Here is a 56,795-nt window from a genome sequence, read left to right as displayed (position 1 = left end):
ATTACCGAACCGCTGGAGTTCTCCTTCATGTTCGTGGCACCCGTGCTTTATCTGATCCACGCCGTCCTGACCGGTATTTCTGTCTTCATCGCTGCCAGCATGCACTGGATTGCCGGATTTGGTTTCAGCGCCGGGCTGGTGGATATGGTGCTGTCGACCCGTAATCCGCTGGCGACACACTGGTACATGCTTATCCCGCAGGGTCTGGTCTTCTTCGTTATCTATTATGTGGTGTTCCGCTTTACCATCAAAAAATTCAACCTGATGACGCCGGGCCGCGAGCTGGCGGTTGATGGTGATGAAACAGATGGTTATGACGTTAACGTTGATAAAACGGATAGCGGTGAAAGTGCCACAGAGTCACTGGCGCGCCGCTACATTGGGGCGATTGGTGGTTCAGCTAACTTAACCAGCATCGATGCCTGTATCACCCGTCTGCGTCTTAACGTGAATGACTCGGCGCAGGTGAATGAGGCGGTTGCTAAGCGTCTTGGCGCGTCCGGCGTGATCCGTCTTAACAAACAGAGCGTACAGATCATCGTAGGTACCCAGGCAGAAAGCATCGCCTCGGCCATGAAAAAAGTGCTGACCAAAGGTCCGGTCGCTGCAGCGGCTACCAGCAGTGCGCCGGCCGAGCCGGATGTTAAACCGCAGGCGGTGCTGAACAGTGAGAAGCAGGTCATCGCCACGCTGCTGGCGCCGGTCAGCGGTGAAGTCGTGGCGCTGGATGATGTGCCGGATGAAGCCTTTGCCAGCAAAGCGGTGGGCGACGGTCTGGCGATCAAACCCAGCGACAAATGGGTAGTGGCACCGATTGCCGGTACGCTGGTGAAAATCTTTAACACCAATCACGCCTTCTGTCTGGAAACCGAAAATGGCGTGGAGATTGTGGTGCACATGGGGCTGGATACCGTGGCGCTGGAAGGTAAAGGCTTCACCCGTCTGGTTGAAGAGGGGGCCAGCGTGGTCGCCGGTCAGCGAGTACTGGAGATGGACCTTGAATTCCTTAACGCCAATGCCCGCTCAATGGTGAGTCCGGTCGTGGTCAGCAACAGCGACGATTTCGCCGGTCTGACTTTACTGGCACAGGGTCAGGTGATAGCAGGGGAAACCCCGCTGTATGAAGTGAAAGGCTAATCCCCGCAACAGAACCCCACAGGCAGGAAGCGATTCCTGCCTTTTTTGTTTTAAAGGCTTAACAAACGGTTGTTTCCCTCAGACGCTTTGTGGATCATACTCCGTTACTTCGTGGTACAAATCACCCGTTATTCGTATTGAGGATTTTTGAGATGAGTGAGGCTGAAGCCCGCCCAACTAACTTTATTCGTCAGATCATTGACGAAGATTTGGCGAGCGGTAAGCACAGCAGCGTGCATACCCGTTTTCCGCCGGAGCCCAATGGCTATCTGCATATTGGTCATGCGAAATCGATCTGTCTGAATTTTGGCATCGCCCAGGATTATCATGGGCAATGCAACCTGCGTTTCGACGATACCAATCCGGTTAAAGAGGATATGGAATTCGTTGAATCCATCAAGCGTGACGTTCAGTGGCTGGGTTTTGAGTGGAGCGGTGAGGTCTGTTACTCATCAAACTATTTCGATCAGCTCTACAACTATGCCATCGAGCTGATTTCCAAAGGGCTGGCCTACGTTGATGAACTGAGTCCGGATGCGATTCGTGAATATCGCGGCACCCTGAAAGAGCCGGGTAAAAACAGCCCTTATCGCGATCGCAGTGTGGAAGAGAATCTGGCGCTGTTTGAGAAGATGCGAAACGGTGAGTTTGCCGAAGGCACCGCCTGTCTGCGCGCTAAAATCGACATGGCTTCTAATTTCATCGTGATGCGCGATCCGGTGCTTTACCGCATCAAGTTCGCGGAACATCACCAGACCGGCAATAAGTGGTGCATCTACCCGATGTATGACTTTACCCACTGCATCTCCGATGCGCTGGAAGGCATTACGCACTCGCTCTGTACGCTGGAGTTCCAGGACAACCGCCGTCTCTATGACTGGGTGCTGGACAACATCACTATTCCGGTTCATCCGCGTCAGTATGAATTCTCGCGCCTGAATCTGGAGTATGCGGTGATGTCGAAACGTAAACTCACTCAGCTGGTGACCGAGAAGCACGTAGAAGGGTGGGACGATCCGCGCATGCTGACCGTTTCAGGTCTGCGTCGTCGTGGTTACACCGCCGCTTCTATCCGTGAGTTCTGCCGTCGTATTGGCGTGACTAAGCAGGATAACATCGTGGAGATGGCCTCGCTGGAGTCCTGTATCCGCGATGATCTCAACGAGAATGCGCCCCGCGCCATGGCGGTTTTAGATCCGCTTAAAGTGGTGATCGAAAACCTGCCAGCAGGCCATAGCGAAATCGTCACCATGCCAAATCATCCGGGTAAACCGGAGATGGGCACGCGTGAAGTGCCGTTCAGCCGCGAGATCTGGATCGATCGCGCGGATTTCCGTGAAGAGGCGAACAAACAATATAAGCGTCTGGTGCTGGGCAAAGAAGTCCGCCTGCGTAACGCCTACGTGATTCGTGCTGAGCGGGTCGCCAAAGATGAAGCGGGCAACATTACCTGCATCTACTGCACCAGCGATGTTGATACGCTGAGCAAAGATCCAGCCGATGGCCGCAAAGTTAAAGGCGTAATTCACTGGGTTTCGGCGGATCACGCGCAGCCAGCTGAGTTCCGCCTGTATGACCGTCTGTTCAGTGTGCCAAACCCGGCTGCTGCAGAGGATTTCCTGGCGGTCATTAATCCTGAGTCACTGACCATCAAAAACGGCTTTGTTGAACCCAGCCTGCGCGATGTGGAACCGACAACACCGTTTCAGTTTGAACGAGAAGGTTATTTCTGCGCCGACAGCGTTTACTCTAAACCGACGCAACTGGTGTTTAACCGCACCGTCGGTCTTCGTGATACCTGGACCAAAACGGGCGAATAAATTTTTTGAGGCCGACCTCATAAAATGACAAAAGGGCGATTTATCGCCCTTTTTTATTGCCCCGATTTTTACCATCGCCGACGTTTATTCTGCACTAACCACAACCGGTTCAGTACCGCTTTGTGGGAGTAATCTGAGTTTAAAAAAATTAATCAATTTCAGGATGTGAATTGTCAGCTTTCAGGTAGGCTATCCGCTCTCAGAGGTTGCAAAGCGGGTTACAGAAGGAAAAAAAATGACAGTTCTCGCCCAGGAAGCCAAACACAGTGTCGTCGTTTTACATCAGCTCATTGAACGTATTTTTAATCAGCCAGCCGGATCTGACGACAGTTTCCAGCTGCTGATGTCCTATTTTCATCCTGAATTTCGCATGGTGACCCCAAAGGGCAAAGAGTACAATCTGAACGAGGTCGAGGATCTTTTCCAGCAGTTACAAGGGCAGCGGGAAGGGATGCGCATTGCCACCTGTGAACATGTCATTCTCTCTCATCATGAAAAAGAGATCGTCGTACAGTATCGCGAAATGCAGATGATGAACGGCAATAACCAGAGCCGCATTTCGCTGGCCATTCTGGATTGCAGCAGCTCCATTCCACGCTGGCGCTATCTGCAGGAGACGCTGGTCGCCTGAGTTGAGGGCAGAAAACAGACGAAAAAAAACCGGTGAATTCACCGGTTTTTTTATTTCAGGCCGCGCCAGCGTTACTGGTCGTGCAGCGTTTCGTCTTCACGGCAATCGCCCAGCGTACAGTGTCCGTAGAGATAGAGGCTGTGGTTGGTCAGCTTGATGCCATGACGAGTCGCGATTTCACGCTGACGCGTTTCGATCGATTCGTCGCTGAACTCGATAACCTTGCCGCAATCCAGGCAGATCAGGTGATCATGGTGATGCTGCTGCGTCAGTTCGAAGACAGACTTGCCGCCTTCAAAGTTGTGACGAGTCACAATACCGGCATCATCAAACTGGTTCAGAACACGGTAAACGGTCGCCAGGCCAATCTCTTCGCCAATGTCGATCAGGCGTTTATACAAATCTTCCGCACTGACGTGATGGCACTCAGGTTCCTGAAGCACTTCCAGAATTTTCAGTCTGGGCAGCGTTACTTTCAGGCCAGCCTTCTTTAATGCGGTGTTGTTGTCAGTCATGCGGATTTTGTCCTGTTACTAATATTCACTTTTGTGGCTTATCGCCTTGAATGTCGATCTGTGCTCATTCTCATTTGCGTCTCATTATAGAACTGAAGCGATGAAATGAAAACCAGAGGGCGTGTCTGAATCATCATGGGCTATTGGGGATTCGTCACCGGGCCGGGGAAGATTCTGACAGAGGTCTGTTAGCACATCACTTAGTCTTGCCGCCTGAGAAAATAAGCGGAAGATCGATGCGGGTATTCTACAGATTAAACGGAGAAAGTTAAAAAAATGTGGCTATTATTTCTATAGGCATTTTCATTGCCTCAATGTGAGCTGGCGCTCACATTGAGTCGGGCAGGATCAGGCTTCGATGATCTCTTTCAGCTGCAGTTCATCAAAAATCTGCTTAACCCACTGCTCCACACGCTGGCTGGTCAGCTCAGGCTGGCGATCTTCGTCAATGGCCAGGCCCAGGAAGTGGGTGTCATCGGCCAGGCCTTTCGAGGCTTCGAAGTGGTAGCCTTCAGTTGGCCAGTGTCCGACAATCACGGCACCGTGCGGTTCGATAATGTCGCGAATCGTGCCCATGGCATCACAGAAATACTCTGCGTAATCTTCCTGGTCGCCACAGCCAAACAGCGCAACCAGCTTGCCGTTAAAATCGATCTCTTCCAGCGTCGGGAAAAAGTCATCCCAGTCGCACTGCGCTTCGCCGTAGTACCAGGTCGGAATACCCAGCAGCAGGATATCGAACGCTTCCAGATCTTCTTTTGTGCTTTTTGCGATGTCATGGACTTCTGCAACATCTGTACCCAGCTGTTTCTGGATCATTTTTGCAATGTTTTCGGTATTGCCGGTATCGCTGCCGAAGAAGATGCCTACGAGTGCCATGAGTAAAATAACCTCTTAAATCCTGATGATGAGATGTGTGCCGCAGCACATTTCAGCGAATAATAGCAGACGAGAGAAAACCGGTGAACGGTTAAAGCCCCGACATTTGCCTCTGCGTGCGATTTGCCCGCATTAATCCAGTTTGAGTTGTGCCAGTAGCATCTGTTCAATCAGTTCGCTACGGCTGAGATTGCGCTGTTCTGCCAGCGTATTGAGTGCATCGACGGCGTCACTGTTCATTTTCAGTTCGACACGACGAAGTCCGCGTCCTTTGTCACGTTTCAGTTGATTGCGCTTATTAATGCGCAGCTGTTCATCACGCGAAAGCGGACTGGTTTTGGGTCGACCAGGGCGGCGCTCATCAGCAAAGAGATCGAGCGTCGTGCGGTCAGTCTGTTCTTTTGCCATGGCTTAGTAAAACTGAATGGGGGCGGGCGCCAGACACTCACCGCGCAGATTATAAATTATTGGCCATTGCCGCAGCAAAACTGACCCGCGGCAAAATTTTAGCGCGCCATCATACTTCACGCTTACGCCGGACGCCAATCCTAAACCTTTACCGCCATCTATTTGCTTTTAAAGCGCAAAAAAGCGACGGACACTGCGCAAAACGGCATCGGGTTTCTCTGCATGAACCCAGTGTCCTGCGCCACCGATCACATGCGCCTGAGCGGCCGGGAACTGCTGCAGCAACGCATCGCGATAGCTGTTATCCAGGTAGCTGGAGTCGCCGCCGCGAATAAACAGCGCCGGGTGATTCCAGGCGGGAACCGGCTGCCAGCCAGAGATCGTGGTGTAGTTATCCCACAGCACCGGGACATTGAAGCGCCACTCCCCCTCCTGGAAGGATTTCAGCAGGAACTGGATCACCCCTTCTTCCTCGATCAGCGTTCGCATGACCTTCGCCGCCTCGCTGCGGGATGAGACGCCCGCATCGGTGACGGCACGAATGCCGGCAAATATCTGATCATGACGGCGCGTCTGGTAATCCACCGGGGCGATATCGATCATCACCAGGCGCTCAATGCGTTCCGGCAAAAGCGCGCTCATGGTCATGGCGATTTTACCGCCCATCGAGTGTCCGATCACCGCGACGCGATCAATGCCATGTGCATCCAGCGTATCGACCATATCCTGCGCCATTACAGCGTAGTTCATCTCGTCAGAACGTGGTGAAAGTCCGTGGTTGCGGACATCCACCTGCAGCAACGGACCGGCATCTTTCAGCCCGCGCGCCAGCACGCCAAGGTTATCGAGACTGCCAAACAGACCGTGAATAAGCAGGATGGGCAGAGAATCAGCAGGGGATTGTTCAGTTTGCAGACGGGCGTTCAAAATCATAGCAAAGTTCTTAAGTTTGAGACCTGAGCTTAGGTTATCATGGTTTCACCTTTTCAGGCGCGCCGGTTCCGGCGGCATTAGGACATATTCTGACTTTTGCCCGTAAACCGTTTGATTGCTAACAACCCGCCTGACTTTAACTTTATAATCCTGATGTTAGAACCCACACACCCTTTGAATTGCCTGACTATACTCAGAGCTTTTCAGGAAACAGGTGGTTCTGTCATGAGAAAGAACCGTACGGAATAAGATGAAAACGATCGAAGTTGACGAAGAGCTCTACCGTTATATTGCCAGCCACACGCAACACATTGGTGAAAGCGCATCCGACATTCTGCGTCGTATGCTGAAGTTCACGGCTGGTCAGACTGCACCCGCTTCGCCTGCACAGCCAGCCTCCAAAGATGCAGCGAAAGAGTCCCAGCCTGCGTCTGTGGGTTCGCGCCCGCAGGATCGTGTCCGCGCGGTGCGTGAGCTGCTGCTTTCCGATGAATATGCGGAGCAGAAGCGGGCGGTGAATCGCTTTATGCTTATCTTGTCAACGCTCTATCGTCTTGATACCGCAGCCTTTGCTGAAGCCACTGCATCTCTGCAGGGCCGCACTCGCGTCTATTTTGCAGGTGACGAGCATACGCTGTTGCAGAATGGCACCCATACTAAGCCGAAGCATGTGCCCGGCACGCCGTACTGGGTGATCACCAACACCAATACTGGTCGTAAATGCAGCATGATCGAACACATCATGCTCTCGATGCAGTTCCCTGCGGAACTGACCGAGAAAGTTTGCGGCACCATTTAAAACTTAAGCGTCAGGGAGCAGCGCCAATGGCCAATCACCCACGTGCCGGGCAACCCGCCCAGCAGAGCGATTTGATTAACGTTGCACAATTAACGTCACAATATTATGTCCTGCAGCCCGATGTGGCGAACCCGGAACATGCGGTGAAATTTGGCACTTCCGGCCATCGCGGCAGTGCAGGGCGTCAAAGCTTCAACGAGATGCACATTCTGGCGATCGCTCAGGCGATTGCCGAAGAGCGTAAAAAGAATGGTATCACCGGGCCTTGCTACGTCGGTAAAGACACCCATGCGCTGTCTGAACCCGCCATCCTGTCTGTTCTGGAAGTGCTGGCGGCGAACGGCGTTGATGTGATTGTGCAGCAGGATAATGGCTATACGCCGACCCCTGCGATCTCGAATGCGATTCTTGAGCACAACAAAGCGGGTGGCGCGCTGGCTGACGGCATCGTGATTACGCCGTCGCATAACCCACCGGAAGATGGCGGCATCAAGTACAACCCACCTAACGGCGGACCTGCTGATACCAACGTCACCAAAGTGGTGGAAGATCGTGCCAATCAGCTGATCAAAGATGGCCTGAAAGAGGTGAAACGTCTGCCGCTGGAGCAGGCGATGGCCAGCGGTCATGTGGTCGAGAAAGATCTGATCCAGCCTTATGTTGAAGGTCTGGCAGAGATTATCGACTTCCCGGCGATTCAGAAAGCGGGCCTGAAGCTGGGTGTGGATCCACTGGGTGGTTCCGGTATTGCTTACTGGCAGCGTATTGCTGAGCACTACAAGCTGGATCTGACGCTGGTTAATGACGCGGTCGATCAGACCTTCCGCTTTATGCATCTGGATAAAGATGGCGTGGTCCGCATGGACTGCTCGTCTGAAAGCGCGATGGCAGGCCTGCTGGCTTACCGTGACAAATTCGATCTGGCGTTCGGCAACGATCCCGATTATGACCGTCACGGTATTGTGACCCCGGCGGGTCTGATGAATCCAAACCACTATCTGGCGGTGGCGATTAACTATCTGTTCCAGCACCGTCCACAGTGGGGTCAGGATGTTGCCGTGGGTAAAACCCTGGTCTCCAGCGCCATGATTGACCGTGTGGTCAACGATATTGGTCGCAAGCTGGTGGAAGTGCCGGTTGGTTTCAAATGGTTTGTTGATGGTCTGTATGACGGCAGCTTCGGTTTCGGTGGCGAAGAGAGCGCAGGCGCTTCATTCCTGCGTTTCGACGGTACGCCGTGGTCTACGGACAAAGATGGCATCATCATGTGTCTGCTGGCCGCTGAAATTACTGCCGTAACCGGTAAAAATCCGCAGCAGCACTATGACGAACTGGCAGCGCGCTTTGGCGCACCAAGCTACAACCGTCTGCAGGCATCAGCCACCTCAGCGCAGAAAGCCGCGCTGTCGAAGCTGTCACCGGAGATGGTCAGCGCTGATACCCTGGCGGGTGATCCTATCACCGCTCGTCTGACTGCCGCGCCAGGTAATGGTGCATCTATCGGCGGTCTGAAAGTGATGACGGAGAATGGCTGGTTTGCTGCCCGTCCTTCAGGCACCGAAGACGCTTACAAAATCTACTGTGAAAGCTTCCTGGGCGCTGAGCACCGCGCGCAGATTGAGAAAGAAGCCGTTGAGATTGTCAGCGAAGTGCTGAAAAACGCCTGATTAGTCGGGCAGATTAAGAGGCGCATCGCGCGCCTCAGAGCTGCTGGTAAAGCGCGGCCTTCATCGCTGTGAGGCCGTGTAGCTAGCTCAGGAAACGCGGCCAGATCGGAAAGACGCAAAAGCCGTCATCCATGACACGCTCGGCCCACGCCATCCCTGGCGTGGGACGCTTTCCTCTTCTGGCCGTGTTCCCTGCGCTTTTAATTTATTCATTGCGGTGAGATTCACAGGATTTGGCTTTATCAGCACTCTGAAGGCGCCTCTGGCGCCTTTTTTTATGGCATAAAGCGATAGCCGATCCCGGTTTCCGTCAGCAGATGAGCCGGTTGTGTCGGATTGGCTTCCAGCTTCTGGCGCAGATGTCCCATATAGATGCGCAGATAGTGGCTGTGCTCCACCGCATTGGGTCCCCAGACCTGGCTCAGCAACTGCCGCTGCGTCAGCACCTTACCGGCATTGTTCAGCAGAATACTCAACAGACGAAATTCAATCGGGGTAAGGTGAATCTCGCTGCTGCCGCGCTGTACCCGTCGTGCGGCGAAATCGACGCTGACGTCGGCGAACGTCACCCTGGCATCCGGCTGCTGGCCACTATGACGACGCAGCGCAACCCGGACGCGCGCCAGCAGTTCGCCAATGCCAAACGGTTTGGTCAGATAGTCATCTGCACCCGCATCCAGTGCGGCGATCTTATCCTGCTCATCGCTGCGCGCTGACAGCACAATCACCGGTATGGCGCTCCACTGGCGCAGGTCACGAATGAAATCGGTGCCATCTCCATCCGGCAGACCCAGATCCAGGATCACTAAGTCCGGCTTGCGGGTCGCCGCTTCAATCAGTCCGCGTTGCAGCGTATCGGCATCAAACACCTTAAGGGCTTCATTTTCCAGCGCCAGCCGGACAAAGCGCCGGATCTCTTTTTCATCTTCAACGATCAAAACCGTGGTCACGCAATACCTGCCTTGAGTGGGGACCGAAGCGCTACTTTATCAACATTTTATGCTGGCGTCCGCGACCATAATCGGCCAGCCCTTTCAACGCTCACGCAACCAGGCGGTAACCTTTTTGTAACTTAATTACAGGTTAATTCTTAAACAGTAAAAATAGCGGCAAATAAGTGGTCAGATGAGTAGTAAAATTACACAACCTGGCGTAAAGTTGAACACAGATCACATTCAAACTATTTCACTTATCGGGAGGAGAAACCATGTATCGGGCCTATCCACGTTATAAAATTATTGCGCGACGTACGCTGGTGGTTCTTCTCGGCGTACTGGCACTCCCTGTTATGCTGTTTCGACAGGATCGGGCACGTTTCTACAGCTACCTGCACCGCGTCTGGTGTAAGACCAGCGCCAAGCCAGTCTGGCTGGCGCAGTCTGAAGCGAGTGGTGGCGCGTTCTGGTAATTTGCCCTGCTGCAAAACAGGCCTGGTCAACTGACCAGGCTTTTTTTTGCGTTTTTTCTGAGAATAAGCGATCCGGAATCCCGTTTTACTCCTTTATTCCTGACCATTTTACGCTACACTTAAACCTCTACAAGATTTCGGAGGTTGTACAAGTATGAGCAAAAAAATCCCCGTTGGAATCAGTGCATGCCTGCTCGGCGACCGCGTCAGATTTGATGGTGGGCATAAGCGTCTTACTTTTGCGACCGACGATCTCACCCCATTTGTCCGTTTTGAGCCCATCTGCCCTGAGATGGCGATTGGTCTGCCAACGCCGCGTCCGGCATTGCGTCTGGTGAAGCAGGGCGATGATGAGCTGCATCTTTGCTTCAGCAAAGATGGCGGAGAAGAGGTTACGACGCAGATGCGTGAATGGTCTGCTGAGCGGGTAAAATCGCTGCATCACCTCTGTGGCTATATCCTCTGCGCCAAATCACCCAGTTGTGGCATGGAGCGGGTGCGGGTCTATGAGCCTGATAACAACAATAACCGCAAAGCAGGCACCGGCATTTTTACTGAATTCCTGCAGCGCGAGATGCCCTGGCTGCCGCTGGAAGAAGATGGTCGTCTGCACGATCCCGCCCTGCGTGAGAACTTTATCGGTCGTGTCTGCGCGCTGCATGAATTTAATCAGATGTGGGAAAACGGCCTGACCCGGCAGGGGCTGATCGCCTTCCACAGCCGTTACAAACTGATGATGCTGGCGCATTCGCAGGAAAAATACCGCGAGCTGGGCCCCTTTGTCGCCTCCATGAGCCAGTGGGAGTCGCTGGACGCCTTTGCTTTTGAGTACCGCAATCGCATGATGGAACTGATGTCACGCCCCGCCTCACGTCGCAATCACACCAATGTGCTGATGCATGTGCAGGGCTACTTCCGCACGCATCTGAGTTCACCGCAGCGCCAGGAGCTGGCAACGCTGATTGACCGCTATCGTCAGGGCACACAACCGCTGCTGGTGCCGATTACCATTCTCAAACACTACATGGCGGAGTACCCGCACCCGTGGCTGGCCCAGCAACGCTATTTCGATCCCTATCCCGAAGCCTTGTGCTTACGCTACGGACAGTAATACAGGAGGAGTATGACCACCCATCTGGTCTGGCTGCGTAACGATTTACGCGTCAACGACAATCTGGCGCTGCACGCCGCCTGCCGCGACAGCCATGCAAAAGTGATTGCGCTCTACCTTGCCACGCCAGCACAGTGGCAGCAGCATGAGATGTCACCGAAGCAGGCAGCATTTATCCACGCCAGCCTGTTGCAGGTGCAGCGTGCGCTGGCGGAGCGGGGCATTGAGCTTCACTACCAGGCGTGCCACGCCTTCAGCGACAGTGTTGATGCGCTGGTGCAGTTCTGCGCTAAGCAGCAGGTCGATCAGCTCTTCTACAATTACCAGTATGAAGTTAATGAACGCCAGCGCGATGCGGAGGCTGAAAAGCGTCTCGACCAGGCGGGCGTGATTTGCCAGGGCTTCGATGACAGCCTGTTGCTGCCGCCCGGCAGTGTGCAGAGTGGCGATCGCTCGATGTATAAGGTGTTTACCCCGTTCAGCAAAGCCTTTGTCCGCCGCTTGCAGCAGGGGCTGCCTGAATGCGTGCCTGCGCCGAAAGCGCGCGAAGGCGCACCGCTGAAAGCCACCCCGATTCCCGCCTTTGACTATCCAACTGAAGACTTTGATCAGGATCTGTTTCCGCCAGGCGAAGCGGCGGCATTGAAGCGGTTGCGCCATTTCGCCACGCAACCGGTTATCGACTATCCCGCTAAGCGCGACTTTCCGGCGCTGGACGCCACCAGCCGTCTGTCGGTTTATCTGGCGACCGGCGTACTGTCGCCACGTCAGTGCCTGCATCGCGTGCTGCATGAGCATCCCGATGCGCTGGACAACAGCCGCGCGTTCACCTGGCTGAACGAGCTGATCTGGCGTGAATTCTACCGTCATCTGCTGGTTGCCTGGCCGGCGCTGTGCCGACATAAGCCGTTTATCGACTGGACGCGAAACGTTGAATGGCAGCGTAACGACGCACATTTCGATGCCTGGAAAGCGGGTAAAACCGGCTATCCGATTGTCGATGCCGCAATGCGTCAGATGAAGGCGCTGGGCTGGATGCACAACCGCTTACGAATGATCACTGCCAGTTTCCTGGTCAAAGATCTGCTGATCGACTGGCGTGAAGGCGAACGCTATTTCATGCAGCAGCTGATTGATGGTGACCTGGCCGCGAACAACGGCGGCTGGCAGTGGGCGGCATCGACCGGCACGGACGCGGCACCCTATTTCCGCATCTTTAACCCGACCACGCAGGGCGAGCGCTTCGATGAGAAGGGGGATTTTATCCGTCACTATCTGCCAGAACTGGCCGGGGTCCCTGACAGTGATATTCACCAGCCACATGTCTGGGCGGAGAAGCATCATAAGAAACTCGATTATCCGGCACCAATCGTGGATCATAAGGTGGCACGTAAAAAGACATTAGACGCCTTTGAGCGCGCCAAAAGCGCAGCCTGAGGCCTCGAAGGAGCCTGAATGAACCATTACGAATTAGAGACGCTGATCAATCAGCAACTCGACAGCCACAGCTTCAGCGATTACGCCCCCAACGGTTTGCAGGTTGAGGGACGCAGCGAGATCAAAACGATTATCACCGGCGTGACTGCCTGTCAGGCGCTGCTGGATGAGGCGGTGGCGCGTCAGGCCGATGCGATTATTGTCCATCATGGCTATTTCTGGAAAAGTGAACCGGCCGCGATTAAAGGCATGAAGCGTCGTCGTCTGCGGACCCTGCTGGCCAACGATATCAATCTCTATGGCTGGCACCTGCCGCTCGACGCGCATCCTGAATTAGGCAACAACGCCCAGCTGGCGAAACTGCTGGATATCGAAGTGCGCGGCGAAGTGATGCCGCTGGTATTCTGGGGTGAGCTGGCTGAGCCCCTGTCCGGCGAACAGCTGGCCCGCCGAATTGGTGAGCGGCTGGGACGTGAACCCCTGCATTGTGGTGACAACGCGCCAGCGCTGATCCGTCGCATTGCCTGGTGCAGCGGGGGCGGGCAGGGCTTTATCGACCAGGCGGCGGCGGCGGGCGTCGATGCCTTTATCACCGGTGAAGTCTCTGAACAGACTATTCATAGCGCGCGTGAGCAGGGGCTGCATTTCTTTGCCGCAGGCCATCATGCTACCGAGCGCGGCGGCGTAAAAGCGCTGGGCGACTGGCTGGCGCAACACCACGATCTTGATGTGACTTTCATCGATATTCCCAATCCTGCCTGACACTCTCCCTTGTCCTGCGCGCCTGCGCAGGACCTAAATCTGTTGACACATCCCTGTCACTTTCGCATAACTGTTTGCTTTGCGTAGATAAGCAATGGGCTGCACCGGGCATCCGGTCAGGTCGGCCAGGCGCGATCTCAACTGAGCGGGAGGTAGCTGTTGCAACGAGCACGGTGTTATTTATTGGGTGAACGCGCTGTCGTGCTGGAGCTGGAACCGCCGGTCTCACTGGAGAGCCAGCAACGAATCTGGGGACTGAATCAGCGCCTGCACGCCTATGCCAGCGTGCTGGAGGTGATCCCTGGCATGAACAACATCACCCTGATCCTGCGTGATCCCCAGCAGAGCGCGCTGGACGCGATAGAGCGGCTTCAGCGCTGGTGGGAAGAGAGTGAAGCGCAGTTGCCGGAGTCGCGTCAGGTGGAGATCCCGGTGATCTATGGCGGCGAGTCTGGCCCCGATCTGACGGTCGTGGCGGAACACGCCGCGCTGACGCCCCGTCAGGTGGTTGAGTTGCACAGCAGCAGCGACTATGTGGTGTTTTTTATCGGCTTTCAGCCCGGTTTTCCCTATCTTGGCGGACTTGATCCGCGCCTGCACATTCCGCGGCGTGCTGAGCCCAGGGTTGCAGTGCCCGCCGGCTCGGTGGGCATCGGCGGCAGCCAGACCGGCGTCTATCCGCTGGCTTCGCCCGGCGGCTGGCAGCTGATTGGCCAGACGCGCACCGCGCTGTTTGATCCCCTGCAGCAACCGCCTACGCTGCTCCGTCCCGGTGACAGGGTTCGCTTTGTGCCGCAACAGGAGGGCGTATGTTAAATATTCTGCGAGCCGGCCTGGCCGCCACTATTCAGGATGCGGGCCGTTACGGCTGGCGTCAGTATGGCATCAGCCCTGGCGGCGTGCTGGATCACCCCGCGATGTTCACCGCCAACCTGCTGGTGGGCAATGACCCCGACAGCGCGGTGCTGGAGATGGTGCTCGGCCAGTTCAAAGCGGAGTTTACCCGCGATGGCTGGTTTGCGCTGACCGGTGCAGGCTGCCATGCGGAGCTTGACGGACAGCCGGTCTGGACGGGCTGGCGCACGCCGGTGAAACGGGGGCAGCTCCTGTCACTGGCGATGCCGCAGCGCGGCATGCGCAGCTATCTGGCAGTGCAGGGCGGTTTTGATATCCCTGCGATGCTCGGCTCTGCCAGCACCGATCTAAAAGCAAAATTTGGCGGATTTCAGGGGCGAACCTTGCAGGATGGCGATCAGCTCCCGCTGGGTAAACCGACCCGCACGTTTGACCGTAAAGTCGGGGTGCGGCAACTGCTATGGGGCAACCGCATCCGCGCATTACCTGGCCCGGAATATCACGAGTTCAGCCGCGAAGCGCAGCAGGCGTTCTGGCGTACCGCATGGAAACTCAGCCCGCAAAGCAACCGGATGGGATACCGGCTTGAGGGACGCAAGCTTGAGCGCGAGAGTCCGCGCGAGCTGCTGTCACACGGCGTGATGCCGGGTGTGATTCAGGTGCCGCCGAACGGACAGCCTATCGTGCTGATGGCGGATGCCCAGACCACCGGCGGCTATCCGCGCATCGCCTCGGTTATCGAAGCCGATCTCTATCACCTGGCGCAAATCCGGCTGGGTGAGCCGATTCACTTTATTCACTGCACCCTGCCGGAAGCGATGCTGGCACGTCAGCATCAGCAACGCGCACTGGACCAGATGAAGTGGGGACTCAATGAAAATTGATTTAAACGCCGACCTGGGCGAGGGCTGCGCCAGCGATCAGGCGCTGCTGCAACTGGTGAGTTCCGCCAACATCGCCTGTGGCTTTCACGCAGGTGATGCGCAGACCATGCTGCAGTCGGTGCGCTGGGCACAGGCATCCGGCGTCGCGATTGGTGCACATCCCGCTTTTCCCGATCGGGAGAACTTTGGCCGCAGCGCCATGCAGCTGCCGCCGGAAACGGTCTACGCCCAGATGATCTACCAGATTGGTGCGCTGAAAAGTCTGGCGGAAAGCGAAGGAGCGCGGCTGCTTCACGTTAAACCGCACGGCATGCTCTACAACCAGGCAGCGGCCGATCCGGTGCTGGCGGATGCCATTGCCCGTGCCATCAGGGCGGTCGACAGCCAGCTGATTGTAGTGGGACTGGCTAACAGCGAATCGATTCGTGCGGCGGCGCATTACGGCCTACGCACACGGGAAGAGGTGTTCGCCGACCGTGGCTATCTCAGCAGCGGTGCGCTGGTGCCGCGCAGCGAGCCGGGCGCGCTGATTGAAGATGAACAGCAGGCTATCAGTCAGACGCTGACGATGGTGCAGCAGGGCAAAGTCAAAAGTATCACCGGAGAATGGGTTGCGGTGAATGCACAGACCGTCTGCTTACATGGCGACGGCGCGCACGCCCTGCAATTTGCACAGCGGTTGCGTGATGCATTTGCCGATCAGCAGATTCGTGTCACCAGCAACTGAATAACCACTCTTAGCCCGGCGTATGCCGGGTTTTTCAACTCTGAGGGAAATCCATGGATAGTGCAGTAAATCTCTGGCCATTACTGGGCATCGCCGCCATCGTCGTCGGCTTCCTGTTACGGTTCAATCCGGTGCTGGTGGTGATTGTCGCCGGGTTTGTGACCGGTCTGGCCGCGATGATGCCGCTGGCGGACATTCTGGAAAAGCTCGGGGCGGGTTTTCTTAACACCCGTAACCTGCCGCTGATTCTGCTGCTGCCGCTGGCGGTCATTGGCCTGCTGGAGCGTCACGGACTGAAAGAGCGGGCGCAGGCGTGGATTGCACAGATCAAAACGGCAACTGCAGGACGGCTGCTGATCGTCTACCTGTTTGTGCGCGAAATCACCGCCGCGCTGGGGTTAACCAGTCTCGGCGGACATCCGCAGATGGTGCGTCCGTTGCTGGCACCGATGGCGGAAGGCGCAACTGAAAGCCGCTATGGCGAGATCTCACCTGAGCTGCGCCATCGGCTGCGTGCGATGTCTGCGGCGACCGATAATGTCGGTCTCTTCTTTGGTGAGGATATCTTCGTGGCGTTTGGCGCGATTATCTTTATGCATAACTTTATGCAGGAGTCAGCCGGGATTCAGACCGAACCACTGCACATCGCCTTATGGGGCATTCCGACTGCCGTCGCCGCGTTCCTGATCCACTCGGCACGTCTGGTGCGGCTGGATCGGCAACTGGCGCGAGAGCTGCAGCAGCTGAACCGTCAGGCGCTGAAAGCCAAAGGAGGTGAGTAATGTTCCAGCAACAATATCTGATGTGGCTGGCGGGCATTATCCTGCTGGTAGTGGCGGTGCTTTCCTGGCGTGACAGCGCGAATCCGCGTCGCTTTACCACCGGCCTGTTCTGGGCCTTGTATGGCCTGGTTTTTCTGGTCGGTGACTGGACGACACAACTGATGAGCGCCTGGATGGGTTCAGATGCGGCGGGCACCCGTATGCTGCACATCGGCATCGGTGTCATTGTGGTGGTGATGGCGCTGATTGCCGGATTTGGCGGTGTCAGGCTGGGTCGCTATCATCAGCGCAGCGATGAAGAGAAACAGGCCAGTGCGCTGCGTCTGCGCAACAAACTGTTTCTGCCTGCACTGTCGATTCCGGTCGTGACCGTGGTCGGTGTGCTGGCATTTAACCATATTCCCGGTTTGCAGGATGCGGTGTTCGGCCCCGGTAACCACGCCACGCTGGTGACACTATTTTCAATGATGGTCGGCTGTGTGATTGGCTGGCTGGTGGCGTTAAAACTGACCCACGAGAAACCGGTGCAGTCGATGCAGGAGACCCGTCGCCTGCTGGATTCGATTGGCTGGGCCTTTATCCTGCCGCAGATCCTTGCCACGCTGGGGCTGCTGTTTACCAGCGCGGGCGTGGGCAGTGCGATTTCGCATCTGACAGAAACCTGGCTGGCGGTGGATAATCGCTTTGTCGCGGTCACCGTCTATGCCGTTGGGATGGCGCTGTTAACCATGATCATGGGTAATGCTTTTGCGGCGTTTCCGATTATCACCGCAGGCGTCGGCATCCCGATTCTGGTGTTGCAGCACGGCGGAAATCCGGCAGTAATGGCGGCAATTGGCATGTTCTCCGGCTACTGCGGCACGCTGATGACGCCGATGGCGGCCAACTTCAATATCGTCCCGGCGGCGCTGCTGGAACTGCCCGATCGTAACGCGGTGATCAAGGCTCAGATTCCGACCGGTGTGCTACTGTTAATCGTTAATATTTTCCTGCTCTATTTCCTGATGTTCCTGTGAGGTTGCATGAAAACTGTCCTGATGACCGCCTTTGAACCTTTTGGCGGTGAAACGATTAACCCTTCATGGGAAGCGGTGCGCGCACTGGAAGGCAAACAGATTAGCGGGGCTACGATAGTGATCCGCCAGTTGCCGGTGGTATTCAGCGACGTACTCAATGTGCTGAATCAGGCGCTGGAAGAGGTGAAACCGGATGCGATTCTGTCGGTGGGACAGGCGGGCGGCCGTAGCGATATTACCGTTGAACGTATTGGTATTAATGTCGATGACGCCCGTATCCCGGACAACGACGGTCATCAGCCGGTGGATGAGCCCGTTGTAGCAGGTGGCCCGGCAGCCTATTTTTCCCGTCTGCCCATCAAAGCGATTGTGGCGGCGGTGCGTGAAGCGGGGATTCCCGCTTCAGTGTCGCAAACGGCGGGCACCTTTACCTGTAACCGCGTAATGTACGGCCTGCTGCACTGGCTTGAGCAGCATGACAGTCCGGTGCGGGGAGGTTTTATCCATATTCCTTATCTGCCTGAACAGGCGGCGCAGCATCCTGGCGCACCGAGCATGGCGCTGGCGTCCATTATTCAGGCGCTGGAAATTGCGGTAAAGGTCACGCTGGAGACCGGCGAGGATATTAAACAGGCTGGCGGCGCCACCCATTAAGAGGATGAACGATGCCTGAAGGACCGGAAATTCGTCGCGTGGCGGATAAACTTGAAGCCGCCATTGTGGGTCAGCCGTTAACGGAAGCGTGGTTCGCGTTTCCACAGCTCAAGACCTATGAACCAGCGTTGATTGGTGAGCAGGTTAATGCGATTGAGACGCGGGGTAAAGCGCTGCTGACTCATTTCAGCAATGGCCTGACGCTCTACAGCCATAACCAGCTTTATGGTGTCTGGCGCATTGTAAAACCTGATACCGAACTCAATTCCACCCGTCAGTTGCGGGTGAGACTGGCGACGGCGGGCAAAGCGATTCTGCTCTACAGCGCCTCAGATATTGAACTGCTCAACGCGGATACGCTGGCGGCGCATCCGTTTCTTAATCGTATCGGACCGGATGTGCTGAACAGCGCGCTGACAGTGGAAGAGGTGAAAGAGCGGCTGCTGTCACCCCGTTTCCGGCGGCGGCAGTTCAGTGGTCTGCTGCTGGATCAGGCTTTTCTGGCCGGACTGGGAAACTATCTTCGTGCCGAAATTCTCTGGCTGGCACAGTTGCTGCCGCAGCATCGGGCGCAGGATCTCAGTAACGATCAGCTGACTGCTTTCAGCGAGGCGCTGCTTTCAGTGCCTCGCCATGCCTATCGGATGCGTGGAACCATGAAGAAATATCATGAGGAAGCGGCGTTTCAGTTTGAGGTGTTTCATCGGCAGGGCAAAAAATGCCGGCGCTGCAGCACGGTGATTGAGAAGGGCACGCTCTCATCACGGCCTTTTTACTGGTGTCCGGGTTGTCAGAGATAGGCACTTGAAGAAAGCAAAAGCGGGGTAGTGTAGTTCTGGTCTGCGGTGAGATCGAGCCTGCTCAGGAAACACAGTCAGATCGGAAAGACGCAAAAGCCGTCATCCCTGACCTGCTCGGCCCGCGCGATTACGCACCTCATCCGTGAGGTGCGCCCGTAGCCGGGTAAACGCTTTGCGTTATTCAAAAACGCTCCCGGCGTTTTTGTCCATGGCGCGGGACGCTTTCCTCTTCTGACCGTGTTCCCTGCGCGTTAAACTTCTTCATTGCTGCCAGATGCGCCCTTATGTGGGCTTCTCAACTGGCTGAGCGGAGATCCCTCTCCGCTATCCACTGAGCCTTACTTTTTCAGCTGTGAGCTGAATTCGCGCTCGGTATAACCGGTGTAGAGCTGACGCGGACGGGCAATCTTCATGCCTTCGTCGTGCATCTCTTTCCAGTGTGCAATCCAGCCAACAGTACGGGCCATCGCGAAGATCACCGTAAACATGGAGGATGGAATACCCATCGCTTTCAGAATGATACCGGAGTAGAAGTCCACGTTTGGATAGAGTTTACGCTCGATGAAGTACGGGTCGTTCAGCGCAATGTGTTCCAGCTCCATCGCCACTTCCAGCAGGTCATCCTTCATACCCAGCTCATTCAGCACTTCATGGCAGGTATCGCGCATCACGGTCGCGCGTGGATCGTAGTTTTTGTAAACGCGGTGACCAAAGCCCATCAGACGGAAAGAGTCATTTTTGTCTTTGGCGCGTTTAACAAATTCCGGAATGTGCTCAACGGTGCTGATCTCTTCCAGCATACGCAGGGTCGCTTCGTTGGCACCGCCGTGCGCCGGTCCCCACAGGGAGGCGATCCCGGCGGCGATACAGGCAAACGGATTCGCGCCGCTTGAACCAGCGGTACGAACGGTAGAGGTTGAGGCGTTCTGCTCATGGTCAGCATGCAGGATCAGGATGCGGTCCATGGCGCGTTCCAGCACCGGATTCACTTTGTACTCTTCGCACGGCGTGGCAAACATCATGTGCAGGAAGTTACCCGCATAGGAGAGATCGTTGCGCGGATAGACAAACGGCTGGCCGATAGAATATTTGTAACACATCGCTGCCATGGTCGGCATTTTAGAAAGCAGACGGAACGCTGCGATTTCGCGGTGGCGCTCAATGTTTACATCCAGCGAATCGTGGTAAAACGCAGCCAGTGCACCAGTAACACCGCACATTACCGCCATCGGATGCGAATCGCGACGGAAGCCGTGGAACAGGCGGGTAATCTGCTCATGAATCATGGTGTGGCGCGTAACCGTGGTGCGGAACTCATCAAACTGTTTCTGGTTTGGTGCTTCGCCGTTCAGCAGAATGTAGCAGACTTCCAGATAGTTAGAGTGGGTCGCCAGCTCAGAAATAGGGAAACCACGGTGCAGCAGGATACCTTCATCCCCATCGATAAAGGTGATTGCAGATTCGCAGGACGCGGTAGACGTAAAACCGGGATCGAAGGTGAACAGGCCACTTGAACCCAGAGTGCGGACATCAACGACATCCTGGCCCAGCGTACCTTTCAGCACGTCCAGTTCAATAGATGTTCCATCTTGCAGGGTTAGCGTTACTTTTTTATCTGTCATTTTCGTCTCCATAGCGCCTTATGTAGGTAAGGATCTTTAGACACCTGAAACGCGTTCATGTTGCGGTTGGCAAAACTACACAGTATCACTCTGCGGGGATAAAACGGGTGCAGGGTACAGAGTGAGCGGCGCGTTCCCAGCGGGAACCGGTGAGCCATGGACATGCTGCATATCGCGGTTGTTAAAGATCCGGTCAGGACATAACTTCTTGGTAACCAATAACCTGATGCTTTTTAATGCTCATTATCGCAATGTTACATAACTTGCGCTTAGGGGAAAGTGTATCCCCATAACTTTTGCGCATCATAGGAATTTACAGGCTTAGTTTGTAACTGAATTGTTGAACTATTGTCAAATCAGATAATTAAAATTGTATCAATTGTGAAAATCGTGAGTAGGATCACTGTTCCACCTAAAATATACCAAAGAGTTTGTAGGGGAATTGTAATCAGAATGTGATCCTCCTATACTCCAGGCAGGTCTCCGGAACACCCTGACACCAGGAGCCACCCAGCGTTTACTACCGCGTCAATTAACACTGGATGTTGCTTTTTTGGTGACGGTTAAAGTCTGCCACGCGTTGTGATTAGACTCCGCCTCAGGTCCGGAGGAAGCAAAATAAAAAAGAGCTGTGTGGGCAAAACCGTGAAAAAACAAAGACCTGTCAACTTGGATCTCTCGACGATCCGGTTTCCCGTTACTGCAATATCGTCCATTCTTCACCGCGTTTCCGGCGTAATCACATTGGTTGCCATTGGCATCCTGCTGTGGCTGCTCGGTCTCTCTCTCTCCTCTCCTGAAGGTTTCCAGCACGCTGCGTCCATTATGGATGGCTTCTTCGCGAAGTTCATCATGTGGGGCATCTTAACGGCGCTGGCCTATCACGCGGTGAGCGGGATTCGTCATATGTTGATGGATTTTGGTTATCTGGCCGAAACGCTGCAGGTTGGTAAGCGTTCCGCTCATATGACTTTTGTGATCACTGTCGTGCTGGCAATTCTGGCGGGAGTCCTCGTATGGTAAGCAATGCATCCGCATTGGGTCGCAACGGCATTCAGGACTGGCTGCTGCTGCGGGCAACTGCAATTCTCATTACGCTCTACATCGTCTACATCCTCGGTTTCGTGGTGATGACAGACACGCTGACTTATGACCTGTGGCGTGGCTTCTTCGCTTCCGCATTCACCAAAGTGTTCACGCTGCTGACGCTGTTCTCCATTCTGATCCACGGCTGGATTGGCATGTGGCAGGTGTTAACAGACTACGTTAAATCACTGCCAACCCGCTTGTTGTTGCAGTTTGTGATTGTCGTGGCGCTGTTATGGTATGCGATTTATGGATTTGTTGTGGTGTGGGGTGTGTAAATGAGTTTGCCAATCAGAGAGTTCGATGCCGTGGTAATCGGCGCAGGTGGCGCAGGAATGCGAGCCGCACTGCAAATCTCCCAGGGCGGCCAGAGCTGTGCCCTGTTATCTAAAGTTTTCCCGACCCGTTCCCACACCGTATCTGCGCAGGGCGGTATTACCGTTGCGCTGGGTAATACCCATGAAGATAACTGGGAATGGCACATGTACGACACCGTCAAAGGTTCCGACTATATCGGTGACCAGGACGCGATTGAATATATGTGTAAAACCGGCCCGGAAGCGATTCTGGAACTGGAACACATGGGTTTACCTTTCTCGCGTCTGGAAGATGGTCGTGTCTATCAGCGTCCGTTTGGTGGCCAGTCAAAGAATTTCGGTGGCGAGCAGGCGGCACGTACGGCGGCTGCGGCTGACCGTACCGGTCACGCGTTGCTGCACACCCTTTATCAGCAGAACCTGAAAAACAAAACCACCATCTTCTCTGAGTGGTATGCACTGGATCTGGTGAAAAACGCCGATGGCGCAGTCGTGGGTTGTACCGCTATCTGCATCGAAACCGGCGAAACCGTTTATTTCAAAGCGAAAGCGACCATTCTGGCCACTGGCGGCGCGGGCCGTATCTACCAGTCCACCACCAATGCACACATCAACACCGGTGACGGCGTAGGTATGGCACTGCGTGCGGGCGTACCGGTGCAGGATATGGAGATGTGGCAGTTCCACCCAACCGGTATCGCCGGTGCGGGCGTGCTGGTCACCGAGGGCTGCCGTGGTGAAGGCGGCTATCTGCTGAACAAACATGGCGAACGCTTCATGGAGCGTTATGCGCCGAACGCCAAAGATCTGGCGGGCCGCGACGTGGTGGCGCGCTCAATGATGATTGAAATCCGTGAAGGTCGCGGCTGTGATGGCCCGTGGGGTCCACATCTCAAACTGAAACTGGATCATCTGGGTAAAGAGGTGCTTGAGTCACGTCTGCCTGGCATCCTTGAGCTGTCACGCACCTTTGCGCACGCCGATCCGATCAAAGAGCCGATTCCGGTCATTCCAACCTGCCACTACATGATGGGCGGTATTCCCACCAAAGTGACCGGCCAGGCTCTGCGCGTCAATGAGCAGGGCGAAGATGTGGTCATTCCAGGCCTGTTCGCCGTCGGTGAAATCGCTTGCGTATCGGTGCATGGTGCCAACCGTCTGGGCGGTAACTCACTGCTCGACCTGGTGGTCTTTGGCCGTGCTGCGGGTCTGCATCTGCTGGCGAGTATTCAGGAGCAGGGCGACCTGCGTGATGCCACAGAAGATGAGATCGCCGGGGCGATGGCGCGTTTCAACCGCTGGGAAAACAACACCACGGGTGAAGATCCGGTTGAGATTCGTAAAGCGCTGCAACGCTGCATGCAGAATAACTTCTCGGTATTCCGTGAAGGCGAAGCGATGGCACAGGGTCTGGAAGAGCTGAAAGAGATTCGCCAGCGCCTGAAGTCAGCGCGTCTGGATGACCGCTCACCGGATTTCAACACCCAGCGTATTGAGTGCCTGGAGCTGGATAACCTGATGGAGACGGCCTTTGCCACGGCGGTAGCGGCTAACTATCGCACCGAAAGCCGCGGTGCGCACAGTCGCTTCGACTTCCCGGATCGTGATGATGAAAACTGGCTGTGCCACAGTCTTTATGTCCCGGAAACCGAAAGCATGACGCGCCGTGAGGTGAACATGCAGCCGAAACTGCGCGCGGCCTTCCCGCCGAAAGTGCGTACCTACTAATTTCGGAGACGATCATGAGACTCGATTTTTCAATTTATCGCTACAATCCGGACGTCGATGACAAACCGCGCATGCAGGATTACACCCTGGAAGCGGAAGATGGTCGCGACATGATGCTGCTGGACGCACTGATTCGCCTGAAAGAGAAAGATCCGACCCTGGCGTTTCGTCGCTCCTGTCGTGAAGGCGTTTGCGGTTCCGATGGCCTGAACATGAACGGTAAAAACGGACTGGCCTGCATTACGCCCGTCTCGGCGCTGGGCAACGGCAAACAGAAAATTGTTATCCGTCCGCTGCCAGGTTTACCGGTGGTGCGTGACCTGGTTGTAGACATGAGCCAGTTTTATGCACAGTATGAGAAAATTAAGCCTTTCCTGTTGAATAATGGGGAAAATCCACCAGCTCGTGAACATCTGCAGTCGCCGGATGAGCGTGAACACCTGGATGGCCTGTACGAATGTATACTCTGTGCCTGCTGCTCAACCTCATGCCCATCATTCTGGTGGAATCCTGAGAAGTTCATCGGTCCTGCTGGCCTGCTGGCCGCGTACCGCTTCCTGATTGACAGCCGCGACACCGAAACCGATGCGCGTCTTGACAATCTGAATGATGCTTTCAGCGTATTCCGCTGCCATAGCATCATGAACTGTGTGAGCGTATGTCCGAAAGGGCTGAACCCGACGCGCGCCATCGGCCATATCAAGTCGATGCTGCTGCAGCGCGGCGCATAAGCAGTTTCTGCCGGGAACCTCAGGTTCCCGGTGTTTTACGGAAGCCTCTGTAAGCGCGGTGATTACCACGTTTACAAAGGTTCCCTTACGGGCCACGCGCGCTGCGCAAAGTGCTCGTATCGCTGAACTCACTACGGCAAACCGCGAAAGCGGCAACAAATGAAACCTCAAAAAAGCATAGCAATGCTTAAGGGATCACAATGCAGAACAGCGCGATGAAGCCCTGGCTGGACTCTTCCTGGCTGGCCGGCGCGAATCAGTCTTACATAGAGCAGCTCTATGAGGATTTCCTGACCGATCCTGACTCTGTCGATGCAGTGTGGCGCTCGATGTTCCAGCAGTTACCGGGCACCGGAATGAAACCTGAGCAGTTTCACTCCACCACACGTGAGTACTTCCGTCGCCTGGCGAAAGACGCATCTCGTTACACCTCATCTGTCTCCGATCCTGAAACCAACTCCAAGCAAGTAAAAGTGCTGCAGCTGATTAACGCGTTTCGTTTCCGCGGTCATCAGCACGCTAATCTTGACCCGCTTGGTCTGTGGAAACAGGACCGGGTAGCCGATCTCGATCCCGCTTTTCACGATCTGACCGAGGCCGATTTTCAGGAAAGCTTTAACGTCGGCTCTTTTGCCATTGGCAAAGAGACCATGAAGCTGGCCGAACTGTTCGAGGCGCTGACTCAGACTTACTGCGGCTCGATCGGTGCAGAATATATGCACATCAACAACACTGATGAGAAACGCTGGATTCAGCAGCGTCTTGAGTCAGTCGCGGGCCGTGCAGCTTTCAGCAATGAAGAGAAAAAAGGTTTCCTGAAAGAGCTGACCGCGGCCGAAGGGCTGGAAAAATATCTCGGAGCGAAATTCCCGGGTGCCAAACGCTTCTCGCTGGAAGGCGGCGATGCACTGGTTCCGATGCTGCGCGAAATGATCCGTCATGCCGGTAAGAGCGGAACCCGTGAAGTGGTACTGGGTATGGCGCACCGTGGCCGTCTCAACGTGCTGATCAACGTGCTGGGTAAAAAGCCACAGGATCTGTTCGACGAGTTCGCCGGTAAGCACAAAGAGCATCTGGGCACCGGTGACGTGAAGTACCACATGGGCTTCTCCTCTGACGTGGAAACCGAAGGCGGCCTGGTTCACCTGGCGCTGGCATTTAACCCGTCTCACCTGGAGATCGTCAGCCCGGTGGTGATGGGTTCAGTACGTGCCCGTCTGGATCGTCTGGATGAGCCAGCCAGCAATAAAGTCTTACCGATCACCATTCATGGTGATGCGGCCGTGATTGGCCAGGGCGTGGTTCAGGAAACCCTGAACATGTCACAGGCGCGCGGTTATGAAGTGGGCGGTACCGTTCGCATCGTCATCAACAACCAGGTTGGCTTCACCACCTCCAACCCGAAAGATGCGCGTTCGACCCCTTACTGCACCGATATCGGCAAAATGGTGCTGGCACCGATTTTCCACGTCAATGCTGACGATCCGGAAGCGGTCGCGTTTGTGACCCGTCTGGCGCTCGACTATCGCAACACCTTTAAGCGTGATGTGTTTATCGATCTGGTCTGCTATCGCCGTCATGGTCACAACGAGGCGGATGAGCCAAGTGCGACCCAGCCGCTGATGTACCAGAAAATCAAAAAACACCCGACGCCGCGTAAAATCTATGCCGACCGTCTGGAAGGTGAAGCCATTGCCACGCAGGAAGATGCGACCGAAATGGTCAATCTCTATCGTGACGCGCTGGATGCGGGCGATTGCGTGGTGCCGGAATGGCGTCCAATGAGCCTGCACTCCTTTACCTGGTCACCTTACCTGAACCATGAGTGGGATGAACCTTACCCGGCTCAGGTCGACATGAAACGTCTGAAGGAGCTGGCGCTGCGTATCAGCCAGGTGCCTGAAGAGGTGGAAGTGCAGTCGCGTGTTGCCAAGATTTACAACGACCGTCGTCTGATGGCTGAAGGCGAGAAAGCCTTTGACTGGGGCGGCGCGGAAAACCTGGCATATGCCACGCTGGTTGATGAAGGCATTCCGGTGCGACTGTCGGGTGAAGATACCGGTCGCGGGACCTTCTTCCATCGTCACGCGGTAGTGCATAACCAGGCGAACGGCTCAACCTATACCCCTCTGCACCACGTGCACAGCGGTCAGGGCCAGTTCAAAGTCTGGGACTCCGTACTGTCAGAAGAGGCGGTACTGGCCTTTGAATATGGTTATGCCACCGCAGAGCCGCGCATCCTGACCATCTGGGAAGCACAGTTTGGTGACTTCGCCAACGGGGCACAGGTTGTTATCGACCAGTTCATCAGCTCCGGTGAGCAGAAGTGGGGCCGGATGTGTGGCCTGGTGATGCTGCTGCCGCACGGTTATGAAGGTCAGGGGCCAGAGCACTCCTCTGCGCGCCTGGAGCGTTATCTGCAACTCTGCGCTGAGCAGAACATGCAGGTATGCGTGCCGTCTACCCCTGCACAGGTTTACCATATGCTGCGTCGTCAGGCGCTACGCGGTATGCGCCGTCCGCTGATTGTGATGTCGCCGAAATCACTGCTGCGTCATCCGCTGGCGATCTCCACGCTGGATGAACTGGCTAACGGCAGCTTCCAGCCTGCAATTGGCGAAGTCGATGATCTGGATCCGCAGGGCGTGAAACGCGTCGTACTGTGCTCCGGTAAAGTCTATTACGACCTGCTGGAGCAGCGTCGTAAAAATGAGCAGACCGATGTGGCTATCGTGCGCATCGAACAGCTTTATCCGTTCCCGCATCACGCGGTACAGGAAGCATTAAAAGCGTATGCTCACGTGCAGGATTTTGTCTGGTGTCAGGAAGAGCCACTGAATCAGGGCGCCTGGTATTGCAGTCAGCATCATTTCCGTGAAGTTGTGCCGTTTGGTGCCACCTTACGTTATGCAGGCCGCCCGGCATCCGCCTCACCGGCCGTGGGTTACATGTCCGTACACCAACAACAGCAGCAAGACCTGGTTAATGACGCGCTGAACGTTAATTAATTAAAAGGAAAGATAATGAGTAGCGTAGATATTCTCGTTCCCGACCTGCCTGAATCGGTTGCCGATGCCTCTGTGGCAACCTGGCATAAAAAACCAGGCGATGCAGTCACTCGCGATGAAGTGCTGGTCGAAATCGAAACTGACAAAGTTGTGCTGGAAGTGCCAGCCTCTGCGGACGGTATCCTTGAAGCCGTTCTGGAAGAAGAGGGCGCCACCGTCACTTCCCGCCAGATCCTGGGTCGTCTGAAAGAGGGCAACAGCGCCGGTAAAGAGAGCAGCGCGAAGTCTGAAAGCAAAGAGTCTACCCCGGCTCAGCGTCAGACTGCGTCACTGGAAGAAGAGAGCAACGATGCGCTCAGCCCGGCTATCCGCCGTCTGATTGCAGAGCACAATCTTGATGCCTCGCAGATCAAAGGCAGCGGTGTCGGCGGTCGTCTGACCCGTGAAGATGTTGAAAAACATCTGGCCAACAAACCGCAGGCTGCCAAATCCGCTGCACCAGTTGCTGATGCGGCCGCCGCGCAGCAGCCAGTGGCTAACCGCAGCGAAAAACGCGTGCCGATGACCCGTCTGCGTAAGCGTGTTGCCGAGCGTCTGCTGGAAGCGAAGAACAGCACCGCGATGCTGACCACCTTCAACGAAATCAACATGAAGCCCATCATGGATCTGCGTAAGCAGTATGGTGAGGCCTTCGAGAAGCGTCACGGTGTACGTCTGGGCTTTATGTCCTTCTACATCAAAGCGGTTGTTGAAGCGCTGAAACGCTATCCGGAAGTGAATGCTTCTATCGATGGTGAAGATGTGGTTTACCACAACTACTTCGACGTCAGCATTGCGGTCTCTACGCCACGTGGTCTGGTTACACCAGTCCTGCGTGACGTGGATGCGCTGAGCATGGCGGACATCGAGAAGAAAATCAAAGAGCTGGCAGTGAAAGGCCGTGACGGCAAACTGACAGTTGAGGATCTGACCGGCGGTAACTTTACCATCACCAACGGCGGCGTCTTTGGTTCACTGATGTCCACCCCGATCATCAACCCACCGCAGAGCGCCATCCTGGGCATGCACGCCATCAAAGATCGTCCGATGGCGGTCAATGGTCAGGTTGTGGTGCTGCCAATGATGTATCTGGCGCTCTCCTACGACCACCGTCTGATCGATGGCCGTGAATCAGTTGGTTATCTGGTTGCAGTGAAAGAGATGCTGGAAGATCCGGCGCGCCTGCTGCTGGATGTCTGATTTTCACCGGGCGCGCCTTGCCGCGCGCCCAACCTCATTACTCTTTTCAGACCTGAATGGATAGAACATCATGAACTTACACGAATACCAGGCGAAACAACTGTTTGCACGGTATGGCATGCCGGCACCAACGGGTTACGCCTGTACTACACCACGTGAAGCGGAAGAAGCAGCCTCTAAAATTGGCGCAGGCCCGTGGGTAGTTAAATGTCAGGTTCATGCCGGTGGCCGCGGTAAAGCGGGCGGTGTGAAAGTGGTTAACAGCAAAGAAGAGATTCGCGCATTTGCTGAAAACTGGCTGGGCAAACGCCTGGTCACCTATCAGACAGACGCAAACGGCCAGCCGGTAAACCAGATTCTGGTTGAAGCGGCGACCGATATCGATCAGGAGCTCTATCTGGGCGCAGTGGTCGATCGCGCAACGCGTCGCGTAATTTTCATGGCCTCAACTGAAGGCGGCGTGGAAATTGAAAAAGTGGCGGAAGAGACCCCGCACCTGATCCACAAAATGGCGCTGGATCCACTGACTGGCCCGCAGCCTTATCAGGGTCGTGAGCTGGCGTTCAAACTTGGCCTGACTGGCAAGCTGGTTGGCCAGTTCACCAAGATCTTCATGGGTCTGGCGACACTGTTCCTGGAGCGCGATCTGGCGATGGTTGAGATCAACCCGCTGGTGATCACCAAACAGGGCGACCTGATCTGCCTGGATGGCAAACTGGGTGCCGATGGCAATGCCCTGTTCCGTCAGCCAGAGCTGCGCGAAATGCGCGATCCAAGCCAGGAAGATCCGCGTGAAGCCCATGCGACACAGTGGGAACTGAACTATGTTGCGCTGGAAGGCAACATCGGTTGTATGGTTAACGGCGCAGGTCTGGCGATGGGCACCATGGACATCGTTAAACACCACGGCGGTCAACCGGCCAACTTCCTTGATGTCGGCGGCGGCGCAACCAAAGAGCGCGTGACCGAAGCCTTCAAAATCATCCTGTCTGACGATGCGGTTAAAGCCGTATTCGTTAACATCTTCGGCGGTATCGTACGCTGCGACCTGATTGCCGACGGCATCATCGGCGCAGTCGCTGAAGTGGGTGTGAACGTGCCAGTTGTGGTACGTCTGGAAGGTAACAACGCCGAGCTGGGCGCCCAGAAACTGGCGGACAGCGGTCTGAACATCATTGCAGCAACCAGCCTGACAGACGCCGCACAGCGTGTTGTTGCTGCCGCGGAGGGTAAATAATGTCCATTCTGATCGACAAAAACACCAAAGTCATTTGCCAGGGTTTCACCGGTGGCCAGGGGACTTTCCATTCTGAGCAGGCGCTGGCATACGGCACCCAACTGGTTGGCGGCGTGACGCCAGGCAAAGGTGGCACGACCCATCTCGGCCTGCCGGTGTTCAACACCGTTCGCGAAGCGGTAGAAGCAACAGGCGCGACCGCCACCGTGATTTACGTTCCGGCTCCTTTCTGTAAAGATGGCATCCTGGAAGCGATCGACGCGGGCATCAAACTGATCATCACCATCACCGAAGGCATCCCGACCCTGGATATGCTGACCGTGAAAGTGAAGCTGGATGAAGCAGGCGTGCGGATGATCGGTCCAAACTGCCCAGGCGTTATCACCCCAGGCGAATGTAAAATCGGCATCATGCCGGGCCACATTCACCAGCCGGGCCGCGTCGGTATCGTGTCACGTTCAGGCACCCTGACCTATGAAGCGGTTAAGCAGACCACGGACATCGGTTACGGCCAGTCAACCTGCGTTGGCATCGGTGGTGACCCGATCCCAGGCTCTAACTTCATCGACATCCTGAAAATGTTCCAGGATGATCCACAGACTGAAGTTATCGTAATGATCGGTGAGATCGGCGGTAGCGCAGAAGAAGAAGCTGCAGCCTTCATTAAAGAGCACGTGACCAAGCCGGTTGTAGGCTACATTGCTGGCGTCACCGCGCCGAAAGGCAAGCGTATGGGCCATGCTGGTGCCATCATTGCCGGTGGTAAAGGTACAGCAGATGAGAAATTTGCTGCGCTGGAAGCGGCTGGCGTGAAGACCGTCCGCAGCCTGGCGGATATCGGTGACGCAGTTAAAGCCGTATTACCTGCTAAATAAGTCAGCGTCATCTGAGACTAAGCCACCTTCGGGTGGCTTTTTTATGCCTGTAAATGAGAGGCATAACGCAGGAAGCTAAAGAGAAGAGTGCGCGGTTAAATAACCGGCCCGCGGCTTATCACGTTAAGGAAAAGTGTCAAAGGTAAATTATTTCTTCGCGCTTTATTTCATTACTGACATCTCATTAACAAGAAACCTACCTGACCCTATCTGGAAACTTATTGCGTTAATCCAGATCAATTAATCGCGACTTATATCCAACTATATCTCTGGCAAAGCGCAACGCTAAGGGCGTAAATTGCGCTGCATCAATCCAGCCTTTTACACAAATTTTCAAACGTCTGCTCAACCCGGGATTACACCCGCTTTCCTCCTGTTAAAGCACGCGTTAATGAAAGCGCTGATTGACAATTTTCTGAGCTGCTTCATTCGCTACTCGCCTGTTCGGGCAGCTCACAGACCTGTTCTGCGGGTAATAAAAAACTGGAATCAATAAACAGTCGTTGCTGACTCTGATTGCGTTCGATCTGTTCGCGCGCGTGACGGAGGCAAAGCGAGGAGCAAGGAGTCCTTATGTTAGATATCGTCGAGCTGTCGCGGTTACAGTTTGCCTTAACGGCGATGTACCATTTTCTGTTCGTCCCTTTAACGCTGGGTATGGCGTTTTTGCTGGCGATCATGGAAACGGTATATGTCCTGAGCGGCAAACAAATTTATAAAGATATGACGAAGTTCTGGGGCAAGTTATTTGGTATTAACTTTGCGCTGGGTGTCGCCACCGGCCTGACCATGGAATTTCAGTTCGGGACTAACTGGTCATATTACTCTCACTACGTCGGCGATATCTTCGGCGCGCCGCTCGCCATTGAAGGTCTGATGGCGTTCTTCCTGGAATCCACCTTTGTTGGCCTGTTCTTTTTTGGCTGGGATCGCCTGGGCAAAGTGCAGCACCTCGCAGTGACCTGGCTGGTGGCGCTGGGCTCAAACATGTCGGCGCTGTGGATTCTGGTGGCTAACGGCTGGATGCAGAATCCGATCGCCTCTGAGTTCAACTTCGAAACCATGCGCATGGAGATGGTCAGCTTCTCAGAGCTGGTGCTGAACCCGGTCGCGCAGGTGAAATTCGTTCACACTGTGGCAGCCGGTTACACCACCGGTGCGATGTTTATTATGGGCATCAGCGCCTGGTACATGCTGAAAGGCCGTGACTTCGCCTTTGCTAAACGCTCGTTCGCTATCGCAGCCAGCTTTGGCATGGCGGCGGTACTGTCAGTCATCGTTCTGGGCGATGAGTCAGGGTACGAAATGGGTGACGTGCAGAAAACCAAACTGGCCGCTATCGAAGCGGAGTGGGAAACCCAGCCGGCACCGGCGTCGTTTACCCTGTTTGGCCTGCCCGATCAGGCAACTCAGGAGAACCGATACGCAGTACAGATCCCCTGGCTGCTGGGCCTGATCGCCACCCGATCAACCGATACGCCGGTCACCGGCCTGAAAGATCTGATGGCACAGCATGAAGTGCGCATCCGCAACGGCATGAAAGCCTATGCCCTGCTGAATGAGCTACGCGGTGGCAGCCAGGATCCGGCGGTACGTGACGCATTCAACAGTCACAAACAGGATCTCGGCTACGGTCTGCTGCTGAAGCGTTATACCGACAACGTGGCTGATGCGACCGAAGCGCAGATTAAACAGGCGACGCAGGACTCTATCCCGCGTGTCGCCCCGCTGTATTTCGCCTTCCGCATCATGGTGCTGTGTGGCGTACTGCTGCTGGGCATTATCGCGCTGGCGTTCTGGAGCGTACTGCGTAACCGCATCGGTAAAAATCGCTGGTTACTGAAAGCGGCGCTGTTTGGTATTCCGCTGCCGTGGATCGCTATCGAATCAGGCTGGTTTGTGGCGGAGTATGGTCGTCAGCCCTGGGCTATCGGTGAAGTGCTGCCGACTGCGGTGGCCAACTCCTCCCTGACCGTTGGCGATCTGCTGTTCTCCATGATCCTGATCTGCGGACTCTACACAATGTTCCTGGTGGCTGAGATGTACCTGATGTTCAAATTCGCCCGTCTTGGGCCGAGCAGCCTGAAAACCGGGCGTTATCATCATGAGCAGATCACGGCAATCACCCAGCGGGTACAGGGATAAGGAGAGCGACCATGTTTGATTATGAAGTTCTGCGCTTTGTCTGGTGGCTGTTGATTGGCGTACTGCTGATTGGCTTTGCCGTCGCAGATGGTTTTGATATGGGTGTCGGGATGCTGACACGCATTCTGGGCCGGAATGATACTGAACGTCGCATCATGATTAACAGTATCGCCCCCCACTGGGACGGTAACCAGGTCTGGCTGATCACCGCAGGTGGCGCGCTGTTTGCCGCCTGGCCGATGGTGTACGCGGCAGCCTTCTCAGGCTTCTACGTGGCGATGATTCTGGTGCTCGCGTCGCTGTTCTTCCGTCCGGTTGGCTTCGATTACCGTTCGAAGATTGAAGACAATCGCTGGCGCGGTGCCTGGGACTGGGGGATTTTCATTGGCAGCTTCGTGCCGCCGCTGGTGATTGGCGTAGCGTTTGGCAACCTGTTACAGGGCGTGCCGTTCCATGCCGATGAGTATCTGCGCCTGTTCTATACCGGTAACTTCTTCCAGCTGCTGAATCCGTTTGGTCTGCTGGCAGGTGTGGTCAGTGTGGCGATGATTCTGGCGCAGGGTGCAACCTATCTGCAGATGCGCACTACCGGCGAACTGCATCTGCGTTCACGCACCGCAGCACAACTTGCCGCCCTGGTGATGATGGTCTGCTTTATCCTGGCGGGCGTCTGGGTGAAATATGGTATCGATGGTTATGTGGTGACCAGCACCATGGATCACTTTGCTGCTTCTAACCCACTGGGCAAAACCGTGGTGCGCGAAGCGGGTGCCTGGATGGTCAACTTCCAGAACCATCCTGTGCTGTGGCTGTTCCCCCTGCTGGGCGCTGTACTGCCGCTGCTGACCATACTCTGCTCGCGGGTTGAGAAGGGCGCCTGGGCGTTCCTGTTCTCCTCACTGACGCTGGCCTGCGTCATCATGACAGCCGGCATTGCGATGTTCCCGTTCATCATGCCATCCAGCACGGTGCCGGGTGTGAGCCTGACCATGTGGGACGCAACGTCCAGCCTGCTGACGCTGCAAACCATGACCGTTGCCGCCGCTATCTTCGTGCCGATCATTCTGGCCTACACCACCTGGTGCTACTGGAAGATGTTTGGTCGTATCACCAAAGAGCATATTGAAAGCAACAGTCACTCACTCTATTAATTAAGGAGACGTCGCATGTGGTATTTTGCCTGGATTCTCGGCACGTTGCTGGCCTGTGCCTTTGGTATCGTGACCGCGCTGGCGATTGAGCACATTGAAGCGCAGGATGAGCCTCACTGATGCGAACGCTAATTCGGATGCTGTATGATCTGATGGATAAGGGCCCGTTACGGGCCCTTTCACTGCTGCTGGCGCTGCTGACCGCAGGCGGCGTGATGTGGGATCCGACACGCTTTGCCAGTCAGGCGGGCCAGTTACCGGCTCTGCAGGGGCTGGTGCTGATCTGGGCGGTCTGCAGTGGGGTGATCCACGGTGTGGGCTTCCGGCCACAGCAAACCCGATGGCAGGCGCTGTTTGCCCCGTTACCCGCCATGCTGGTGCTGTTTATTGCGCTTTACCGTTTTTATCTTTAAGACCCCGCCTCATCGGCGCTGTCAGTGAATTTTTGTCAGCGTCTGGTCAATTAATCTCCCTGAAATCGTTCCGTTTGTTACGGAGCGATAATTATTTTCGCCTGGCTCTGACGAGCCATTCCCAACCCCAATTCTCTTGCGTATAGTAACAACGTTTAAAACGAGGCCGGGATGTAGAGTGAGTACAACGCTGTTTCGCTGGCCGGTTCGGGTCTACTACGAAGATACTGATGCCGGTGGTGTGGTTTATCACGCCAGCTATATCGCTTTTTATGAACGAGCACGTACTGAAATGTTGCGACAGCACCATTTCAATCAGCAGACGCTGTTAGAACAGCAGATCGCTTTTGTGGTACGGCGTATATCGGTGGACTATCTGGCGGCGGCGCGTCTTGATGACCTTCTGGAGATCCAGAGCGAGGTCACATCAATGACACGGGCTACCATGACGTTCACTCAGCGTATCGTGAATACTGAAGGCAAAGTGCTCAATGAGGCAGAAGTCCTGATTGCCTGCATTAACCCACATCTAATGAAGCCGATTGCGCTTCCCAAGTCTATTGTCGCGGAGTTCAAGCAGTGACTGACATGAACATTCTTGATTTGTTCCTGAAGGCGAGCCTTCTGGTCAAACTTATCATGTTGATTTTGATCGGCTTTTCTATTGCCTCCTGGGCCATCATTATTCAGCGCACACGTATTCTGAATGCGGCGGGAAGAGAAGCGGAGGCGTTTGAAGACAAATTCTGGTCCGGCATCGAACTCTCGCGCCTCTACCAGGAGAGCCAGGAGCGTCGGGAAGAACTGGGCGGTTCGGAGCAGATTTTCTATTCCGGCTTTAAAGAGTTCGCCCGCCTGCATCGCGCCAACAGCCATGCGCCGGAAGCGGTCATTGATGGTGCGAGCCGTGCGATGCGTATCTCAATGAACCGTGAGCTGGAAGCGCTGGAAAACCACATTCCATTCCTCGGCACCGTCGGTTCTATCAGCCCTTATATCGGACTGTTCGGCACCGTCTGGGGGATCATGCACGCGTTTATCGCACTGGGTGCCGTGAAGCAGGCAACTCTGCAGATGGTTGCACCGGGTATCGCTGAAGCGTTGATTGCGACCGCTATCGGTCTGTTTGCCGCGATTCCGGCGGTGATGGCGTACAACCGTCTGAACCAGCGCGTGAACAAACTGGAGCAGGGCTACGACAACTTCATGGAAGAGTTCACTGCCATTCTGCATCGCCAGGCTTTCTCCAGCGATAGCGCTAAGTAAATAGAGGTTAATGATGGCCAGAGTACGTGGTCGCAAACGCCGCGACCTGAAGTCGGAAATCAACATCGTTCCGCTACTGGACGTCCTGTTGGTGCTGTTGCTGATCTTCATGGCAACGGCGCCCATTATTACCCAGAGCGTGGAAGTGGATCTGCCTGATGCGACCGATTCGAAAACCGTTGCCAGCGATGATAATCCACCGGTGATTGTCGAAGTGGCGGGCGTGGGTCAGTACAGCCTGGTCGTGGATCACGATCGTATGGATCAACTTCCGCCAGAGCAGGTAATCAGCGAAGCGCAGCGTCGACTGGAAGCGAATCCTAAGACGGTCTTTTTGATCGGGGGCGCGAAAGAGGTGCCTTACGATGAAATTATTAAAGCGCTCAACCTGCTGCACCAGGCGGGTGTTAAATCTGTCGGTTTGATGACGCAGCCGATTTAAAATCGAACCGTTTTTTGGGAACCGAGTGTGTCGAAGGCAACCGAGCAAAACGAGAAGTTAAAGCGCGCGATAATCATTTCGGTGATTCTGCATATCGTGCTGATCGCGCTGCTGATTTGGAGCTCGTTTAATGAGCACATTGACGCCAGCAGTGCGGGTGGCGGAGGCAGTGATATTGATGCAGTGATGGTCGATCCCGGTGCCGTCGTGAGTCAATACAATCGTCAGCAGAACCAGCAAAGTGACAGTCAGCGGGCTGAACAGCAGCGTAAAAAGCAGGCGCAGCAGCAGGCTGAAGAGCTGCAACAGAAACAGGCTGCTGAACAGCAGCGTCTGAAAGCGCTGGAAAAAGAGCGTTTAGCCGCGCAGGAAACCGCGAAAGAAGAGGCGAAACAGCAGGCTGAGCAGCAGAAAGCTGCCGAAGACGCTGCTAAGCAGGCGCAGGAGCAGCAAAAAACGGCGGAAGCGGCGGCTGCCAAAGCCAAAGCGGATGCAAAAGCTCAGGCAGATGCGCAGGCAAAAGCCGCGGCTGAGCAGGCGAAACAGGCCGCAGCCGAAGCAAAGAAGCAGGCTGATCAGCAGGCGAAAGCCGCCGCTGCCGCTGCAGCAAAAGAGAAAGCCGTTGCGGAAGCGAAGGCGAAATCTGAAGCGGATGCGAAAGCTGCGGCTGAGGCCAAAGTGAAAGCGGCGGCGGATGCCAAAGCCAAAGCGGCTGAAGAGGCTAAACAAAAAGCAGCTGAGGCCAAAGAAAAAGCCGCAGAGGCGGCGAAAGAGAAAGCCGCAGAAGCAGCAAAAGAGAAAGCGGAAGCGGCTAAAGAGGCCGCCAAAGAGAAGGCGGAAGCTGCCGCCAAAGCGAAAGCCGATGCCGCGGCGAAAGCCAAAGCCGATGCTGCCGCAAAGGCCAAAGCGGATGCTAAAGCGAAAGCCGCCGCCGATGCTGCCAACGACAGCGATGTCGATGATTTGCTGGGTGGACTCGCTTCCGGTAAAAATGCGCCGAAAAGCGGCACCTCTGGCGGCGCAGCAGGGCAGGGAAACCAGAAGAAAGCGGGTGCATCAGGCGCGGAAATCAACTCCTACATGGGTCAGGTTGTGAGTGCGATTCAGAGCCGATTCTATGATGCGGATCTGTATCGCGGAAAAACCTGTGATTTGCGGATTAAACTTGCGCCTGATGGCTTGTTGATTGATGTTAAGTCAGAGGGTGGCGATCCCGCGCTCTGTCAGGCCGCGATTGCTGCCGCAAAACAGGCACGTATTCCGAAGCCGCCTTCGCAGGCGGTCTACGAAGTGTTTAAAAACGCCCCAATGCGTTTTAAACCGCAATAATGCAGTAACGGGCGGCAAGTTGATCTATGTTTAGCGTGCCGTACTTAAGTTGTACTCGTGGTTTCCAGGAACAGTGCCAATTATCGTGGACTGAGGTTCAGATAAGGGAGATAAAATGAAGCAAGCTCTTCGCGTTACGTTAGGCTTTTTTATCCTGCTGTGGGCAGCCATGCTGCATGCAGAAGTTCGAATTGAGATCACCCAGGGTGTCAACACTGCGCGCCCGATTGGTGTGGTGCCGTTTAAATGGGCCGGTGCTGGCGCAGCGCCGGAAGATATCGGCGGCATCGTTGCAGCTGACCTGCGCAACAGTGGCAAATTTAATCCACTGGATCGCTCGCGTCTGCCACAGCAGCCTGCCAGCGCGCAGGAAGTTCAGCCTGCCGCGTGGAGTGCTCTCGGCATTGATGCCGTGGTCGTCGGTCAGGTCGCGTCTAACCCGGATGGCAGCTATCAGGTTTCGTACCAGCTGGTCGACACCGGCGGTGCACCCGGTACCGTGCTGGCACAAAACAGTTATAAAGTGACGAAGCAGTGGCTGCGTTATGCCGCTCACACGGCCAGTGACGAAACGTTCCTGAAGCTGACCGGCATCAAGGGCGCTTTCCGTACCCGTATCGCCTATGTGGTGCAGACCAACGGCGGCCAGTTCCCGTATGAACTGCGCGTTGCTGACTACGATGGTTACAACCAGTTTGTCGTGCATCGTTCACCACAGCCTCTGATGTCGCCAGCCTGGTCTCCGGATGGCAGCAAAGTCGCTTACGTGACCTTTGAAAGCGGCAAATCTGCGCTGGTGGTTCAGACGCTGTCGAACGGCGCTATCCGTCAGATCGCCTCCTATCCACGTCACAACGGTGCCCCAGCGTTCTCGCCGGATGGATCTAAACTGGCGTTCGCGCTTTCTAAAACCGGCAGCCTGAACCTCTATGTGATGGATCTGGCCTCAGGTCAGACGCGTCAGATTACCGATGGTCGCTATAACAGCACCGAACCGACGTGGTTCCCGGACAGCCAGACGCTGGCTTACACCTCCGATCAGGCTGGTGCTCCACAAATCTACAAAGTCGGACTTAACGGTGGCGCGCCACAACGTATTACCTGGGAAGGCGGTCAGAACCAGGATGCGGATGTCGCAACAGATGGTAAGTCTATGGTGATGATTAGCACCAACGGTGGTGCTCAACACGTCGCCAAACAGGATCTGGAAACGGGAGCCGTTCAAACGTTAACGGACACGTTCCTGGATGAAACGCCGAGCCTGGCACCCAATGGCACAATGGTAATCTACAGCTCTACTCAGGGTATGGGTTCCGTGTTGCAGTTGGTTTCTACCGACGGCCGTTTCAAAGCGCGTCTTCCGGCAACTGATGGACAGGTAAAATTTCCTGCCTGGTCGCCGTATCTGTAATGTCTGACAGTTCAGACATCACAAACAATAAACAATAATGGGATTTTGAAATGCAACTGAACAAAGTGCTGAAGGGTTTGATGCTGGCTCTGCCGGTTCTGGCAGTAGCGGCTTGTAGCTCACACAAGAACAACAACAATGACCAGACTGGCATGGGCGCTGATGGCGGCGCTTACGGTGCAAATTCTGGCATGAACGGCAACGGCGGCAACATGTCTTCTGACGAGCAGGCTCGTCTGCAGATGCAGCAGCTGCAGCAGAACAACATCGTGTACTTCGGCCTGGACAAGTATGACGTTCAGTCTGATTACGCACAGATGCTGGATCAGCATGCAACCTTCCTGCGCAGCAACCCGTCATACAAAGTGACCATCGAAGGTCATGCGGATGAGCGCGGTACGCCGGAATACAACATCGCCCTGGGCGAACGTCGTGCTAACGCGGTTAAAATGTACCTGCAGGGCAAAGGCGTGTCGGCTGATCAGATGTCTATCGTATCTTACGGTAAAGAGAAGCCAGCCGTTCTGGGTCATGACGAAGCAGCGTATTCTAAAAACCGTCGTGCCGTTCTGGTCTACTAAGAGAATCACATGGTTAGTAACTTCAGACATCACCTGTTGAGTCTGTCGTTACTGATTGGCGTAGCGGCCCCCTGGGCCGCTAATGCCCAAGCGTCAATCAGTAGCGTTGGCTCCGGCTCGGTCGAAGACCGTGTCACCACTCTTGAACGAATTTCTAATGCCCAGGCTCAGCTGATGCAGCAATTGCAGCAGCAGATGAGCGATAACCAGCGTGATATCGACGCGCTGCGTGGGCAAATCCAGCAAAACACGTATCAGTTGAATCAGGTGGTTGAGCGGCAGAAGCAGCTTTACCAGCAGATTGACAGCCTGAGCAGCACCAGCGGCGGTCAGCAGGCAGCCGGCAGTAATGCCGCAGCGGATACCGGCGCAGCAGCAACCGCAGGCGCGGCAGCATCAACGGATAGCGCACCTGCGCAGACCGGTGACGCTAACAGCGATTACAATGCGGCTGTGGCGCTGATTCTGGAGAAGAAACAGTATGATCAGGCGATCAGCGCGCTCCAGGCGTGGGTAAAACGTTACCCGGATTCGACCTATCAGCCGAACGCCAATTACTGGCTGGGACAGCTGAACTATAACAAAGGCAAAAAGGACGACGCGGCTTACTATTACGCCACGGTAGTGAAAAACTATCCGAAGTCGCCGAAAGCTGCAGAAGCGTTGTTGAAAGTGGGCGTCATCATGCAGGAGAAAAAAGACACAGCGAAAGCTAAAGCGGTCTTCCAGCAGGTGATCAAACTTTATCCAGACACCGAATCTGCTAAGCAGGCGCAAAAACGCCTGGCCAGTCTGTAATCTGTACGGTTCAGGCCAGATATCGTGTGATTTCTGGTCTTGCCGTATGAAAGGTAAGCAACTGAAGCATTTAGCAGAAATAAGAGTTGCGCTACCCCGCTAAATCAGTAATATATGCCGCCGTTGCCGGGACACATTGCAAAGTGTCTGGTAAGCCTGAAGATGGGTCGTTAGCTCAGTTGGTAGAGCAGTTGACTTTTAATCAATTGGTCGCAGGTTCGAATCCTGCACGACCCACCATCTTCCTCAGACGCGCTTTTACCGCGCAGTTTTAAGAAGAACACTTCAGCATTGCTTCACAACCTAAGATGGGTCGTTAGCTCAGTTGGTAGAGCAGTTGACTTTTAATCAATTGGTCGCAGGTTCGAATCCTGCACGACCCACCATCTTATCTCAGCCGCCTGGCGTGTTGAACGGTTGTAAGCCCCCAGCGGGTCGTTAGCTCAGTTGGTAGAGCAGTTGACTTTTAATCAATTGGTCGCAGGTTCGAATCCTGCACGACCCACCAATTAAGAAAAAAGCGCCCTCAGGGCGCTTTTTTTGTTTCTGCGGTATCTGATTACTTTTTCAAAGCAAAACGTGATTGGTTTTTAAAGTTGTCGATGAAGTTTGCCGCAAGCCGCTGTGAGATTGAGGCAGCGCAGAGAACAGGGTCAGATCGGAAAGACGCAAAAGCCGTCATCCATGACATGCTCGGCCCGCGCCGTCCCTGGCGCGGGACGCTTTCCTCTTCTGACCCTGTTCCCTGCGCGTTGAGCTTTTTCGTTGCGGTCAGATTTAGCCGGATGCGAGTTTATAAGCAGTCTGGAAGCGCCTCTGGCGATGGCTGTCGGCCCGCGCCATTTTCTTCTGACCCTGTTCCCTGCGCGTTGAGCTTCTGTATTGCTGGCAGATTTGCCCCCCAGTCTCGCCGTCACGGCTTTTTCTTTGCCTTTGCCACTGCCAGACTCTCCCAGATATGCATCACCGCATAGCTGCGCCAGGGACGCCATGACTGCGATCGCGCCTCCGCTTCTTTCGATGACATGCCGCCCAGGTTGTTACGAATGGCAATATCCTCCTTGGGAAAGGCATCCGGCCAGCGCAGGGCGCGCATCGCGATATAGTGCGCGGTCCAGGGACCAATACCCGGCAGGCTGACCAGTTTTTTGATGACCTCGTCTGGCGCCTGAGCGGCGCTGAGACGCAAATCTCCGCTGGCGCAGGCATTTGCAAAGGCGATGATGGCGCGGGAGCGGGCTGCACTGACAATCCCCATCGGCGCGACATCGTCTACCGTCAGTCCGGCGATGCGTTCAGGATGGGCGGTGTAGCGGGTCAGATCGGCGAACGGCGTCTCACAGGGTTCGCCAAAGGCGGCGGCAAAACGGCTGCTGACCGTGGTGGCTGCTTTGACCGTCACCTGCTGGCCGATAATGGCGCGCACGCCCAGCTCAAAGGCGTCGAATGCGCCAGGCACTCGCAGACCCGGATGCGAGATCAGGCTGGGTGCCAGAAGGGGGTCCTGCGCCAGACAGGCGGCGATACGCTGCGGCTGTGCGTCAAGATCGAACAGATCGCGCAGACGGCGCAGCAGCAGAGGCAGAACCGGCGTCAGCGAGGTTGAGAGCGTCACCTGCAGCGCGTTCTTTTGCGGCAGATGCGAAACAGAGACCCAGCCCCGGCAGCGGCCCAGCACCACGGTGCGTCGCCAGCTGCCATCTTCCACTGCCTCGACCTCTTTCATCAGATGCGTCTGCAAAAACCAGAGCATCGCCGCCCAGTCGTAGGGAGGGCGATAGGCCAGCCGCAGCGTCACGCGGTCGCCGGGCTGCGCACACTGAGTGCCCGTATCGTCCCTGCGCAGCGCGCCTGGCGTCATGCGGTAACGGGCCTGGAAGACATCATTAAAGCGCCGCAGGCTGCCAAAGCCGCTGGCATAGGCAACGTCAATAATCGGCAGCCGGGTTTCGGTCAGCAGCTGTTTAGCCAGTAGCATGCGCCGCGTCTGCTTCAGCTCCAGCGGCGAGACACCCAGCTCCTGCTGCACGATGCGGCGCAGCTGACGCAGGCTGATACCGAATTCAGCGGCAATCGCCTCCAGTCCTTCACGTTCCTCCAGCATGCCTTCCTCGATACGCTGAACCAGCCGCTCTGCCACACGGTGCGGCTGATCAACCGGTGCATTACCGGGTGCCAGTTCGGGCCGACAGCGCAGGCAGGGGCGAAAGCGGGCTTTCTCCGCCGCTTCGGCGCTGCTGAAGAAAAGGCAGTTCTTCTGCATCGGCGCTTTGACCGGGCAGACCGGACGACAATAGATACCGGTTGAGGTCACGCCAACAAAGAAAACGCCGTCAAAGCGGGTATCACGAGAGGTCAGCGCCTGATAGGCAATGTCGGGATCGAGCATGGCAGTTCTCCGGTAAATAAGCGCAGCCTACACCGGTGAATCCCGGCAGACTGGCTGTTTTCGGACAGCACAACAGTTTATCGCCATGACCGAAAACAGCCAGTCAGGCTGATGAAAAGTGCGATAATAGGCGACAGAACCGTGACGGGAGAATCACCATGTACTACTTCAAACCGATAGCCACCCCGGTGGGTGAACTGAAACTGGTCGCCAGCGATAGCGGCCTGGCGGGTATTTTGTGGGAAAACGACGATCCAAAACGCACCCGGTTTTTGCCGCAAACGCGCGATGACGATCATCCCATTCTGATCGAAACTGAGCGTCAGCTCAGCGAGTACTTCACCGGTGCTCGTCGCTGCTTTGAGCTGCCGCTCGATTTAGTCGGCACTGAGTTTCAGAAAAAAGTCTGGCAGGCGCTGGTGGCGATCCCGTTTGGTGAGACGCGCAGCTACAGCCAGATTGCTCGAGAGATCGGTCATCCGCTGGCGGTGCGAGCCGTCGGGGCGGCCAATGGGCGTAATCCGCTCTCGATTGTCGCACCGTGCCACCGCGTGATTGGGGCCAACGGCAAGCTGACCGGCTTTGCGGGCGGACTGGATATCAAAGCCTTTCTGCTGGCACTGGAAGCGCCGCAAAAACCGCTGGTACTGGCAGATGAAACGCAGCCCGGCAGGGTCGGCGCTGTGATGCAGACAGAATAAATATCGCACGACACAGCCAGGCTTTTCCGCTATCGTGTTTAGCATATAAAACACGATGGCGGATTCAACGCCATAAGTCGCCGGAACAGGCGATTTTCGTTAATTAGACAAAACGAGAGCTGTGTCATGAGTGTGATGTTCGATCCAGAAAGCGCCGTTTATCCCTTTCCGCCCAAACCCGCTCGCCTGAGTGACGACGAGAAGGCGTTTTACCGTGAGAAAATTAAAGCGCTGCTGAAGGCGCGAAACGCGGTGATGGTGGCGCACTACTACACCGATCCGGAAATTCAGGCGCTGGCAGAAGAGACGGGCGGCTGCGTTTCCGACTCGCTGGAGATGGCACGCTTTGGCAGCAACCATTCGGCGACGACACTGCTGGTGGCGGGCGTGCGCTTTATGGGGGAAACCGCCAAAATCCTCAGCCCGGAGAAAACCGTACTGATGCCGACGCTGCAGGCGGAGTGCTCACTGGATCTCGGCTGCCCGATTGAAGAGTTTAACGCCTTTTGCGACGCCCATCCCGATCGCACCGTGGTGGTCTACGCCAATACTTCGGCGGCGGTAAAAGCGCGGGCCGACTGGGTGGTGACTTCAAGCATTGCGGTCGAGCTGATTGAGCACCTCGACAGTCTGGGCGAAAAAATTATCTGGGCGCCGGATCGCCATCTTGGCCGCTACGTTACCCAAAAATCGGGCGCGGACGTGCTCTGCTGGCAGGGTGCCTGCATTGTGCACGACGAGTTCAAAACCCAGGCGCTGCAGCGTATGAAAGCGCTCTATCCCGACGCGGCAGTGCTGGTGCATCCTGAGTCACCGCAGGCGATTGTCGATCTGGCCGATGCGGTCGGCTCGACCAGCCAGCTGATTCAGGCCGCCAAATCCCTGCCGCATCCGCAGATGATTGTGGCGACCGATCGCGGCATTTTCTACAAAATGCAGCAGGCGGTGCCGGATAAAGAGCTGCTTGAAGCGCCCACCGCCGGTGAAGGTGCCACCTGCCGCAGTTGTGCTCACTGTCCCTGGATGGCGATGAACGGCCTTAAAGCCATCGCAGAGGCGCTGGAGTCGGGTGGGGTGGAACATGAGATTCAGGTGGATGAGACGCTGCGTGAGGCGGCGTTACTGCCGCTTAATCGCATGCTATCCTTTGCAGCGGAACTTAAACTCAACGTGAAGGGAAACGCATAAGCGTTTTCCGGACAGGTGCTCAGCATGGACTTCTTCAGCACACATAATATTCTGGTTCACATTCCTCTGGGTGCCGGAGGCTACGATCTCTCATGGATTGAGGCTATCGGCACGCTGGCGGGCTTACTCTGCATCTGGTTTGCCAGCCTGGAAAAAATCATCAACTATCCCTTTGGCCTGATTAACGTCACGCTGTTTGCGGTGATTTTCTTTCAGATCCAGCTCTACGCCAGCCTGCTGCTGCAGCTCTTCTTTTTTGCCGCCAATATCTACGGCTGGTACGCCTGGAGTCGGCAAACCTCCGATCATCAGGCGGCGCTGAAAATCCGCTGGCTGCCACTGCCTAAGGCGCTGGCCTGGACGGCGGGTTGTGTCATTGCGATTGCGCTGATGACCCTCTATATCGATCCGGTGTTTGCGCTGTTAACCCGAGCGGCCGTCACGCTGATGAACGGCCTTGGTCTGTCGGTGGCGATGCCCGCGCTGCAGCCGGATGCGTTCCCGTTCTGGGACTCCTGCATGATGGTGTTGTCGATTGCGGCGATGGTGCTGATGACGCGCAAATATGTTGAGAACTGGCTGCTGTGGGTCATCATCAACGTGATTAGCGTGATGATTTTTGCCCGTCAGGGCGTCTATGCGATGTCGCTGGAGTATGTGATTCTGACGCTGATTGCGCTGAACGGCTCACGCATGTGGATCCGCAGCGCGCGGCAACAGGGTTCCCGCGCGCTGTCGGCTCAGTGAGTGTGCACTTCGCCTTTAGCGTGAGCATGCTCATGGTCGTGTGAATTGCTATGGTCATGGCCGGTGGCGGCAGCGCCGCTTAAGCCGAGTTCACACTCGGCACCGGCACAGGGCTGATACTCCATCTGCACGGTCGCGTGCGCAATCTGATAGTGCTGGCGCAGATAGTCGTGGATACGATGCAGCAGCGCATCGTGATCGTAAGGCGGGATCACCTGCGCATGCAGCGTCAGCAGCGGCTTTTCGCCCACCTGCCACAGATGCACATGGTGAACATTGCGCACCTCTGCGATGTTCAGGGTGAGATCCCGTATCAGCCGGTTCACATCCAGCGATCGCGGCGCCCCTTCCAGTAACTCCTGCAGACTCTCACGCAGCAGCGCCCAGGCGCTGCGCAGCACCAGCAGTGACACCAGCAACGACAGAATCGGGTCGATTGGGGTCCAGCCGGTCAGCATAATAATCACCGCCGCGACAATCGCACCCACCGAGCCAAGCAGGTCGCCCATCACATGCAGCGCCGCGGCACGCACGTTGAGATTCTTCTCTTCGCTGCCGTGATGCAGCAGCCAGAACGACAGAATATTGGCCAGCAGGCCGCCAATAGCAATCCCCAGCATCAGGCCGCCGGTCACCGGTTGCGGGTCGGCAAAGCGGCGCACCGCCTCCCAGACGATCAGTGCGGTAATGCCCAGCAGCGCAATGGCGTTAACAAATGCGGCCAGCGTGGTCAGACGCAGCAGGCCGAAGGTGTGGCGTGCATTGGGTTTACGGCGCGAGAACTGCACCGCCAGCAGGGCCATCAGCAGCGCGGCGGCATCGGTCAGCATATGCCCGGCGTCCGCCAGCAACGCCAGTGAACCCGAGAGCCAGCCGCCAATCACTTCAGCCACCATAAAGACAACGGTCACCCCGAAGGCGGCCGCCAGACGCGTGCGATTACTATCCTGCCCGCTATGAGTGTGGGTATGTGCCATAAGATTCCAGTTTTTTCAGTAACCTGTTTGCTAATAATATCAGTAATTGCCACGTCTCAGACGTGTCCTGATGCTGTTTTGCCTGCTCCGCCAGTTGCTGGCTGAGCTGTGCGCCGTGCTCCAGTCCCACCAGTAACCAGCTTCCTTTCATCCGGTGCGCCGCTTCGGCGAACGGTATCCACGCCTCGCGCTCGCGTGCTTCGCGCATCACGGCCAGATCCTGCGTCACCGTGTTGTGCAGCGTCTGGCTCAGACGGCGGAGGAATTTCTCATTCTGCTGTGCCAGTTGCCACAGATTGTCATCCAGCGCCGCCAGCGGATCTTCCTGCCACTCTGCCAGCAGCGCGCTGAGATCGGCTAACTGCACCGGTTTTATCATTACCCGCTCCCGCGCCTCCAGCGGTCGTGACAGCAGCTGGGCATCAGCGGAGCAGAGCACCCGCATCGCCTGACGCTTCCGCTGACGGTCACGCCGCCGCAATATCCGCAGCAGCAGCGTGCCGTCAGGCCGCGGCATCATCTGGTCGATAAACAGCAGGTCATAAGGCTGTTGCGCATCGGCCTGCAGTAGTGCGCGTCCCTGCTCAAAGATGTCAGCCTGAATCGCAAAACGCGACAGCTGCTGCTGCATCACCAGCAGATTGGTCGGATGGTCATCGACAATCGCCACCCGCATCGGTGGAAGGTCGGGAAGGGCGGTTTCATCCACGTGGTTGGCTGGTGCGCAGAGCTCCAGTGGCAGCGTCACGGTGACCTGGGTGCCGTGACCGGGTTCAGAGGCGAGCCGGATGTCGCCGCCCATCCGCTGCACCATTTCACGGCAGATAAACAGCCCCAGGCCGCTGCCCTGTACCGAAACCGATTTACCGGACGGTGCCTGATACCAGGGATCGAACAGCTTCTGCTGTTCCTCTGGCGGAATGCCGCTGCCGCTGTCGCTCACCGTCAGAATCAGCTGTTGTTGCTGTGCGGCCAGCGTCAGGCGAATCGCGCCGTGGCGGGTAAATTTCAGCGCATTGGTCATCAGGTTGTTTACCACCTGCTGCAGGCGATCGGCATCGATCATCACTGTATCAGGCAGCGGCGTCAGTGCCTCGACGATCAGATGCGGGCCATCTTCGCGCATTAACGGATGATAAAAGTGCTGCTGCTGATTGAGCCACTGCGCCAGCGCCAGCGGACGGGGGGCCAGGGTAAAACTGTTGCTCTCGATGCGCGCATGATCCTGCAGATCATTCAACAACGTCAGCAGCGATTGCGCACTGCTGTGCAGCAGCGTCAGGTTCTGGCTGCTGTGCTGCTGCTTCTCCAGCTCAAGCAGCCCCAGGATCGCCTGCATCGGCGTGCGCAGCTCATGGCTGACGGTCGCCAGGAACTGGCTCTTCATCGCATTGGCGTGCTCAGCCTGTTCACGCTGCTGACGCTCCCGGCGCTGCTGCCAGTAGCGGCGCGCCAGCAGCAACAGCAGCAGCGCAATAGCCGCACCTGCCACCGCCAGCACCATCATCGGCAGCGAACGCATCACCATCACGCTGCCGGGCTGTGGCGGGGTTGACCAGCTGTCGCGCATCTGGCTCTGCGTGTCAGCCGGGATCTGCTGCAGAGCGCGATCCAGCAGGGTGCGCAGCACCGGCTGTTCAGGCGTCACGCCCAGCGCGATCGGCCAGGCGATGTCGCTGGCAGCGAAAGCGAGATGGATGCGCGCATCATCGCGGCTGGCGATGCGCCAGCGGGCAGAGAGCACGTTATCGACCAGCGCATCGATCTGCCCCTTTGCCAGCGCATCATAGAGGCTATTACGATCGGCAAACTGCTGCGGCTGCAGATCCGCAGGCAGCAGACGCAGCGCCAGGTCATCCTGCAAGACGCCGATACGCTTGCCGCGCAGGTCGCGCCAGTGCGCCAGCGTGTCGGGCTGCAGGCTGTAGATGCCCCACAGCGCGCGCCACACCGGCAGCGAGGTGCTCTGCATCGCATCGCCGTTCAGCGGCTGCATCAACTGCAGCATCGCCTGCTGCTGGCCGATCAGCGTGTTCGCCTGACGCGGATTGCTGACCCACACCGGTTCAAACTGCAGGCCGGTACTCTGGGCTATCGCTTTCAGCAAATCCACGCCATAGCCTCTGGCGGTCCCGCTGGCATCGCGATAACTCCAGGGATAGTTGTCCGGTTCGGCGGTGTAAGTAATACGTGGATGATCGGCAATCCAGGCGCGTTCGGTGGGGCTGAGCATCAGGGTCTGCGTATCCTGATAGCGCGGCAGGGTACTGCTCCAGCGCGCCTGCAGCGTGTTCATCAGTTCTGCTGGCAACTGACGCAGGCTCTGATTAATCCAGCTGATAAGCTCCGGATCGCGGGAGACCGCGCGCAGGTTGAGCTGTCCGGCCTCGATGTGTGAGGCGATCTGATAAATCTGGCCCTGTTGCAGCTGGCTCAGCAGAAAACCGGCGCTGGTTTCATCCGCCACCACATAATCATTCTGCTGATTCAGCAGGGTATAGAGCGCCTGCAGATCACTGCTGTAGCGTCGCCAGCTGTGGCGGGCCGCCAGCGCAGGCGGCAGTTGTGCCAGCGTGCTTTCGCTGATCGCCAGTTGGGCATTCTGGCTGTTAAACATCACGGCACGCTGGTTTTGCTGATTGCGGTAGACCCGAAGCGGACTGCTGTACCAGTTATCGCTGCTCAGGGCGCCAGCTGGCAGGGGGGAAATCCACATGCCAAGCGCAAAATCGATCTGGCCGCTGTTCAGCGCCTGCATCAGATGCGGCTGATCGCTGTAGAGGTTGAGGCTGAACTGCGCGCCCGTCAGTTGTCGCAGGGCGGAAAGATAGTCGGCATTGATGCCATACAGATCGTTGCCGATGCGCATCGCCCAGGGGGCGTGGTTCTCTTCCAGCAGGCCAACACGCAGGATTTTGCCCTGCATGGTTTCCGCGTGCGTCACCGGCAGCATCATCGGCAGATTGATGCTGCTCACCGGACGCACCTCAGCCAGAACGGAGCCGCACAGCAACAGCAGCATCAGCAGGAGAGTTCTCACTGCTGCGCCTTCCACAGGTCAGCCAGTTCCACCACCGAACGGGTACCGGTTTTTTCCAGAATGTTCTTTTTATGGGTGCTGACCGTTTTGTTACTGATGTGCAACTGGGCGGCGATTTGCAGATTGGACAGGCCGCTGGCCAGCAGCGCCAGAATCTGACGCTCTTTCTGGGTCAGCGGAAGTTCCGGCTCATCATCCATCACCGGAAACGCCGTCTGACCGCCCAGCACCGCCAGGATAGCGCTAAGCAGTTGCGCCATGCGCTGGCTCTTCACCACATAACCGGCGGCACCCAGCGCCTGGGCACGACGCACATAGTGGCGGGTCTGCTGAGCAGAGTAGATCAATACCGGACAGTCGGGCCGATGGATTTTCAGGCGACGCAGGAACTCCAGCCCATCGCTGTCCGGCAGGCCAATATCCAGCACGATGATGTCCAGTGGCTGCTGAAGCAGGGGACGGGCGGCTTTTTCACTGCTGGCAGAGAGGAGCTGAACCGGAAAGGGCGACTGGCTCAGAGCGGCTTCAAGTGCCACTTCAACCAGCGGATGATCGTCAATCAGAAGCAAAACGGCCATGAAGGATTTCCTGTAAATTTCACAGGATTAGCATAGCGGAAGAGTGGGGCAGAGGGGAGAAAAACCAGGAGAGCATCAGCTCTCCTGGTTAAACAGAATTACTGGGTGGTGCCGTCGGTTTTGGTATCTACGTCACCGCCGCCCACTTTAGTCTGAACTTTTTTATTGATGTTCGGACATTTACCATCTTTACACTGGGCGTTCTGGTCCATTTCGTTAGCAGACATATTACCATGGCTGGTGGTGCTGCCAGACGTTGCAGGATTCGTATCGTTGCCAGTGTTATTAATTTTGCTGTTATCGACATTATTTGGCGGCAGATTCTCTTTCGCTCCGCCCGCTGCTGCACCTGCACTGGCTGCCTGATTCGATGTACCGTTATTGCTGCTGCTGTCTGCAGCCAGTACCGCACCGCTGCTCAGTGTCATTGCTGCTGTCAAAAAGAGTAAGGCAAACTTTTTCATCATTATGCTCCCGTTAATAAATGAAGGTGCTTTAAGCCCAGAGGTGCAATTTCGGGTAATAAAATCCCTGACGAAATATAATTCGCCGGTTGGCTTAAACAGGGTGATTTAATCTGGTAAGCGGGACGTTCCTCAGTGCTTACCATTAAAAAGTCTAGTCGCTAACCTGATTAATGCAAATATCACCCGCACATTTAACCCGCAGCGGGAATTTACACCCCTGGCGCTTCGGGCTACATTGGGCAGGTTGTGTCCGGCGGGCGCCGGGCCAGAAATAATATGGAATCAGTATGAATTACCAGAACGATGACTTACGCATCAAAGAGATTAAAGAGCTGTTACCTCCGGTTGCGCTGCTCGAAAAATTCCCGGCGACCGATCGTGCTGCACAGACCGTTTCACAGGCCCGTCAGGCGATTCATCAGATCCTGCAGGGCAAGGACGATCGCCTGCTGGTGGTGATCGGCCCCTGTTCGATTCATGACACAGAAGCGGCGAAAGAGTATGCCGACCGCCTGCTGGCGCTGCGTGATGAGCTGAAAGGCGAGCTGGAAGTGGTGATGCGGGTCTATTTTGAAAAGCCGCGCACCACGGTGGGCTGGAAAGGGCTGATCAACGATCCGTATATGGATAACAGCTACCAGCTCAACGATGGTCTGCGTCTGGCGCGTAAGCTGCTGCTGGATATTAACAACAGCGGTTTACCAGCGGCGGGCGAGTTTCTGGATATGATTACCCCGCAATATGTGGCTGACCTGATGAGCTGGGGCGCGATTGGCGCGCGCACCACGGAATCTCAGGTACACCGTGAGCTGGCGTCGGGTCTCTCCTGTCCGGTCGGCTTCAAAAACGGCACCGATGGCACCATTAAGGTGGCGATCGATGCGATTAACGCGGCGGGTTCACCACACTGTTTCCTGTCAGTGACGAAGTATGGTCACTCCGCCATTGTGGAAACCAGCGGCAACGGTGACTGCCATATCATTCTGCGCGGCGGCAAAGAGCCGAACTACAGTGCGCAGCATGTTGCAGAGGTCAAAGAGGGCCTGGCAAAAGCGGGTCTGCCACAGCAGGTGATGATCGATTTCAGCCACGCCAACAGCAGCAAGCAGTTCCAGCGTCAGATGGTGGTGGCAGACGATGTCTCACAGCAGCTGATTAACGGGGAGCAGGCGATTGTCGGTGTGATGATCGAGAGTCATCTGGTGGAAGGCAACCAGAGCCTGGAGAGCGGCGAGCCGCTGGTCTATGGCAAAAGCGTTACCGACGCCTGTATCGGCTGGGAAGATACCGACAAGGTACTGCGTCAGCTGGCAGCAGCGGTTAAACAGCGCCGCGGCTGAGTGGGATAACTGACAAGGTCTGACCCGGTTCGCTTTGAGGATTGTGCCTCTGACCGTATTCCCTGCGCTTTGAGCCAATCAGTTGTTGCCAGGCTCATTGTTCTCTTTATTCTGACAACGAACACAGTGCACAGCGTTCGTGCGCTCAGCCCAATAAAAAAGGCCAGACTTTCGTCTGGCCTTTTTGCATTTCAGCGAGAAATTACTTCGCTTTACCCTGATTCGCAACGGCTGCGGCTTTCGCGGCAATCTCGTCCTGGTCGCCCAGGTAGTAGCGTTTCAGCGGTTTGAAGTTTTCATCGAACTCATAGACCAGCGGTACGCCGGTAGGGATGTTCAGTTCGAGGATTTCATCTTCGCTCAGGTTATCCAGATATTTCACCAGCGCACGCAGTGAGTTGCCGTGTGCGGCAATGATCACTTTCTCACCGCTTTTGATGCGCGGCAGAATGGTGTCGTTCCAGTAAGGGATAACGCGGTCGATGGTCAGCGCCAGGCTTTCGGTGGTTGGCAACTGCTCTGGGGTCAGTTTCGCGTAACGCGGATCATGGCCCGGGAAGCGCTCATCTGAACGATCCAGCTCTGGTGGGGTAACGGCAAAGCCGCGACGCCATTGCTTAACCTGCTCATCACCATATTTGGCAGCGGTTTCCGCTTTATCCAGACCCTGCAGCGCACCGTAGTGACGCTCGTTCAGACGCCAGGTTTTCTCAACCGGCAGCCAGGCCTGATCCAGCTCATCCAGCACATTCCACAGCGTGTGAATGGCACGCTTCAGTACTGAGGTGTAAGCGAAATCGAAAACAAAGCCCTCTTTTTTCAGCAGCTGACCTGCTGATTTGGCTTCGCCACGACCTTTCTCAGAAAGGTCAACATCATACCAACCGGTAAAGCGGTTTTCGTTGTTCCACTGGCTTTCGCCGTGTCGCACCAGAACCAGCTTAGTTACAGCCATAGCTTAACTCCTTAATACTGTGATGTTTCTGTGAGATTGGAAACCTGCTGCTGCCCGCCTGACACGCGAGCTGATTGCGCCATACCATAACGGAAAAGCGGGCAGCGCGTAAGCCTGTGTGTGACGCACTGCGCGTTTTTCAGCCGGAGGCTCAGCGTGGCGTGAAGCGATAACGCGTCACGGATTCCCAGTGATCTCCCGGCTGCAGCCAGCAATCAGGCTGAGGCCACTCAGCATGATTAGGCGAATCCGGTAAAAATTCGCTCTCCAGCGCAATACCCTGAAATGCAGTATAGCTCGCCTGCTCGCGGGCACGGGTGCCCGCCAGGTAGTTGCCGGAGTAGAACTGCAATGCCGGTGCCGAAGTGGTCACGCTGAGTTGCAGTCTGCCATCTTCCGACCAGAGTTCTGCCGCAGGCTGAGTGTCGTCGCCTGCGCTGTTGAGCAGAAACGCATGGTCGTAGCCCTTCACCGCCCGCTGATCGTCGTCTGCCAGAAACTCCTGTGCCACGACTTTGGCCTCGCGGAAATCAAAACTGGTTCCGGCAACCTCTTTCAGCGGCGCATTCGGGATGCCTTCGCTGTCGACCGGCAGATAATGGTCGGCGTGCAGTTGTAAGCGATGCTGGCGAGCGTCGCCATGATGCGCATCAAGGTTAAAGTAGGCGTGGTTAGTCAGATTGACCGGGCAGGGCTGATCGCAGCGCGCTTCATAGCTAATGCTCAGGCAGTTCTGGTCATCCAGCTGGTAGCGCAGATCGGCAATCAGATTGCCGGGATAGCCCTGATCGCCATCGGGCGAATCAATGCGGTAGTGCACCTCACTGTCAGACTGGCTGACAATCTGCCAGCGGCGCTTATCAAAGCCTTCTGGTCCGCCATGCAGCTGATGTGCACCCTGGTTCGGCACCAGCTGGCGATTCAGTTTATTCAGTTTCGCCCCGGCGATGCGGTTAGCGTAGCGGCCGACCGTCGCGCCCAGATAGGCATCCTGATGCAGATAGTCAGAGGGCGTGGCGCAGCCGAGCAGCACTTCACGCACCGTGCCATCCTGCATCGGCACGCGGGCGGAGAGCCAGGTTGCGCCCCAGTCCATAAAGGTTGCCAGCATGCCGTTGGCATTGCGCAGCACCGTTATGCGCCACGGCTGACCGTCGGGCGCGTGGGAGTTGACGTCGTTCAGCATTGGCCGGCTCCTTCAGAGGCTTTGCAGACGTAGAAGGTCTCTTTGATGCCGGTCGCTGCTTCATACTGCTCCGCTACGGCGGCTTTGACCTGATCGACCAGATCCAGTGGCATCAGCGCGACGATACAGCCACCAAAGCCGCCGCCGGTCATACGCACGCCGCCGCGCTCACCGATCTGCGCTTTCACGATCTCTACCAGGGTATCGATCGGTGGCACAGTGATCTCGAAGTCGTCACGCATCGAGGCGTGAGATTCGGCCATCAGCTGGCCCATACGGGTCAGGTCGCCCTGCGTCAGCGCATCAGCCGCTTCCAGGGTGCGGGCGTTCTCGGTCAGGACGTGACGCACGCGTTTTGCCACCTGCGGGTCGAGCTGCGCCTGTGCCGCTTCAAACTCGGCCAGTTCAACGTCACGCAGCGCCTTCTTATTGAAGAAACGCGCGCCCGCTTCACACTGCTCACGACGTGTGTTGTATTCGCTGCCAACCAGGGTACGACGGAAGTTGGAGTTGATGATCACCACCGCGATATCTTCCGGCATCGACACCGGACGCGTGCCCAGCGTGCGGCAGTCGAGCAGCATGGCGTGATCTTTCCGGCCCAGCGCTGAGATCAGCTGGTCCATGATGCCGCAGTTACAGCCGACGAACTGGTTTTCCGCTTCCTGACCATTCACGGCAATGGCGGCGCCATCCAGCGGCAGATTATAGAGCTGCTGCACTACGGTGCCGATCGCCACTTCCAGCGACGCAGATGAGCTGAGGCCCGCGCCCTGAGGCACGTTGCCGCTGATCACCATATCGATACCGCCGAAATCGGCATGACGCTGCTGCAGATGTTTCACCACGCCGCGTACATAGTTGGCCCACATCGGTTCCTGCAGGCTGACGATCTCTTCATCCAGCGAGAATGTGTCCTGCGCATTCTCATAATCCGCCGCGACCACCCGAATCTGACGATCGTCACGGCGGGCACAGGCAATCACCGTCTGGTAATCGATAGCGCACGGCAGCACGAAGCCGTCGTTATAGTCAGTGTGCTCGCCAATCAGGTTAACGCGGCCCGGTGCCTGAATAGTATGCGTAGCGGCGTAACCGAAGGTGTCAGAGAAAAGCTGCTGCGTGATGGTTTTTAAGCTCATTGTTGTGCCTCACGGAAGTGAACGTCGCTGACAGAACGCAGACGTTCCGCCGCCTGCTCCGCCGTTAAATCGCGTTGGGTTTCGGCCAGCATTTCATAGCCAACCATAAATTTACGCACCGTTGCTGAGCGCAGCAGCGGCGGATAGAAGTGAGCATGCAACTGCCAGTGATCGTTGGCTTCGCCGTTAAACGGCGCCCCGTGCCAGCCCATGGAGTAGGGGAATGAGCACTGGAACAGGTTGTCGTATCGGCTGGTCAGCAGCTTAAGCGCCAGCGCCAGGTCGGTACGCTGCGCCTCATTGAGGTCGGTAATTCGTTTGACGTGCGCTTTCGGCAGCAGCAGGGTTTCAAACGGCCAGGCGGCCCACCACGGCACAACCGCCAGCCAGTGATCGGTTTCCACCACGGTGCGGCTGCCATCCTGCTGTTCGCGAGCCAGATAATCGACCAGCATCGGCGAGCCATGTTTAGCGAAATAGTCGCGCTGATGATCATCTTCACGCTGCGCTTCATTCGGCAGGAAGCTGTTGGCCCAGATCTGACCATGGGGATGGGGGTTGGAGCAGCCCATCGCCGCGCCTTTGTTCTCAAACACCTGCACCCAGGGATAGTGCTGACCCAGATCGGCGGTCTGTGCCTGCCAGGTACGCACCACCTCTTCCAGTGCGTTCAGCGACATCTCCGGCAGGGTTTTGCTGTGATCGGGCGAGAAGCAGATGACCCGACTGGTGCCGCGTGCGCTTTCACAACGCATCAGGATATCGTCGCTCTCGGGCGCGTCTGGCGTGTCGGTCATCAGCGCAGCAAAGTCATTGGTAAAGACGTAGGTGCCTGCATAGTCCGGGTTTTTGTCGCCGGTGATGCGGGTGTTTCCGGCACACAGGAAGCAGTCCGGATCGTGCGCCGGTAACGTATTGACCGCCGGGGTTTCCTGCGCGCCTTGCCACGGACGTTTGGCCCGATGAGGTGAAACTAAAATCCATTGATCAATCAGTGGATTGTAACGGCGATGCGGGTGATCGACCGGGTTGAATTTTTCCATGTTAGATCCTGGTAAGCGTCAAAAGCCAAAGAGGCATTGGTAAAAAGTAGCACATCATCGCGCCCGAAAGCGTGATCAAGTCTGGATAAATGGTATCGCTTACACAAGCTGAATATTCTCATTTCGTGGCATTGTGTGCGGATATATGGCGTGAAAGGCGATGCTGAATGGTAGCGCTTACACAAGGGCGCTTTAAAACGCCGCAGCAGCGGCGTGGGGTGACCCGTTATAAGAGCCTTAGTGCAGATTTTCCTGCTGATAGTGAAAGCCGCCGTCATGGGCGATAAAGCTCAGGCGATGTGTGATGCAGGCGGGCGCATCTTCCGCGTGATGCGAAACAAACAGCAGCTGAGTCCGTCCCTCGCCAATCAGCACATCGACAAAGCGCCGCACCAGCTGGCGGTTAATCGGGTCGAGCCCCTGTAGTGGCTCATCCAG

At 56.1% G+C, this 56,795-nt stretch carries 55 protein-coding genes and 3 tRNA genes (2 of these 58 cut by a window edge); 42 read left to right on the top strand and 16 right to left on the bottom strand.

The genetic code is table 11. From position 1 onward, the window contains the following. From nagE to EPG66_RS06395, 3 genes are all read left to right on the top strand, one after another. Window positions 1–1,137 carry the 3' portion of an N-acetylglucosamine-specific PTS transporter subunit IIBC gene (gene nagE / locus EPG66_RS06405; RefSeq protein ID WP_083068710.1) on the top strand. It extends 891 nt beyond the left edge of the window, so 1,137 of the gene's 2,028 nt are visible here — the last part of the coding sequence; its start codon lies beyond the left edge, outside the window; it ends in the stop codon at window positions 1,135–1,137. Between the two features lie 152 nt (window positions 1,138–1,289). After that, on the top strand, window positions 1,290–2,957 hold the full coding sequence (gene glnS / locus EPG66_RS06400; protein WP_163637355.1) for a glutamine--tRNA ligase: 1,668 nt from the start codon (window positions 1,290–1,292) through the stop codon (window positions 2,955–2,957). 235 nt (window positions 2,958–3,192) lie between these two features. Beyond that, the gene (locus EPG66_RS06395; protein ID WP_010260686.1) at window positions 3,193–3,588 is read left to right on the top strand and encodes a hypothetical protein; all 396 of its coding nucleotides are present in this window, start codon (window positions 3,193–3,195) and stop codon (window positions 3,586–3,588) included. A gap of 71 nt (window positions 3,589–3,659) precedes the next feature. Here the strand turns inward: EPG66_RS06395 and fur are convergent, their stop codons facing one another. The 4 genes from fur to ybfF form a co-directional block, all read right to left on the bottom strand. After that, entirely contained in the window at window positions 3,660–4,103 is a 444-nt protein-coding gene (fur, locus tag EPG66_RS06390; protein WP_009091454.1) for a ferric iron uptake transcriptional regulator, read from the bottom strand. A 348-nt stretch (window positions 4,104–4,451) separates the two neighbouring features. Continuing rightward, window positions 4,452–4,982 (bottom strand): flavodoxin FldA, encoded by a 531-nt coding sequence (gene fldA / locus EPG66_RS06385; RefSeq protein ID WP_010671288.1) that lies wholly within the window; start codon window positions 4,980–4,982, stop codon window positions 4,452–4,454. A gap of 132 nt (window positions 4,983–5,114) precedes the next feature. Next, window positions 5,115–5,390 carry a LexA regulated protein gene (ybfE, locus tag EPG66_RS06380; protein ID WP_010260688.1) on the bottom strand — a complete coding sequence of 92 codons (276 nt, stop codon included), beginning with the start codon at window positions 5,388–5,390 and terminating at the stop codon, window positions 5,115–5,117. A gap of 168 nt (window positions 5,391–5,558) precedes the next feature. Continuing rightward, a complete protein-coding gene (ybfF, locus tag EPG66_RS06375) occupies window positions 5,559–6,323 on the bottom strand; it encodes an esterase (RefSeq protein ID WP_069025945.1) in 765 nt (254 codons plus the stop codon). 250 nt (window positions 6,324–6,573) lie between these two features. Here ybfF and seqA point away from each other — a divergent pair, with 250 nt between their 5' ends. Beyond that, window positions 6,574–7,122 carry a replication initiation negative regulator SeqA gene (gene seqA / locus EPG66_RS06370; RefSeq protein ID WP_010260690.1) on the top strand — a complete coding sequence of 183 codons (549 nt, stop codon included), beginning with the start codon at window positions 6,574–6,576 and terminating at the stop codon, window positions 7,120–7,122. 26 nt (window positions 7,123–7,148) lie between these two features. Then, entirely contained in the window at window positions 7,149–8,789 is a 1,641-nt protein-coding gene (gene pgm / locus EPG66_RS06365) for a phosphoglucomutase (alpha-D-glucose-1,6-bisphosphate-dependent) (RefSeq protein ID WP_031592218.1), read from the top strand. Window positions 8,790–9,064: 275 nt separating this feature from the next. On the opposite strand, the gene kdpE is transcribed toward pgm, so the two are convergent. Next, window positions 9,065–9,739, bottom strand: coding sequence for a two-component system response regulator KdpE (kdpE, locus tag EPG66_RS06360; protein WP_010260694.1), 675 nt, complete (start codon window positions 9,737–9,739; stop codon window positions 9,065–9,067). A 257-nt stretch (window positions 9,740–9,996) separates the two neighbouring features. On the opposite strand from kdpE, the gene EPG66_RS06355 reads away from it, so the two are divergent. The 11 genes from EPG66_RS06355 (at window position 9,997) to nei (ending at window position 19,225) form a co-directional block, all read left to right on the top strand. Further along, window positions 9,997–10,197 (top strand): DUF2517 family protein, encoded by a 201-nt coding sequence (locus EPG66_RS06355; protein WP_031592216.1) that lies wholly within the window; start codon window positions 9,997–9,999, stop codon window positions 10,195–10,197. A 154-nt stretch (window positions 10,198–10,351) separates the two neighbouring features. Further along, window positions 10,352–11,308 (top strand): YbgA family protein, encoded by a 957-nt coding sequence (locus EPG66_RS06350; protein ID WP_163792446.1) that lies wholly within the window; start codon window positions 10,352–10,354, stop codon window positions 11,306–11,308. 12 nt (window positions 11,309–11,320) lie between these two features. After that, a complete protein-coding gene (gene phrB, locus EPG66_RS06345; RefSeq protein ID WP_182686270.1) occupies window positions 11,321–12,745 on the top strand; it encodes a deoxyribodipyrimidine photo-lyase in 1,425 nt (474 codons plus the stop codon). A gap of 18 nt (window positions 12,746–12,763) precedes the next feature. Then, entirely contained in the window at window positions 12,764–13,507 is a 744-nt protein-coding gene (locus tag EPG66_RS06340; protein WP_010260703.1) for a type 2 GTP cyclohydrolase I, read from the top strand. A 159-nt stretch (window positions 13,508–13,666) separates the two neighbouring features. Then, window positions 13,667–14,323: a 5-oxoprolinase subunit PxpB gene (pxpB, locus tag EPG66_RS06335; RefSeq protein WP_031592212.1), complete on the top strand. Its 657-nt coding sequence runs from the start codon at window positions 13,667–13,669 to the stop codon at window positions 14,321–14,323. Continuing rightward, window positions 14,317–15,246, top strand: a complete 930-nt coding sequence (gene pxpC / locus EPG66_RS06330) for a 5-oxoprolinase subunit PxpC (protein WP_069025946.1) — start codon at window positions 14,317–14,319, stop codon at window positions 15,244–15,246. The genes pxpB and pxpC overlap by 7 nt, the downstream gene beginning before the upstream one ends. After that, window positions 15,236–15,973: a 5-oxoprolinase subunit PxpA gene (gene pxpA / locus EPG66_RS06325; RefSeq protein WP_010260713.1), complete on the top strand. Its 738-nt coding sequence runs from the start codon at window positions 15,236–15,238 to the stop codon at window positions 15,971–15,973. Before pxpC ends, pxpA begins: the two co-directional genes overlap by 11 nt. 53 nt (window positions 15,974–16,026) lie before the next feature. Continuing rightward, complete coding sequence (locus EPG66_RS06320) at window positions 16,027–16,755, top strand: DUF969 domain-containing protein (RefSeq protein ID WP_010671295.1); 729 nt, start codon at window positions 16,027–16,029, stop codon at window positions 16,753–16,755. Further along, the gene (locus tag EPG66_RS06315) at window positions 16,755–17,771 is read left to right on the top strand and encodes a DUF979 domain-containing protein (protein ID WP_031592206.1); all 1,017 of its coding nucleotides are present in this window, start codon (window positions 16,755–16,757) and stop codon (window positions 17,769–17,771) included. The genes EPG66_RS06320 and EPG66_RS06315 overlap by 1 nt, the downstream gene beginning before the upstream one ends. A gap of 6 nt (window positions 17,772–17,777) precedes the next feature. Further along, complete coding sequence (gene pcp / locus EPG66_RS06310; RefSeq protein WP_137240919.1) at window positions 17,778–18,425, top strand: pyroglutamyl-peptidase I; 648 nt, start codon at window positions 17,778–17,780, stop codon at window positions 18,423–18,425. A gap of 11 nt (window positions 18,426–18,436) precedes the next feature. Next, on the top strand, window positions 18,437–19,225 hold the full coding sequence (gene nei, locus EPG66_RS06305; RefSeq protein WP_143990542.1) for an endonuclease VIII: 789 nt from the start codon (window positions 18,437–18,439) through the stop codon (window positions 19,223–19,225). Window positions 19,226–19,563: 338 nt separating this feature from the next. On the opposite strand, the gene EPG66_RS06300 is transcribed toward nei, so the two are convergent. Further along, on the bottom strand, window positions 19,564–20,847 hold the full coding sequence (locus EPG66_RS06300; RefSeq protein ID WP_010260725.1) for a citrate synthase: 1,284 nt from the start codon (window positions 20,845–20,847) through the stop codon (window positions 19,564–19,566). Window positions 20,848–21,480: 633 nt separating this feature from the next. Between EPG66_RS06300 and sdhC the strand changes: the two genes are divergently transcribed. The 22 genes from sdhC to EPG66_RS06190 all read left to right on the top strand — a co-directional run bounded on the left by sdhC (window position 21,481) and on the right by EPG66_RS06190 (window position 41,112). Then, complete coding sequence (sdhC, locus tag EPG66_RS06295) at window positions 21,481–21,870, top strand: succinate dehydrogenase cytochrome b556 subunit (RefSeq protein ID WP_029519433.1); 390 nt, start codon at window positions 21,481–21,483, stop codon at window positions 21,868–21,870. Then, complete coding sequence (gene sdhD, locus EPG66_RS06290; protein WP_009091417.1) at window positions 21,864–22,211, top strand: succinate dehydrogenase membrane anchor subunit; 348 nt, start codon at window positions 21,864–21,866, stop codon at window positions 22,209–22,211. The genes sdhC and sdhD overlap by 7 nt, the downstream gene beginning before the upstream one ends. Then, a complete protein-coding gene (gene sdhA / locus EPG66_RS06285; protein WP_022626042.1) occupies window positions 22,212–23,978 on the top strand; it encodes a succinate dehydrogenase flavoprotein subunit in 1,767 nt (588 codons plus the stop codon). Between the two features lie 14 nt (window positions 23,979–23,992). Beyond that, a complete protein-coding gene (locus EPG66_RS06280; RefSeq protein ID WP_182686268.1) occupies window positions 23,993–24,709 on the top strand; it encodes a succinate dehydrogenase iron-sulfur subunit in 717 nt (238 codons plus the stop codon). 200 nt (window positions 24,710–24,909) lie between these two features. Further along, window positions 24,910–27,717, top strand: a complete 2,808-nt coding sequence (sucA, locus tag EPG66_RS06275; RefSeq protein WP_083068696.1) for a 2-oxoglutarate dehydrogenase E1 component — start codon at window positions 24,910–24,912, stop codon at window positions 27,715–27,717. A gap of 15 nt (window positions 27,718–27,732) precedes the next feature. Further along, on the top strand, window positions 27,733–28,956 hold the full coding sequence (gene odhB / locus EPG66_RS06270; RefSeq protein WP_083068694.1) for a 2-oxoglutarate dehydrogenase complex dihydrolipoyllysine-residue succinyltransferase: 1,224 nt from the start codon (window positions 27,733–27,735) through the stop codon (window positions 28,954–28,956). Between the two features lie 70 nt (window positions 28,957–29,026). Then, complete coding sequence (sucC, locus tag EPG66_RS06265) at window positions 29,027–30,193, top strand: ADP-forming succinate--CoA ligase subunit beta (protein WP_003853151.1); 1,167 nt, start codon at window positions 29,027–29,029, stop codon at window positions 30,191–30,193. Further along, window positions 30,193–31,068: a succinate--CoA ligase subunit alpha gene (gene sucD / locus EPG66_RS06260; RefSeq protein ID WP_010260744.1), complete on the top strand. Its 876-nt coding sequence runs from the start codon at window positions 30,193–30,195 to the stop codon at window positions 31,066–31,068. Before sucC ends, sucD begins: the two co-directional genes overlap by 1 nt. A gap of 573 nt (window positions 31,069–31,641) precedes the next feature. Continuing rightward, entirely contained in the window at window positions 31,642–33,213 is a 1,572-nt protein-coding gene (cydA, locus tag EPG66_RS06255) for a cytochrome ubiquinol oxidase subunit I (RefSeq protein ID WP_083068693.1), read from the top strand. 11 nt (window positions 33,214–33,224) lie between these two features. Next, window positions 33,225–34,364 carry a cytochrome d ubiquinol oxidase subunit II gene (gene cydB, locus EPG66_RS06250; protein WP_010260752.1) on the top strand — a complete coding sequence of 380 codons (1,140 nt, stop codon included), beginning with the start codon at window positions 33,225–33,227 and terminating at the stop codon, window positions 34,362–34,364. 15 nt (window positions 34,365–34,379) lie between these two features. Then, window positions 34,380–34,484 (top strand): cytochrome bd-I oxidase subunit CydX, encoded by a 105-nt coding sequence (cydX, locus tag EPG66_RS06245; RefSeq protein WP_010260755.1) that lies wholly within the window; start codon window positions 34,380–34,382, stop codon window positions 34,482–34,484. Further along, window positions 34,484–34,777 (top strand): cyd operon protein YbgE, encoded by a 294-nt coding sequence (gene ybgE / locus EPG66_RS06240; RefSeq protein ID WP_010260756.1) that lies wholly within the window; start codon window positions 34,484–34,486, stop codon window positions 34,775–34,777. Before cydX ends, ybgE begins: the two co-directional genes overlap by 1 nt. 178 nt (window positions 34,778–34,955) lie before the next feature. Beyond that, window positions 34,956–35,360: a tol-pal system-associated acyl-CoA thioesterase gene (gene ybgC / locus EPG66_RS06235; RefSeq protein WP_010260759.1), complete on the top strand. Its 405-nt coding sequence runs from the start codon at window positions 34,956–34,958 to the stop codon at window positions 35,358–35,360. After that, on the top strand, window positions 35,357–36,043 hold the full coding sequence (gene tolQ / locus EPG66_RS06230; RefSeq protein WP_010260762.1) for a Tol-Pal system protein TolQ: 687 nt from the start codon (window positions 35,357–35,359) through the stop codon (window positions 36,041–36,043). Before ybgC ends, tolQ begins: the two co-directional genes overlap by 4 nt. A 13-nt stretch (window positions 36,044–36,056) precedes the next feature. Next, on the top strand, window positions 36,057–36,485 hold the full coding sequence (tolR, locus tag EPG66_RS06225; protein WP_010260764.1) for a colicin uptake protein TolR: 429 nt from the start codon (window positions 36,057–36,059) through the stop codon (window positions 36,483–36,485). Between the two features lie 27 nt (window positions 36,486–36,512). Further along, on the top strand, window positions 36,513–37,814 hold the full coding sequence (gene tolA / locus EPG66_RS06220) for a cell envelope integrity protein TolA (protein ID WP_022626037.1): 1,302 nt from the start codon (window positions 36,513–36,515) through the stop codon (window positions 37,812–37,814). A gap of 115 nt (window positions 37,815–37,929) precedes the next feature. After that, window positions 37,930–39,225 (top strand): Tol-Pal system beta propeller repeat protein TolB, encoded by a 1,296-nt coding sequence (gene tolB / locus EPG66_RS06215; RefSeq protein WP_010260769.1) that lies wholly within the window; start codon window positions 37,930–37,932, stop codon window positions 39,223–39,225. Between the two features lie 50 nt (window positions 39,226–39,275). Then, entirely contained in the window at window positions 39,276–39,806 is a 531-nt protein-coding gene (gene pal, locus EPG66_RS06210) for a peptidoglycan-associated lipoprotein Pal (RefSeq protein WP_010260771.1), read from the top strand. Between the two features lie 9 nt (window positions 39,807–39,815). Further along, window positions 39,816–40,604: a cell division protein CpoB gene (gene cpoB, locus EPG66_RS06205; protein WP_182686266.1), complete on the top strand. Its 789-nt coding sequence runs from the start codon at window positions 39,816–39,818 to the stop codon at window positions 40,602–40,604. 164 nt (window positions 40,605–40,768) lie between these two features. Further along, a tRNA-Lys gene (locus EPG66_RS06200) sits at window positions 40,769–40,844 on the top strand. Window positions 40,845–40,914: 70 nt separating this feature from the next. Then, window positions 40,915–40,990 (top strand) — tRNA-Lys (locus tag EPG66_RS06195). A gap of 46 nt (window positions 40,991–41,036) precedes the next feature. Continuing rightward, window positions 41,037–41,112: transfer RNA gene (locus tag EPG66_RS06190), tRNA-Lys, on the top strand. 405 nt (window positions 41,113–41,517) lie between these two features. On the opposite strand, the gene EPG66_RS06185 is transcribed toward EPG66_RS06190, so the two are convergent. Further along, window positions 41,518–42,993: an AlkA N-terminal domain-containing protein gene (locus EPG66_RS06185; RefSeq protein ID WP_022626036.1), complete on the bottom strand. Its 1,476-nt coding sequence runs from the start codon at window positions 42,991–42,993 to the stop codon at window positions 41,518–41,520. Window positions 42,994–43,151: 158 nt separating this feature from the next. Here EPG66_RS06185 and EPG66_RS06180 point away from each other — a divergent pair, with 158 nt between their 5' ends. From EPG66_RS06180 to pnuC, 3 genes are all read left to right on the top strand, one after another. Beyond that, the gene (locus EPG66_RS06180) at window positions 43,152–43,694 is read left to right on the top strand and encodes a methylated-DNA--[protein]-cysteine S-methyltransferase (protein WP_182686264.1); all 543 of its coding nucleotides are present in this window, start codon (window positions 43,152–43,154) and stop codon (window positions 43,692–43,694) included. A gap of 126 nt (window positions 43,695–43,820) precedes the next feature. After that, entirely contained in the window at window positions 43,821–44,882 is a 1,062-nt protein-coding gene (gene nadA / locus EPG66_RS06175) for a quinolinate synthase NadA (RefSeq protein ID WP_022626034.1), read from the top strand. Window positions 44,883–44,906: 24 nt separating this feature from the next. Next, the gene (gene pnuC, locus EPG66_RS06170; RefSeq protein ID WP_010260155.1) at window positions 44,907–45,629 is read left to right on the top strand and encodes a nicotinamide riboside transporter PnuC; all 723 of its coding nucleotides are present in this window, start codon (window positions 44,907–44,909) and stop codon (window positions 45,627–45,629) included. On the opposite strand, the gene zitB is transcribed toward pnuC, so the two are convergent. The 4 genes from zitB to EPG66_RS06150 form a co-directional block, all read right to left on the bottom strand. Continuing rightward, window positions 45,623–46,606, bottom strand: a complete 984-nt coding sequence (zitB, locus tag EPG66_RS06165) for a CDF family zinc transporter ZitB (RefSeq protein ID WP_182686262.1) — start codon at window positions 46,604–46,606, stop codon at window positions 45,623–45,625. The two genes, pnuC and zitB, sit on opposite strands and share 7 nt — an antisense overlap. Then, window positions 46,584–49,628, bottom strand: coding sequence for a hybrid sensor histidine kinase/response regulator (locus EPG66_RS06160; protein WP_182686437.1), 3,045 nt, complete (start codon window positions 49,626–49,628; stop codon window positions 46,584–46,586). The genes zitB and EPG66_RS06160 overlap by 23 nt, the downstream gene beginning before the upstream one ends. Before the next feature lie 14 nt (window positions 49,629–49,642). Continuing rightward, window positions 49,643–50,224 carry a response regulator transcription factor gene (locus EPG66_RS06155; protein WP_031593825.1) on the bottom strand — a complete coding sequence of 194 codons (582 nt, stop codon included), beginning with the start codon at window positions 50,222–50,224 and terminating at the stop codon, window positions 49,643–49,645. 98 nt (window positions 50,225–50,322) lie between these two features. Continuing rightward, entirely contained in the window at window positions 50,323–50,691 is a 369-nt protein-coding gene (locus tag EPG66_RS06150) for a YbgS-like family protein (RefSeq protein ID WP_022626030.1), read from the bottom strand. A gap of 287 nt (window positions 50,692–50,978) precedes the next feature. Here EPG66_RS06150 and aroG point away from each other — a divergent pair, with 287 nt between their 5' ends. Next, window positions 50,979–52,031, top strand: coding sequence for a 3-deoxy-7-phosphoheptulonate synthase AroG (gene aroG / locus EPG66_RS06145; RefSeq protein WP_031593826.1), 1,053 nt, complete (start codon window positions 50,979–50,981; stop codon window positions 52,029–52,031). A 202-nt stretch (window positions 52,032–52,233) separates the two neighbouring features. Here the strand turns inward: aroG and gpmA are convergent, their stop codons facing one another. The 5 genes from gpmA to modF form a co-directional block, all read right to left on the bottom strand. Continuing rightward, window positions 52,234–52,986: a 2,3-diphosphoglycerate-dependent phosphoglycerate mutase gene (gene gpmA / locus EPG66_RS06140; protein ID WP_003851893.1), complete on the bottom strand. Its 753-nt coding sequence runs from the start codon at window positions 52,984–52,986 to the stop codon at window positions 52,234–52,236. Window positions 52,987–53,137: 151 nt separating this feature from the next. Then, window positions 53,138–54,172 (bottom strand): galactose-1-epimerase, encoded by a 1,035-nt coding sequence (gene galM, locus EPG66_RS06135; RefSeq protein WP_182686260.1) that lies wholly within the window; start codon window positions 54,170–54,172, stop codon window positions 53,138–53,140. Further along, window positions 54,166–55,314, bottom strand: coding sequence for a galactokinase (gene galK / locus EPG66_RS06130; protein WP_182686258.1), 1,149 nt, complete (start codon window positions 55,312–55,314; stop codon window positions 54,166–54,168). The genes galM and galK overlap by 7 nt, the downstream gene beginning before the upstream one ends. Then, a complete protein-coding gene (gene galT / locus EPG66_RS06125; protein ID WP_033756994.1) occupies window positions 55,311–56,357 on the bottom strand; it encodes a galactose-1-phosphate uridylyltransferase in 1,047 nt (348 codons plus the stop codon). The genes galK and galT overlap by 4 nt, the downstream gene beginning before the upstream one ends. Window positions 56,358–56,594: 237 nt before the next feature. Further along, window positions 56,595–56,795, bottom strand: the 3' portion of a protein-coding gene (modF, locus tag EPG66_RS06120) for a molybdate ABC transporter ATP-binding protein ModF (protein ID WP_182686256.1). The gene runs 1,272 nt beyond the window's last position; 201 of the gene's 1,473 nt are visible here — the last part of the coding sequence; its start codon lies beyond the right edge, outside the window; the stop codon is at window positions 56,595–56,597.

The sequence above is a fragment of the Pantoea pleuroti genome (genome assembly GCF_014156615.1).
In the GTDB taxonomy this organism is placed as follows: domain Bacteria; phylum Pseudomonadota; class Gammaproteobacteria; order Enterobacterales; family Enterobacteriaceae; genus Pantoea; species Pantoea agglomerans.
Note: the sequence above shows the minus strand (reverse complement) of the source record. Positions and strands in the feature narration are given on the sequence as shown.

Bases quoted from the DNA above. Each gene is read 5' to 3' on its own strand.
- galK (WP_182686258.1), bottom strand. From the start codon at position 55,314: ATGAGCTTAAAAACCATCACGCAGCAGCTTTTCTCTGACACCTTCGGT.
- seqA (WP_010260690.1), top strand. From the start codon at position 6,574: ATGAAAACGATCGAAGTTGACGAAGAGCTCTACCGTTATATTGCCAGC.
- EPG66_RS06320 (WP_010671295.1), top strand. From the start codon at position 16,027: ATGGATAGTGCAGTAAATCTCTGGCCATTACTGGGCATCGCCGCCATC.
- nei (WP_143990542.1), top strand. From the start codon at position 18,437: ATGCCTGAAGGACCGGAAATTCGTCGCGTGGCGGATAAACTTGAAGCC.
- EPG66_RS06315 (WP_031592206.1), top strand. From the start codon at position 16,755: ATGTTCCAGCAACAATATCTGATGTGGCTGGCGGGCATTATCCTGCTG.
- ybfE (WP_010260688.1), bottom strand. From the start codon at position 5,390: ATGGCAAAAGAACAGACTGACCGCACGACGCTCGATCTCTTTGCTGAT.
- galT (WP_033756994.1), bottom strand. From the start codon at position 56,357: ATGGAAAAATTCAACCCGGTCGATCACCCGCATCGCCGTTACAATCCA.
- cydX (WP_010260755.1), top strand. From the start codon at position 34,380: ATGTGGTATTTTGCCTGGATTCTCGGCACGTTGCTGGCCTGTGCCTTT.
- cydA (WP_083068693.1), top strand. From the start codon at position 31,642: ATGTTAGATATCGTCGAGCTGTCGCGGTTACAGTTTGCCTTAACGGCG.
- EPG66_RS06300 (WP_010260725.1), bottom strand. From the start codon at position 20,847: ATGACAGATAAAAAAGTAACGCTAACCCTGCAAGATGGAACATCTATT.
- EPG66_RS06155 (WP_031593825.1), bottom strand. From the start codon at position 50,224: ATGGCCGTTTTGCTTCTGATTGACGATCATCCGCTGGTTGAAGTGGCA.
- tolB (WP_010260769.1), top strand. From the start codon at position 37,930: ATGAAGCAAGCTCTTCGCGTTACGTTAGGCTTTTTTATCCTGCTGTGG.
- galM (WP_182686260.1), bottom strand. From the start codon at position 54,172: ATGCTGAACGACGTCAACTCCCACGCGCCCGACGGTCAGCCGTGGCGC.
- EPG66_RS06150 (WP_022626030.1), bottom strand. From the start codon at position 50,691: ATGATGAAAAAGTTTGCCTTACTCTTTTTGACAGCAGCAATGACACTG.
- EPG66_RS06185 (WP_022626036.1), bottom strand. From the start codon at position 42,993: ATGCTCGATCCCGACATTGCCTATCAGGCGCTGACCTCTCGTGATACC.
- EPG66_RS06160 (WP_182686437.1), bottom strand. From the start codon at position 49,628: ATGCTGCTGTTGCTGTGCGGCTCCGTTCTGGCTGAGGTGCGTCCGGTG.
- pal (WP_010260771.1), top strand. From the start codon at position 39,276: ATGCAACTGAACAAAGTGCTGAAGGGTTTGATGCTGGCTCTGCCGGTT.
- pxpC (WP_069025946.1), top strand. From the start codon at position 14,317: ATGTTAAATATTCTGCGAGCCGGCCTGGCCGCCACTATTCAGGATGCG.
- zitB (WP_182686262.1), bottom strand. From the start codon at position 46,606: ATGGCACATACCCACACTCATAGCGGGCAGGATAGTAATCGCACGCGT.
- pcp (WP_137240919.1), top strand. From the start codon at position 17,778: ATGAAAACTGTCCTGATGACCGCCTTTGAACCTTTTGGCGGTGAAACG.
- odhB (WP_083068694.1), top strand. From the start codon at position 27,733: ATGAGTAGCGTAGATATTCTCGTTCCCGACCTGCCTGAATCGGTTGCC.
- pgm (WP_031592218.1), top strand. From the start codon at position 7,149: ATGGCCAATCACCCACGTGCCGGGCAACCCGCCCAGCAGAGCGATTTG.
- sucC (WP_003853151.1), top strand. From the start codon at position 29,027: ATGAACTTACACGAATACCAGGCGAAACAACTGTTTGCACGGTATGGC.
- glnS (WP_163637355.1), top strand. From the start codon at position 1,290: ATGAGTGAGGCTGAAGCCCGCCCAACTAACTTTATTCGTCAGATCATT.
- sucA (WP_083068696.1), top strand. From the start codon at position 24,910: ATGCAGAACAGCGCGATGAAGCCCTGGCTGGACTCTTCCTGGCTGGCC.
- EPG66_RS06280 (WP_182686268.1), top strand. From the start codon at position 23,993: ATGAGACTCGATTTTTCAATTTATCGCTACAATCCGGACGTCGATGAC.
- ybgE (WP_010260756.1), top strand. From the start codon at position 34,484: ATGCGAACGCTAATTCGGATGCTGTATGATCTGATGGATAAGGGCCCG.
- EPG66_RS06340 (WP_010260703.1), top strand. From the start codon at position 12,764: ATGAACCATTACGAATTAGAGACGCTGATCAATCAGCAACTCGACAGC.
- fldA (WP_010671288.1), bottom strand. From the start codon at position 4,982: ATGGCACTCGTAGGCATCTTCTTCGGCAGCGATACCGGCAATACCGAA.
- fur (WP_009091454.1), bottom strand. From the start codon at position 4,103: ATGACTGACAACAACACCGCATTAAAGAAGGCTGGCCTGAAAGTAACG.
- EPG66_RS06355 (WP_031592216.1), top strand. From the start codon at position 9,997: ATGTATCGGGCCTATCCACGTTATAAAATTATTGCGCGACGTACGCTG.
- cydB (WP_010260752.1), top strand. From the start codon at position 33,225: ATGTTTGATTATGAAGTTCTGCGCTTTGTCTGGTGGCTGTTGATTGGC.
- aroG (WP_031593826.1), top strand. From the start codon at position 50,979: ATGAATTACCAGAACGATGACTTACGCATCAAAGAGATTAAAGAGCTG.
- EPG66_RS06350 (WP_163792446.1), top strand. From the start codon at position 10,352: ATGAGCAAAAAAATCCCCGTTGGAATCAGTGCATGCCTGCTCGGCGAC.
- EPG66_RS06180 (WP_182686264.1), top strand. From the start codon at position 43,152: ATGTACTACTTCAAACCGATAGCCACCCCGGTGGGTGAACTGAAACTG.
- pnuC (WP_010260155.1), top strand. From the start codon at position 44,907: ATGGACTTCTTCAGCACACATAATATTCTGGTTCACATTCCTCTGGGT.
- pxpA (WP_010260713.1), top strand. From the start codon at position 15,236: ATGAAAATTGATTTAAACGCCGACCTGGGCGAGGGCTGCGCCAGCGAT.
- cpoB (WP_182686266.1), top strand. From the start codon at position 39,816: ATGGTTAGTAACTTCAGACATCACCTGTTGAGTCTGTCGTTACTGATT.
- ybfF (WP_069025945.1), bottom strand. From the start codon at position 6,323: ATGATTTTGAACGCCCGTCTGCAAACTGAACAATCCCCTGCTGATTCT.
- sdhA (WP_022626042.1), top strand. From the start codon at position 22,212: ATGAGTTTGCCAATCAGAGAGTTCGATGCCGTGGTAATCGGCGCAGGT.
- phrB (WP_182686270.1), top strand. From the start codon at position 11,321: ATGACCACCCATCTGGTCTGGCTGCGTAACGATTTACGCGTCAACGAC.
- gpmA (WP_003851893.1), bottom strand. From the start codon at position 52,986: ATGGCTGTAACTAAGCTGGTTCTGGTGCGACACGGCGAAAGCCAGTGG.
- sucD (WP_010260744.1), top strand. From the start codon at position 30,193: ATGTCCATTCTGATCGACAAAAACACCAAAGTCATTTGCCAGGGTTTC.
- tolR (WP_010260764.1), top strand. From the start codon at position 36,057: ATGGCCAGAGTACGTGGTCGCAAACGCCGCGACCTGAAGTCGGAAATC.
- EPG66_RS06395 (WP_010260686.1), top strand. From the start codon at position 3,193: ATGACAGTTCTCGCCCAGGAAGCCAAACACAGTGTCGTCGTTTTACAT.
- nadA (WP_022626034.1), top strand. From the start codon at position 43,821: ATGAGTGTGATGTTCGATCCAGAAAGCGCCGTTTATCCCTTTCCGCCC.
- sdhD (WP_009091417.1), top strand. From the start codon at position 21,864: ATGGTAAGCAATGCATCCGCATTGGGTCGCAACGGCATTCAGGACTGG.